Annotated in this window: 63 protein-coding genes, 1 pseudogene and 1 riboswitch (1 of these 65 running past the window's edge); of the genes and pseudogenes, 42 read left to right on the top strand and 22 right to left on the bottom strand. The window is 71.6% G+C overall.

All coding sequences use genetic code 11. From position 1 onward, the window contains the following. The 11 genes and pseudogenes from AB0I89_RS28850 to AB0I89_RS28900 all read left to right on the top strand — a co-directional run. Nucleotides 1-252 (top strand): GlsB/YeaQ/YmgE family stress response membrane protein (locus AB0I89_RS28850; protein WP_357133205.1); only part of this gene is annotated, 252 nt, incomplete at its 5' end. A 564-nt stretch (nt 253-816) separates the two neighbouring features. Beyond that, a complete protein-coding gene (locus AB0I89_RS28855; protein ID WP_053656080.1) occupies nt 817-1,101 on the top strand; it encodes a transglycosylase in 285 nt (94 codons plus the stop codon). Between the two features lie 225 nt (nt 1,102-1,326). Next, nucleotides 1,327-2,613 (top strand): sugar ABC transporter substrate-binding protein, encoded by a 1,287-nt coding sequence (locus AB0I89_RS28860; protein ID WP_355053196.1) that lies wholly within the window; start codon nt 1,327-1,329, stop codon nt 2,611-2,613. After that, nucleotides 2,610-3,596 carry a sugar ABC transporter permease gene (locus tag AB0I89_RS28865; RefSeq protein ID WP_357133207.1) on the top strand — a complete coding sequence of 329 codons (987 nt, stop codon included), beginning with the start codon at nt 2,610-2,612 and terminating at the stop codon, nt 3,594-3,596. The genes AB0I89_RS28860 and AB0I89_RS28865 overlap by 4 nt, the downstream gene beginning before the upstream one ends. Beyond that, nucleotides 3,593-4,423 (top strand): carbohydrate ABC transporter permease, encoded by an 831-nt coding sequence (locus AB0I89_RS28870; RefSeq protein ID WP_357133209.1) that lies wholly within the window; start codon nt 3,593-3,595, stop codon nt 4,421-4,423. Before AB0I89_RS28865 ends, AB0I89_RS28870 begins: the two co-directional genes overlap by 4 nt. A 137-nt stretch (nt 4,424-4,560) precedes the next feature. Further along, complete coding sequence (locus AB0I89_RS28875; protein ID WP_357133211.1) at nt 4,561-5,199, top strand: MOSC domain-containing protein; 639 nt, start codon at nt 4,561-4,563, stop codon at nt 5,197-5,199. Nucleotides 5,200-5,287: 88 nt separating this feature from the next. Further along, nucleotides 5,288-5,884 (top strand): helix-turn-helix domain-containing protein, encoded by a 597-nt coding sequence (locus AB0I89_RS28880; RefSeq protein WP_357133366.1) that lies wholly within the window; start codon nt 5,288-5,290, stop codon nt 5,882-5,884. After that, nucleotides 5,884-6,255, top strand: coding sequence for a hypothetical protein (locus tag AB0I89_RS28885; protein ID WP_179780533.1), 372 nt, complete (start codon nt 5,884-5,886; stop codon nt 6,253-6,255). The genes AB0I89_RS28880 and AB0I89_RS28885 overlap by 1 nt, the downstream gene beginning before the upstream one ends. Nucleotides 6,256-6,350: 95 nt before the next feature. Beyond that, nucleotides 6,351-6,602: pseudogene (locus AB0I89_RS28890) on the top strand (ATP-binding cassette domain-containing protein); the annotation flags it as partial. Between the two features lie 125 nt (nt 6,603-6,727). Beyond that, the gene (locus AB0I89_RS28895; protein ID WP_357133383.1) at nt 6,728-7,318 is read left to right on the top strand and encodes an ABC transporter permease; all 591 of its coding nucleotides are present in this window, start codon (nt 6,728-6,730) and stop codon (nt 7,316-7,318) included. A 155-nt stretch (nt 7,319-7,473) separates the two neighbouring features. Further along, a complete protein-coding gene (locus AB0I89_RS28900; protein ID WP_357133215.1) occupies nt 7,474-8,667 on the top strand; it encodes a low temperature requirement protein A in 1,194 nt (397 codons plus the stop codon). A gap of 28 nt (nt 8,668-8,695) precedes the next feature. Here AB0I89_RS28900 and AB0I89_RS28905 read toward each other — a convergent pair whose 3' ends face one another. From AB0I89_RS28905 to AB0I89_RS28915, 3 genes are all read right to left on the bottom strand, one after another. Then, on the bottom strand, nt 8,696-9,898 hold the full coding sequence (locus AB0I89_RS28905) for a low temperature requirement protein A (protein ID WP_357133217.1): 1,203 nt from the start codon (nt 9,896-9,898) through the stop codon (nt 8,696-8,698). Between the two features lie 160 nt (nt 9,899-10,058). Continuing rightward, a complete protein-coding gene (locus AB0I89_RS28910; protein WP_238649186.1) occupies nt 10,059-10,961 on the bottom strand; it encodes a phytanoyl-CoA dioxygenase family protein in 903 nt (300 codons plus the stop codon). A gap of 223 nt (nt 10,962-11,184) precedes the next feature. Then, complete coding sequence (locus AB0I89_RS28915) at nt 11,185-12,045, bottom strand: hypothetical protein (protein WP_357133220.1); 861 nt, start codon at nt 12,043-12,045, stop codon at nt 11,185-11,187. Nucleotides 12,046-12,289: 244 nt separating this feature from the next. Between AB0I89_RS28915 and AB0I89_RS28920 the strand changes: the two genes are divergently transcribed. After that, nucleotides 12,290-13,054, top strand: coding sequence for an SDR family NAD(P)-dependent oxidoreductase (locus tag AB0I89_RS28920; protein WP_357133222.1), 765 nt, complete (start codon nt 12,290-12,292; stop codon nt 13,052-13,054). Between the two features lie 40 nt (nt 13,055-13,094). Here AB0I89_RS28920 and AB0I89_RS28925 read toward each other — a convergent pair whose 3' ends face one another. Continuing rightward, nucleotides 13,095-13,904, bottom strand: coding sequence for an enoyl-CoA hydratase-related protein (locus AB0I89_RS28925; protein WP_357133224.1), 810 nt, complete (start codon nt 13,902-13,904; stop codon nt 13,095-13,097). 19 nt (nt 13,905-13,923) lie between these two features. Here AB0I89_RS28925 and hemW point away from each other — a divergent pair, with 19 nt between their 5' ends. After that, the gene (gene hemW, locus AB0I89_RS28930) at nt 13,924-15,147 is read left to right on the top strand and encodes a radical SAM family heme chaperone HemW (RefSeq protein WP_357133368.1); all 1,224 of its coding nucleotides are present in this window, start codon (nt 13,924-13,926) and stop codon (nt 15,145-15,147) included. A 62-nt stretch (nt 15,148-15,209) separates the two neighbouring features. Here the strand turns inward: hemW and AB0I89_RS28935 are convergent, their stop codons facing one another. Next, nucleotides 15,210-15,851, bottom strand: coding sequence for a DUF4870 domain-containing protein (locus tag AB0I89_RS28935; protein WP_357133226.1), 642 nt, complete (start codon nt 15,849-15,851; stop codon nt 15,210-15,212). A gap of 211 nt (nt 15,852-16,062) precedes the next feature. Here AB0I89_RS28935 and hrcA point away from each other — a divergent pair, with 211 nt between their 5' ends. From hrcA to AB0I89_RS28950, 3 genes are all read left to right on the top strand, one after another. Then, a complete protein-coding gene (hrcA, locus tag AB0I89_RS28940) occupies nt 16,063-17,085 on the top strand; it encodes a heat-inducible transcriptional repressor HrcA (protein WP_355053206.1) in 1,023 nt (340 codons plus the stop codon). A 73-nt stretch (nt 17,086-17,158) separates the two neighbouring features. Continuing rightward, nucleotides 17,159-18,307: a molecular chaperone DnaJ gene (gene dnaJ, locus AB0I89_RS28945; protein ID WP_355053230.1), complete on the top strand. Its 1,149-nt coding sequence runs from the start codon at nt 17,159-17,161 to the stop codon at nt 18,305-18,307. A 1-nt stretch (nt 18,308) separates the two neighbouring features. Next, the gene (locus AB0I89_RS28950; protein ID WP_357133229.1) at nt 18,309-19,043 is read left to right on the top strand and encodes a 16S rRNA (uracil(1498)-N(3))-methyltransferase; all 735 of its coding nucleotides are present in this window, start codon (nt 18,309-18,311) and stop codon (nt 19,041-19,043) included. 295 nt (nt 19,044-19,338) lie between these two features. On the opposite strand, the gene AB0I89_RS28955 is transcribed toward AB0I89_RS28950, so the two are convergent. Further along, complete coding sequence (locus AB0I89_RS28955) at nt 19,339-20,100, bottom strand: SDR family oxidoreductase (RefSeq protein WP_357133231.1); 762 nt, start codon at nt 20,098-20,100, stop codon at nt 19,339-19,341. Between the two features lie 93 nt (nt 20,101-20,193). Between AB0I89_RS28955 and AB0I89_RS28960 the strand changes: the two genes are divergently transcribed. From AB0I89_RS28960 to AB0I89_RS29015, 12 genes are all read left to right on the top strand, one after another. Beyond that, the gene (locus AB0I89_RS28960) at nt 20,194-20,553 is read left to right on the top strand and encodes a histidine triad nucleotide-binding protein (RefSeq protein ID WP_357133233.1); all 360 of its coding nucleotides are present in this window, start codon (nt 20,194-20,196) and stop codon (nt 20,551-20,553) included. Between the two features lie 32 nt (nt 20,554-20,585). Continuing rightward, a complete protein-coding gene (locus AB0I89_RS28965) occupies nt 20,586-20,942 on the top strand; it encodes a VOC family protein (RefSeq protein ID WP_357133235.1) in 357 nt (118 codons plus the stop codon). Nucleotides 20,943-21,100: 158 nt separating this feature from the next. Then, the gene (locus AB0I89_RS28970) at nt 21,101-22,039 is read left to right on the top strand and encodes a nitronate monooxygenase (protein ID WP_357133237.1); all 939 of its coding nucleotides are present in this window, start codon (nt 21,101-21,103) and stop codon (nt 22,037-22,039) included. After that, nucleotides 22,039-22,704: an HAD-IA family hydrolase gene (locus AB0I89_RS28975; protein ID WP_357133371.1), complete on the top strand. Its 666-nt coding sequence runs from the start codon at nt 22,039-22,041 to the stop codon at nt 22,702-22,704. The genes AB0I89_RS28970 and AB0I89_RS28975 overlap by 1 nt, the downstream gene beginning before the upstream one ends. A 41-nt stretch (nt 22,705-22,745) precedes the next feature. Then, a complete protein-coding gene (locus AB0I89_RS28980; RefSeq protein WP_357133239.1) occupies nt 22,746-23,579 on the top strand; it encodes a PhzF family phenazine biosynthesis isomerase in 834 nt (277 codons plus the stop codon). 123 nt (nt 23,580-23,702) lie between these two features. Next, a complete protein-coding gene (locus tag AB0I89_RS28985) occupies nt 23,703-24,011 on the top strand; it encodes a helix-turn-helix domain-containing protein (protein ID WP_357133241.1) in 309 nt (102 codons plus the stop codon). 159 nt (nt 24,012-24,170) lie between these two features. Then, nucleotides 24,171-25,229 carry a PhoH family protein gene (locus AB0I89_RS28990; protein ID WP_355053214.1) on the top strand — a complete coding sequence of 353 codons (1,059 nt, stop codon included), beginning with the start codon at nt 24,171-24,173 and terminating at the stop codon, nt 25,227-25,229. Between the two features lie 15 nt (nt 25,230-25,244). Beyond that, on the top strand, nt 25,245-25,718 hold the full coding sequence (gene ybeY / locus AB0I89_RS28995) for an rRNA maturation RNase YbeY (RefSeq protein WP_357133243.1): 474 nt from the start codon (nt 25,245-25,247) through the stop codon (nt 25,716-25,718). Continuing rightward, nucleotides 25,694-27,118 carry a hemolysin family protein gene (locus tag AB0I89_RS29000; RefSeq protein WP_357133373.1) on the top strand — a complete coding sequence of 475 codons (1,425 nt, stop codon included), beginning with the start codon at nt 25,694-25,696 and terminating at the stop codon, nt 27,116-27,118. The genes ybeY and AB0I89_RS29000 overlap by 25 nt, the downstream gene beginning before the upstream one ends. Continuing rightward, nucleotides 27,111-27,497 carry a cytidine deaminase gene (locus tag AB0I89_RS29005; protein ID WP_357133245.1) on the top strand — a complete coding sequence of 129 codons (387 nt, stop codon included), beginning with the start codon at nt 27,111-27,113 and terminating at the stop codon, nt 27,495-27,497. The genes AB0I89_RS29000 and AB0I89_RS29005 overlap by 8 nt, the downstream gene beginning before the upstream one ends. Then, nucleotides 27,494-28,399, top strand: a complete 906-nt coding sequence (gene era, locus AB0I89_RS29010) for a GTPase Era (RefSeq protein WP_357133247.1) — start codon at nt 27,494-27,496, stop codon at nt 28,397-28,399. Before AB0I89_RS29005 ends, era begins: the two co-directional genes overlap by 4 nt. 75 nt (nt 28,400-28,474) lie before the next feature. Continuing rightward, nucleotides 28,475-29,593 (top strand): acyltransferase, encoded by a 1,119-nt coding sequence (locus AB0I89_RS29015; protein WP_357133249.1) that lies wholly within the window; start codon nt 28,475-28,477, stop codon nt 29,591-29,593. Here AB0I89_RS29015 and AB0I89_RS29020 read toward each other — a convergent pair. After that, nucleotides 29,580-30,386 (bottom strand): DUF4097 family beta strand repeat-containing protein, encoded by an 807-nt coding sequence (locus tag AB0I89_RS29020; RefSeq protein WP_357133251.1) that lies wholly within the window; start codon nt 30,384-30,386, stop codon nt 29,580-29,582. The two genes, AB0I89_RS29015 and AB0I89_RS29020, sit on opposite strands and share 14 nt — an antisense overlap. Before the next feature lie 101 nt (nt 30,387-30,487). On the opposite strand from AB0I89_RS29020, the gene recO reads away from it, so the two are divergent. The 5 genes from recO (at nt 30,488) to AB0I89_RS29045 (ending at nt 33,815) form a co-directional block, all read left to right on the top strand. Beyond that, entirely contained in the window at nt 30,488-31,405 is a 918-nt protein-coding gene (gene recO, locus AB0I89_RS29025) for a DNA repair protein RecO (RefSeq protein WP_357133253.1), read from the top strand. Next, the gene (locus tag AB0I89_RS29030; RefSeq protein WP_357133255.1) at nt 31,402-32,214 is read left to right on the top strand and encodes an isoprenyl transferase; all 813 of its coding nucleotides are present in this window, start codon (nt 31,402-31,404) and stop codon (nt 32,212-32,214) included. Before recO ends, AB0I89_RS29030 begins: the two co-directional genes overlap by 4 nt. A 68-nt stretch (nt 32,215-32,282) precedes the next feature. Further along, the gene (locus AB0I89_RS29035) at nt 32,283-32,468 is read left to right on the top strand and encodes a hypothetical protein (RefSeq protein ID WP_357133257.1); all 186 of its coding nucleotides are present in this window, start codon (nt 32,283-32,285) and stop codon (nt 32,466-32,468) included. A gap of 388 nt (nt 32,469-32,856) precedes the next feature. Continuing rightward, on the top strand, nt 32,857-33,057 hold the full coding sequence (locus AB0I89_RS29040; protein WP_357133259.1) for a thioredoxin reductase: 201 nt from the start codon (nt 32,857-32,859) through the stop codon (nt 33,055-33,057). Next, nucleotides 33,054-33,815, top strand: a complete 762-nt coding sequence (locus AB0I89_RS29045) for a pirin family protein (RefSeq protein WP_357133261.1) — start codon at nt 33,054-33,056, stop codon at nt 33,813-33,815. Before AB0I89_RS29040 ends, AB0I89_RS29045 begins: the two co-directional genes overlap by 4 nt. Nucleotides 33,816-33,919: 104 nt before the next feature. Here the strand turns inward: AB0I89_RS29045 and gndA are convergent, their stop codons facing one another. After that, nucleotides 33,920-35,362 (bottom strand): NADP-dependent phosphogluconate dehydrogenase, encoded by a 1,443-nt coding sequence (gene gndA / locus AB0I89_RS29050; protein WP_357133263.1) that lies wholly within the window; start codon nt 35,360-35,362, stop codon nt 33,920-33,922. A gap of 142 nt (nt 35,363-35,504) precedes the next feature. Then, on the bottom strand, nt 35,505-35,801 hold the full coding sequence (locus AB0I89_RS29055) for an MTH1187 family thiamine-binding protein (RefSeq protein WP_357133265.1): 297 nt from the start codon (nt 35,799-35,801) through the stop codon (nt 35,505-35,507). A 289-nt stretch (nt 35,802-36,090) separates the two neighbouring features. On the opposite strand from AB0I89_RS29055, the gene AB0I89_RS29060 reads away from it, so the two are divergent. Beyond that, nucleotides 36,091-36,447 carry a hypothetical protein gene (locus AB0I89_RS29060; protein WP_357133267.1) on the top strand — a complete coding sequence of 119 codons (357 nt, stop codon included), beginning with the start codon at nt 36,091-36,093 and terminating at the stop codon, nt 36,445-36,447. Between the two features lie 309 nt (nt 36,448-36,756). Here the strand turns inward: AB0I89_RS29060 and AB0I89_RS29065 are convergent, their stop codons facing one another. The 3 genes from AB0I89_RS29065 to AB0I89_RS29075 all read right to left on the bottom strand — a co-directional run bounded on the left by AB0I89_RS29065 (nt 36,757) and on the right by AB0I89_RS29075 (nt 39,806). Continuing rightward, entirely contained in the window at nt 36,757-37,557 is an 801-nt protein-coding gene (locus AB0I89_RS29065; RefSeq protein ID WP_357133269.1) for an energy-coupling factor transporter transmembrane component T, read from the bottom strand. Between the two features lie 91 nt (nt 37,558-37,648). Then, a complete protein-coding gene (locus AB0I89_RS29070) occupies nt 37,649-39,052 on the bottom strand; it encodes an ABC transporter ATP-binding protein (RefSeq protein ID WP_357133375.1) in 1,404 nt (467 codons plus the stop codon). A gap of 166 nt (nt 39,053-39,218) precedes the next feature. Further along, nucleotides 39,219-39,806, bottom strand: a complete 588-nt coding sequence (locus AB0I89_RS29075) for an ECF transporter S component (RefSeq protein ID WP_357133270.1) — start codon at nt 39,804-39,806, stop codon at nt 39,219-39,221. Nucleotides 39,807-39,883: 77 nt separating this feature from the next. Next, nucleotides 39,884-39,988: riboswitch (TPP riboswitch) on the bottom strand. 108 nt (nt 39,989-40,096) lie between these two features. Here AB0I89_RS29075 and AB0I89_RS29080 point away from each other — a divergent pair. The 5 genes from AB0I89_RS29080 (at nt 40,097) to AB0I89_RS29100 (ending at nt 45,246) form a co-directional block, all read left to right on the top strand. Next, a complete protein-coding gene (locus tag AB0I89_RS29080; protein WP_357133272.1) occupies nt 40,097-40,927 on the top strand; it encodes an alpha/beta fold hydrolase in 831 nt (276 codons plus the stop codon). 23 nt (nt 40,928-40,950) lie between these two features. Continuing rightward, on the top strand, nt 40,951-41,757 hold the full coding sequence (locus tag AB0I89_RS29085) for an AAC(3) family N-acetyltransferase (protein ID WP_357133274.1): 807 nt from the start codon (nt 40,951-40,953) through the stop codon (nt 41,755-41,757). Continuing rightward, nucleotides 41,754-42,503 (top strand): SIS domain-containing protein, encoded by a 750-nt coding sequence (locus AB0I89_RS29090; RefSeq protein WP_357133276.1) that lies wholly within the window; start codon nt 41,754-41,756, stop codon nt 42,501-42,503. Before AB0I89_RS29085 ends, AB0I89_RS29090 begins: the two co-directional genes overlap by 4 nt. 119 nt (nt 42,504-42,622) lie before the next feature. Further along, complete coding sequence (locus tag AB0I89_RS29095; protein ID WP_357133278.1) at nt 42,623-43,126, top strand: DUF6328 family protein; 504 nt, start codon at nt 42,623-42,625, stop codon at nt 43,124-43,126. A gap of 197 nt (nt 43,127-43,323) precedes the next feature. Further along, entirely contained in the window at nt 43,324-45,246 is a 1,923-nt protein-coding gene (locus AB0I89_RS29100) for an acyl-CoA dehydrogenase family protein (RefSeq protein ID WP_357133377.1), read from the top strand. Nucleotides 45,247-45,559: 313 nt separating this feature from the next. Here AB0I89_RS29100 and AB0I89_RS29105 read toward each other — a convergent pair whose 3' ends face one another. The 9 genes from AB0I89_RS29105 to AB0I89_RS29145 form a co-directional block, all read right to left on the bottom strand. Continuing rightward, complete coding sequence (locus AB0I89_RS29105; protein ID WP_357133280.1) at nt 45,560-45,727, bottom strand: hypothetical protein; 168 nt, start codon at nt 45,725-45,727, stop codon at nt 45,560-45,562. Nucleotides 45,728-46,357: 630 nt separating this feature from the next. Beyond that, nucleotides 46,358-46,966 carry a hypothetical protein gene (locus AB0I89_RS29110; protein ID WP_357133282.1) on the bottom strand — a complete coding sequence of 203 codons (609 nt, stop codon included), beginning with the start codon at nt 46,964-46,966 and terminating at the stop codon, nt 46,358-46,360. Between the two features lie 82 nt (nt 46,967-47,048). Then, nucleotides 47,049-47,492: a GNAT family N-acetyltransferase gene (locus tag AB0I89_RS29115; protein WP_357133284.1), complete on the bottom strand. Its 444-nt coding sequence runs from the start codon at nt 47,490-47,492 to the stop codon at nt 47,049-47,051. Further along, nucleotides 47,489-47,887: a Fur family transcriptional regulator gene (locus tag AB0I89_RS29120; RefSeq protein ID WP_357133286.1), complete on the bottom strand. Its 399-nt coding sequence runs from the start codon at nt 47,885-47,887 to the stop codon at nt 47,489-47,491. The genes AB0I89_RS29115 and AB0I89_RS29120 overlap by 4 nt, the downstream gene beginning before the upstream one ends. Next, a complete protein-coding gene (locus tag AB0I89_RS29125; protein WP_282257156.1) occupies nt 47,884-48,183 on the bottom strand; it encodes a metalloregulator ArsR/SmtB family transcription factor in 300 nt (99 codons plus the stop codon). The genes AB0I89_RS29120 and AB0I89_RS29125 overlap by 4 nt, the downstream gene beginning before the upstream one ends. Nucleotides 48,184-48,229: 46 nt before the next feature. After that, entirely contained in the window at nt 48,230-49,096 is an 867-nt protein-coding gene (locus AB0I89_RS29130) for a metal ABC transporter permease (RefSeq protein ID WP_357133289.1), read from the bottom strand. 2 nt (nt 49,097-49,098) lie between these two features. Continuing rightward, complete coding sequence (locus tag AB0I89_RS29135; RefSeq protein ID WP_357133291.1) at nt 49,099-49,860, bottom strand: metal ABC transporter ATP-binding protein; 762 nt, start codon at nt 49,858-49,860, stop codon at nt 49,099-49,101. Beyond that, nucleotides 49,857-50,807: a metal ABC transporter substrate-binding protein gene (locus AB0I89_RS29140; RefSeq protein WP_357133293.1), complete on the bottom strand. Its 951-nt coding sequence runs from the start codon at nt 50,805-50,807 to the stop codon at nt 49,857-49,859. Before AB0I89_RS29140 ends, AB0I89_RS29135 begins: the two co-directional genes overlap by 4 nt. Nucleotides 50,808-50,861: 54 nt before the next feature. Next, nucleotides 50,862-51,119: a hypothetical protein gene (locus tag AB0I89_RS29145; RefSeq protein WP_357133295.1), complete on the bottom strand. Its 258-nt coding sequence runs from the start codon at nt 51,117-51,119 to the stop codon at nt 50,862-50,864. 29 nt (nt 51,120-51,148) lie between these two features. Here AB0I89_RS29145 and AB0I89_RS29150 point away from each other — a divergent pair, with 29 nt between their 5' ends. The 3 genes from AB0I89_RS29150 to AB0I89_RS29160 all read left to right on the top strand — a co-directional run bounded on the left by AB0I89_RS29150 (nt 51,149) and on the right by AB0I89_RS29160 (nt 53,487). Continuing rightward, nucleotides 51,149-51,490 (top strand): antibiotic biosynthesis monooxygenase, encoded by a 342-nt coding sequence (locus tag AB0I89_RS29150; protein WP_357133297.1) that lies wholly within the window; start codon nt 51,149-51,151, stop codon nt 51,488-51,490. A 23-nt stretch (nt 51,491-51,513) separates the two neighbouring features. Beyond that, nucleotides 51,514-51,993 (top strand): hypothetical protein, encoded by a 480-nt coding sequence (locus AB0I89_RS29155; protein ID WP_357133299.1) that lies wholly within the window; start codon nt 51,514-51,516, stop codon nt 51,991-51,993. Between the two features lie 114 nt (nt 51,994-52,107). After that, a complete protein-coding gene (locus AB0I89_RS29160) occupies nt 52,108-53,487 on the top strand; it encodes a glycine--tRNA ligase (protein ID WP_357133301.1) in 1,380 nt (459 codons plus the stop codon). Between the two features lie 108 nt (nt 53,488-53,595). Here the strand turns inward: AB0I89_RS29160 and AB0I89_RS29165 are convergent, their stop codons facing one another. Further along, nucleotides 53,596-54,293, bottom strand: the 3' portion of a protein-coding gene (locus tag AB0I89_RS29165; RefSeq protein WP_357133303.1) for a type IV toxin-antitoxin system AbiEi family antitoxin domain-containing protein. The gene runs 277 nt beyond the window's last position; only the last 698 of its 975 coding nucleotides appear in the window; its start codon lies off the right edge, out of view — the gene reads right to left on this strand; its stop codon occupies nt 53,596-53,598.

A 54,293-nucleotide genomic window follows, 5' to 3' on the forward strand; every position in this document is an offset into this window, starting at 1 on the left:
ATCGTTGTTGGTCTCATCGTCGGGGCGCTCGGCCGCCTGGTTGTTCCGGGCCGCCAGAACATGCCGATCTGGCTGCACCTGCTGATCGGTGTCGGTGCGGCTCTGCTGGGCACGGTGCTGGCGCGGGCGATGGGTATCGCGACCGAGACCGCTGGTATCGACTGGACCGAGCTGCTGGTGCAGGTCGTGGTGGCGGCGATCGCGGTCGCGCTGGTGGCCGGTGTGGGTGGCCGCCGCCGCGTCACCCGGTAACACCGCACACCCGTAGTACCGCAACACTTTCGAGGGGCGCTCGGCCATCAGGCCGAGCGCCCCTCGCTGTCGTGCCCGGACAGGTCGCCCGCTCCGGAAGCGCCATGTCCGAGGCGGCCGCAGTGTCGCCCGCGCCCGAGGGCGAGTGCCGACCGCGTCCCGCGCCAACATCGTGCTCGATCCTGGATGTAGTGGTCTTCGTCAGCCCGGATGCCACTACTTCATGGATGGAGCACGATCTTGGGTGCGCTACAGGACGGGCCCACTGGAGCGTGGGGGGCAAGACGCCGTTCGAGCAGTACCGCGGAGTCACGCCGGCCACGGCGCCCGCGCCGATCTTGCACTTTCTGCTGCGACATCCCGGGCATCCCACCCCCTATCGACGACCGAAAGTGCAAGATCGCGGGGCGGGGCGCGGGAGGTCCTGGTGGTCCGTGCCTGTGTTCACCAAGTCGTGACCGTCTGGGCGATCAAGTCGGTTTGGATTTTTGGTGGGTCGGGAACTTAACGGTCACGACAGGAAGCACACATTGTGTGTCAGACATTCTTAGAAGGAGGGCGACCGTGGAGCTCACCGTGTGGGGCATCATCACTGCCATCGTTGTTGGTCTCATCGTCGGGGCGCTCGGCCGCCTGGTTGTTCCGGGCCGCCAGAACATGCCGATCTGGCTGCACCTGCTGATCGGTGTCGGCGCGGCTCTGCTGGGCACGGTGCTGGCGCGGGCGATGGGTATCGCGACCGAGACCGCTGGTATCGACTGGACCGAGCTGCTGGTGCAGGTCGTGGTGGCCGCTATCGCGGTCGCGCTGGTGGCTGGTGTGGGTGGCCGCCGCCGCGTCACCCGGTAACAACCTGGCATCACCGCACCACTCGAAAGAGCGCCCGGCCAAACGGCTGGGCGCTCTTTCGTGACGTCAATGCCCGGGTTCGGCCCGGTTCCACGAGCAGCGGCACCGTCCACCTGCGGTACGGTCGCCACGCTTCGGCCTGCCCGCCCACTGTCGTAAAGGATTTCTTCGTACTAAGGTGCGGCGGAGAAGGTTAGTGCCAGGCGACGCGAGGGGAGAAGTGGCGTGAACAGGTGGAAGCGGTTGGCCCCGGTCACTGCCGTGGTGGCCTCGGTCGCCATGGTGTTGGGCGGCTGTGGGGGCTCCGGCGAGGAAGCGACCGACGACAGCAAGCTCACGGTCTGGATGATGGGCGAGGGTGGCGACGCCCAGAACGCCTTCCTCGACGGCGTGGAGACCGAGTTCCGGCAGAAGCACCCCGACACCGATGTGGTGGTGCAGTACATCCCCTGGCTGGAGGCGCCGAAGAAGTTCCAGGCCGCGCTGGCCGGCGGTGAGGGCCCGGACATCACCGAACTGGGCAACACCGAGACCCAGGGCTGGGCCGCGCAGGAGGCGCTCGCCGACGTCAGCGGTCGGATGGGTGGCTGGGCGGACGGCAAGGACCTGCTGCCCGACCTGGTACGCAACGCGCAGCTCGACGGCAAGCAGTACGGCGTCCCCTGGTACGCGGGCGTGCGGGCCATCTACTACCGCACCGACTGGTTCGCCGAGGCGGGCGTGCAGCCGCCGAAGACGTGGGACGAGTTGGTGACCGTCGCCAAGGCGGTGCAGGCCAAGAAGAAGGGCACCTACGGCATCGCGCTGCCGGGCAACTCCGAGCTGCCCTTCTACTCGTTCCTCTGGGGCGCGGGCGCGGAGATCGCCACCAACCAGGGCGGTGCGTGGAAGTCCGGCTACTCGACGCCGGAGGCGCAGCGGGCCGTCAAGTACTGGACCGACCTGGTCACGGTCCACAAGGTCGCCCCACCGGCCGCCGCCGGCTGGAACGAGATCGACGCGCGGACGCAGTTCGCCACCGGCAAGGCCGCGATGGCGTTCGCCGGTAGCTGGCAGCAGGCCGCCATCAAGAAGGACAACCCCGAGATCGAGAAGGTCTGGGGTACGTTCCCGATCCCCGGCCCGGACGGCAAGGCCGCGCCCGGTTTCGCCGGTGGCTCCGACGTGGCGATCTGGAAGGACAGCGAGCGGCAGGACCTCGCCTGGGACTACCTGACCGTGCTGCTGAACAAGAAGAACGCGCAGAGCTTCGCGAGCAGCCTCGGGTTCTTCCCCGTCTACAAGGACCTGGTCGCCAGCGACACGTACGCCAACGACAAGGTGATGGCGGCGTTCGCCACCACCATGCAGAACACCAAGCTCACGCCGCTCACCCCGAAGTGGGTGGAGGTCAGCCGGACGAAGACGGTGACCCAGGCGATGAACAGCTCGGTCATGAAGGGTCAGAAGACGGTCGAGAAGGCTACCGCCGACGCGGCCGGTGAGATGGAAAGCATCCTCAACTCCAAGTGACCACGCTGACCGAGGTGCCGGAGACGTCCGCCGCGCGGGAGAACCCTGCGCGGCGGCGTCGCCGGGTCGACCGCCTGCCCTACCTGCTGCTCCTGCCCGCCCTCGTCATCATCGGGGTGCTGCTGCTCTGGCCGCTCGGCCAGGTGGTGGCGATGTCCTTCTACCGGCTCAACAGCGTCCGGCAGTTGCGGGGCGACCGGGAGTGGCCGTGGGTGGGGCTCGGTAACTACACCGACATTCTCACGGATCCGTTCTTCCTGACCGTCCTGCGCAACACCGTGCTGTTCGCCGCGGCGAACGTGTTGCTCACAATGGTGCTGGGCACCCTGGTCGGACTGCTGCTCAACCGGCTCGGTCGCAAGATGGCGACCTTCGTGGCCAGTTGCGTGATGCTCGCCTGGGCCACCCCCGCGCTGACCGGCACGATCGTCTGGAAGTGGATCTTCGACGACACGAGTGGCCTGGTCACCTGGCTGTTCAACGCTCTGCCGGACGGACTCTCGAACGCCCTGTTCGGTCGTAGCGACTGGACCGGTTACGGCTGGTTCAACTCGCCGCTGCTGTTCTTCGCGATCCTCACGCTGGTGGTCGTGTGGCACTCGTTCCCGTTCATCGCGGTGAGCGTGCTCGCCGGCCTCAAGAGTGTGCCGAGTGAGTTGCACGAGGCGGCCCGGGTGGACGGCGCGAGCCCGTGGCGGGTCTTCTGGAAGATCACCTTCCCGCTGCTGCGCCCGGTCTTCGGGATCCTGATCGTGCTCTCCACCATCTGGGACTTCAAGGTCTTCACCCAGCAGTTCGTGCTGGCCGGTGGCACCCAGGACCGGCCGACGTTCATGCTCTCGATCTACTCGTACGCCGAGGCCTTCTCGCCGCCGCCGAAGTACGGGCTCGGCGCGGCCATCGCGGTGATCCTCACGCTGATCCTGCTCGTGGTCACCGGCTTCTACGTACGGATGGTGCTCAAGCAGGAGGACGAGTCGTGAAGAAGGTCGCCCTCAACGCCGCCGGGCTGCTGGTCGCGCTCTTCGCGGCCTTCCCGGTCTACTGGATGATCTCGACGTCGCTGAAGCCCAGCAACGAGATCTTCTCGGCCACCCCGCAGCCGGTGCCGACCCATCCGACGCTGGCGCACTACCGGGAGATCCTCACCGGCAACCTGATCCCCGGGGTGACCTTCCTCGACTTCTTCGTGAACAGCGCGATCGTCGCGGTGTCCACGGTGGTGCTCAGTGGGCTCGTCGCCCTGCTCGCGGCGACGGCGGTGGCCCGGTTCCGCTTCAAGCTCCGGACCAGCTTCCTGATCATGCTGCTGATCGTGCAGATGATCCCGTTGGAGGCGCTGGTCATCCCGCTGTTCCTGATGATCCAGCGGCTCGGGCTCTACAACACCCTGCCCAGCCTGATCCTCACGTACCTCGGCTTCTCGCTGCCGTTCGCGGTGTGGATGCTGCGCGGTTTCGTCGCGGCCGTGCCCAAGGAACTGGAGGAGGCGGCGGCCATCGACGGCGCGAGCCGGGCCCAGACGTTCCGGCGGGTGCTGTTCCCGCTCGTCGCGCCCGGCCTGGTCGCGACCAGCATCTTCTCGTTCATCACGGCGTGGAATGAGCTGATCTTCGCGTTGACGTTCATCAACGACCAGGGGCGCTACACCCTGCCGGTGGCGATGACCTTCTTCTTCGGCCGTGACGACACCAACTGGGGGCCGGTGATGGCCGCCTCCACGCTGTTCACCCTGCCGGTCATCATCTTCTTCCTGCTGGTGCAGCGGAAGATGGTCTCCGGCCTGGTGGCCGGAGCGGTCAAGGGCTGAGCGCAGGGCCGGTCGAGGGCCGCGCCGCCGCCGGTCGTCGTCCGGACCCCGCCTCGGCTCGACCGCCCGGTGAATCGGCTCGACCGCCCGGTGAATCGGCTCGACCCCCCTGCGAGGCAGACCCTAGGCTGGCCGTCATGGCAGGCAGGGTGGCAGCGGTGAACCTCGGCATCGTGACCGAGGCGGAGTGGGCCGGCGACGCGAGCGGTCGCAGCGGCATCGACAAGCGGCCTGTCGACGGGCCGGTGTCGCTGCTGACCGGCGGCCTGGCCGGTGACTTCATCGGCGAGCGGGCCCACCACGGCGGGCCGGACAAGGCCGTCTACGCGTACGCCGAGGAGGACGCCGCGTGGTGGTCGGCCGAGATGGGCCGGTCGATCCGTCCGGGCGGCTTCGGGGAGAACCTGACCACCTACGCCGTCGACGTGACCGGCGCGGTCATCGGTGAACAGTGGGCGGTGGGCACGGCGGTGCTCCAGGTGACCATGCCGCGCACCCCGTGCACCACGTTCGCCGGCTTCTGGGGCGTACCGGATCTGATCAAGCGGTTCACGGTCCGGGCCACCCCGGGGGCGTACCTGCGGGTGCTGCGCGAGGGCGAGGTGGGCGCCGGCGATCCGGTCGAGGTGGTGGAACGGCCCGCGCACGGGGTGACCATCGGCGAGGTGTTCCGGGCGACCAGCCTGGAGCCGGAGCTGCTGCCCCGCCTGCTCGACGCGGACGACCTGCCGGAGCCGATCCGGGACAACGTCCGCCGCCGCCTCGCCGCCCGTTAGCCGACGTCGAGGGCGCGAGCGCCCATCCGTCGTTCTGAACGCGGTCTTCCATTCTCATTATCGATAGTGATACCGTTCGGTCGTGGAGATGTCGAGAGAGCGCTGGGCGGACCTGGCGCTGCATCCGGTGCGGATCCGGATCCTGCGTGCGGTCGCGGGCACGCGCCTGACCACCCAAGGGCTGCTTGAGCTGCTGCCCGATGTCCCGCAGGCCACGATGTACCGGCACCTGGCGATCCTGGTCAGGGCAGGGCTGGTCGAGGTGGTTGACGAACGCAGGGTTCGCGGCACCGTCGAGCGGGTGTACGCGTTGCCCGCGCACGGCGCGACGCTCGACCCGGCGGCCCTCGCCACGGCTACGCGGGAGGACCACGCGCGTTACTTCACGGCGTTCATGTCGAGCCTGCTGTCGGAGTTCTCCCGCTATCTCGCCCGGGAGCGGATCGACTTCGCCGCCGACGGTGTGGGCTACCAGCAACTCGTGCTGCACCTGACCGACGCCGAACTGGGCGAGTTCGCCGCCGGTCTCAACGCACTGGTTGGCCCGTTGCTCGGCAACCAGCCCGGCGGTGAACGGATCCCGCGACTGTTGGCGACCGTTCTGCTGCCCACCGATCTGCCGACGACCGACAGGCGTACGCCTGCGCCGACGGACGACTCCGACACGACGAAAGGGGATGACTGATGGCATCGGTCATGGTGACCAACGATGTGATCGACATTCGGTTCACCGGATGGGAGCGGGTCTGGGTCGGGCGGGAGCAGTTCGCACTGCCCCTCACCGCGGTGCGGCACGTCGCCCTGGTGGACAACCCGCTCCGTCTGGCCCGTGGTGCCCGCCGCGGATACGTGGTGTCCGGCTTCGCCAAGATCGGAGTATGGGGCCTGTACGGCGGTCCTCGGCAGCTCGTGGCAGCCCGCCGGGCGGAACCGGGACTGCACCTCGTTCTGGACCGGGCGTCGGCAGGCGGCGAGTTCGACCAGGTGGTGCTCTCCAGCCCGGCCGCGCCAGGCCTCGTGGAGACGATCACGCGTGCCATGGCGGCCCGCGCGTGACCGGCGACCACCTCGCGATCGAGGTGTCGTGCCTGACAAAGCGCTACGGTGACGTGACCGCCGTGCAGGATCTGAGCTTCACCGTGCAGCCCGGTGTGGTCACCGGATTCCTCGGCCCGAACGGCGCCGGCAAGACCACCACGATGCGCATGATGACCGGGCTGGTGTCGCCGACCAGTGGCACCGCCACGATCGGCGGGCTGCCGTACGGCCAACTGGCCCGGCCCTCGCGCACTGTCGGCGCCGTGTTCGACGCCAACGCGTTCCACCCTGGACACACCGCCCGCGACCACCTGCGCGTCTACGCCGCGATGGGCGGATATCCGGACAGCCGGGTCACCACCCTGCTCGACCTTCTCGGCCTCGCCGAGGCCGCGCACCGTCGCACCCGAGGATTCTCCACGGGCAGCCCGGTCTGGACACCGAGGCCGGCCTCCGCGCGATCCTCGGCATTCTCGGCTACACCGCGTTCGTGCCGGCCGCCGCCGGGGCCCTGGCGGTCACCTCCGAGTACCGACACCGCACCGCCGCGGTCACCTTTCTCTTCGCTCCGCGCCGTGGGCGGGTGCTCGCCGCCAAACTCGCCACGTACGCGGTCGTCGGCCTCGCGTACGGGCTCGTTCTCGCGGGCACCGCCGCGGTGGCGCTGTTCGCTGTCGCCGCCGCCCGCGACGTCCCACTCGGTCTGCCAGCCTCCACGGTGCTGGCGCTGCTCGGCCGTATCGCCGTCGCGATGGTGGTCTACCTGCTCCTCGGGGCCGGGATGGGCGCCCTCATCCACCACCAGATCGCGGCGCTGTGCGTCGTGATCGGCTATCTGTACGTGGGGGAGCCGGTGCTGATGATGATCCCGGGCGTCAACACGCTCTACCCGATCCTGCCCGGCGGAGCCACCGCCGCGCTGACCGATTTCACCTACGTCGCCGACGCCATCTCCACGGAAGTCGGCAGCGGCACCGTCAACCTGCTCCCACCGGCGGCCGGCGCTCTCCTGCTCACCGCGTACGCGGTGGCCGCCTCGGCGATCGCCCTGTTGCTGCCCCTGCGTCGAGACGTCACGTGACCGGCTGAAGGCGACGGGGCTGACCGTGTTGCCGGGGCGACGGGCCAGCGTTGGGGTGGCCCGCGGTCGCCAAGAACCGGATGACGGGGCTGAGGGCCTGCCGTTGCCCGTATCCTCCCCCTTGAGGGCATGCGGTGGAGGCCGGGTGAAGCGCGATGTCGATGGCTACGGACGGCGGCGCCATGGCAGCGGCGCCCGATCCGGCGCTGGAGCGTCCGGCGTTCCTGGAGCTCTTCTTCGACCTCGTCTACGTCTTCGCGCTGGTCACCTTGGCGACGATCCTGGCCAACGACCTGACCTGGACCGGCGTCGCCAAGGTGTTGGTGCTGCTGCTCGCGTTCGCGATGGTCTGGGCGCTGAGCGTGTGGACCGCGGACACCATCGACCTGACCAGTCCATCCGGGCAGGGGCATCTCACCTCGGTGGCGGCGGCCAGCCTGCTGTTGGCGGCGGCCGCAGCCGAGGCGTACGGCGATCGCGCGCTGCTGTTCGCGATCACCTTCGTGTTCATCCCCCTCAGCACGACCGCCTACTACGCAGTTGTCGTCTCGAGGGGCCGGCCCCTGCGGCGGTCGAGCATCCGGATCCAGACCTGGAAGTGCGTCACCGGCGTCGGCTGGATCGCCGGAGCGCTCGTCGGCGGCTCGGGCCAGCTGTCGATCTGGGCGCTCGCGATCGTCGTCGAATACGTCGGGGCGGTGTGCGGCTGGCCGCTGCCCCGGATCGGTCGCTCACGACCGGGGGACTGGCGGCTGGTCCACGCGCGGGTGGCCGAGCGCTACCGGCAGTTCGTCATCATCGCGCTCGGGGTGTCGATCTTCGTGACCGGGACGACCTTCAGCCGGAGCGATTACACGCTGGCGAGGGCCTGGGCGCTGCTCGTGGTGTTCAGCACTGTGGTGCTGATGTGGCGGATCTACATCTACCGCGCCGGTGAGCTGCTGACCGAGGCGATCGTCAGGTCGACCGACCCGGCGTTGCTCACCCAGTCCGCCGCGATCACCCATCTGATCATGGTGGCCGGCATCGCCGGGGCGGCGGTAACCAGCGACCTCGTGGTGAATCGACCGTTGGGCGAGACCCCGCCGTCGTGGGCCGCGGTCATCCTCGGCAGCCCCGCGTTGTACCTGATCGGCCGGGGCCTGCTCGACTTCACCGTGTTCGGACGCATCTCGCGGTCCCGGCTGGCCGGCGTGCTGCTGCTGGGGTGCCTGGCGCCGGCCACGCCCGTGCTTCCGCCGATCCTGGTCGCGCTGCTCGCCATGATCGTGCTGGCCCTGATCGCCGTGGCGAACCTGGCCAGCACCCGACGACACACGCGTGCGCCGGCGCCGCCGATGCTGGGGTGAGACTCCGCGCGGTGGGTGGGGCGATCCCTCACCGGGCCGGCGCGGTGACCTCGGCCCGTCTGCGACGGGCGGCCAGCCCCTCCCCGGCCAGGGTGAGCAGCAGGACCAGGTTCGCCACCACCAGGACGGCCAACGGCGGCAGCCGGAACGTGCCGGGCGCGACAAGCGCGCACAGCAGCACGACCGCCAGCAGCACGATCGCCAGCACCCGGGACCAGAGGATCCGCGCCGTCACCACGGCGTCGAACAGCACGCTGCCGAGCAGGAACAACGCCGGTCCGCCGAGAATGGCGGCCATCACGTCCGCCGGGGCGTGACCGGACGGCCGGGCGATGACCATCGAGGTGCCGGTCGAGACCAGCACCACGCCGGCCACCATCACCAGGTGGGTGTACGAGGTGGAGGTGCCGGAGCGGACCCGCTCCACCGTCGTGACGCTCGGTGGGGCCAGGATTCGCCGGACGCGCTGGAAGTAGAGCTGGAACACCAGCACCGCGCTGACGAACGCGACCGCGCTGGCGGTCACCTGACCGGCGGTGAACCCGCTGCCGGCCAGCCCCGTGCCGATGCTCAGGATCAACTCGCCGAGCGCGACGATGAAGATCGCCCGGTGCCGCTCGGAGAGGTGCACCCCGGTGAAGATCTGGCTGGCGAGTTCGGTACGCCCCAGCCCCGGCGTCGGCCAGCCGAACCGGGCCGAGCCGAGGTCGACCGCCACCGCGAGCGACCACAGCGCCAGCCGGGCCGTCCCGTCCACGAACACCCCGGCCACCCACGGGGTCACGGTGACGCCGAACCAGAAGAAGACCCGGATGCTCCGGGCCTGGATCGGGCGGTTGATCCGGGTGCCGGGGATCAGGACGGCGTCACGGACCAGGTGGATGCCGAAGTACGCGGCGACGAAGAGCCACCCGTACCGGCCGAAGGCGTGTGGTGTCGCGATGGCCATCAGCAGGGCGCCGAGCATGACCAGCAGGACGGTCGCCTGGATGATCGGCAGCCGGGGGTTGAACAGGTCGGTGAGCCAGGCCGTGAGCACCCAGACCCACCAGGCGGCCAGCAGCAGGACGGCGGTCTGCGCCGCGTTCCGGATGCTGAGGTCATCACCCAGGCTGGCGGAGAGTCGGGAGAGCAGGAAGATGTAGACCAGGTCGAAGAAGAGTTCCAGGAAGGTCGGATATTCCGGCTCGCCCCGACGGCGAAGGATCCGGGGGAGGGGAGCGGACGTCATCGCGGCTGCCTCCTGTGCCACCCCGCGCCCGCCCGAGCGCCGCGCCCCGGCTCTGCCTACCCCTCACGCTACCGACAGCGCGGCACCTGGTGGCCCGGAAGCGGATACGGCGACGGCCCCCCGCCGACAGTGGCGGGGGGCCGTTCTCAGCAGCGGGCGATCAGCGCAGCCAGGGGATGTTGCGGTCGAGCAGACCGCGCTCCTTGAGCTCCTTGCGCAGCGGGATCTCGTCGTCGACGTACCCGTCCCAGTTGATGCCCCAGTAGTTGGCGGTGTGGGTGCCCTCACCGATCAGCTGGCGCTGCACGGGCGTGCGGTTGCGGTACCACTCGCCGTTCACGTCGGGGTGCAGCTCGTCCAGCGGACGGATCCACCGGTAGGTGTAGCCGACGAAGAGCATCTTGCGGGTGATGGTCGACAGGTTCGTCGAGCGCGAGTGCCACTGCCGGCGGTCGAAGATGAACGCGTCGCCCGGGTTGGCGGTGATCTCCACCGTGCCCTCCGGGTCGGGGTTCTGCACCGTGAGGTCCGCCGGCCGGGACAGCGAGTTCTTCAGGTGGCTGCCCGGGATGACCTTGGTGGCGCCGCGGCCGGTCTCCGACAGGTCGGACAGCACGTACGCGACCTTCAGCGAGAACATCGGGCGGGGCAGGTTCGGGTCCATCGTCTCCGGGTCGGAGTTCTGCCGGTACCCGTCCTGGTGCCAACCCCAGTACGGCTTCTCCGGCTCGGCGGCCGGCGGGGTGACGTCCAGGTGGTTGTGGTGGGTGTAGATGTTCCAGCCGGCCAGCCCCCACATGTACGGGAAGGCGATCGGGTGGGTCAGCAGCTCACCGAAGAGCTCGTCGCGCTCCAGGAAGCCCAGCAGGTGCAGGGTGCCGTCCTTCTTGGTGGTGCCCTTGGCCTGCTCCTCCGCGTAGACGCGGTCGACAGCCGCCTCCAGCGCCGCCCGGTGGTCCTCCGTCAGGACGTTGCGCAGCAGGAGGAAGCCCTGCTCGTGGAACTCCTTGCGGTCAGTGTCGCTGATCGGTTCGTAGCCGGTCCGGTCGCCGTAATCGAACACCGCGTCGTACCCCTCCCCATGAGGTGAAACCATTTCTGGCACAGGCCGCCGATCGTAACGCGAGTGCCGGGGCGGTGGGAGGGCGAGCGGCGACGGTACGGCCCGGGGTCGGACCGCGTGCAGCGGGACCGGTGCGGCGAGTCACATTTACGTGATCATCGGGTGATTCTGCGGCTGTTTGTCCGATTGTGCGGTCACTGCCGGTTAAGAGATCCGGGCTCGGTCAGCCCTCGGCGAAGACCTCGGCCACCACCTGGCCGGCGGGGCCCTGTTCGCCGGTCACCTGGCCCCAGGTGCCGTTGCGGGCGGTCCACTCCAGGTCGCCGAAACGGACCCGCTTCACCCCGTGGTCCTGGGCGTGCGAGACCAGCCAGTGCGCGTACCGCCAGCCGTCGCGCTGGCCCTGCGCGGTCACCGCCAGCCCTGTCTGGCTGGCCTTTTCGGCGCTCGACACACCCCAGTCCAGCGCCAGGTTGCGGGTCAGCTGCGCGGCCGCCGCCGCGCCGTGCATCACCGGGGTACGCCCCACCGTGCAGGCCACCGCCTCGGTCGCGTCGCCGAGCAGGGCCTTGGTGAGCACCTCGGAATCGTCGGCCCACTTCTGGTACGCCTCGGGGAACGCCGAGCGCTGCACCCGCTGGGCGGCATCGGTGACCCGCATCTTCTCCCAGCCGCGCACCTTCTTGAGCGCCTTGTAGAACCTGTTCGCCGCGTACCGGGGGTCACGGATCTGCTCCGGCGTGCCCCACCCCTTGCTCGGGCGCTGCTGGAACAGCCCGAGCGAGTCGCGGTCACCGTGGTCGAGGTTGCGCAGCCCCGACTCCTGGTACGCGGTGGCCAGCGCGACCACCACGGCGCGCTCGGGCATGCCGCGCTGGACGCCGATCGCCGCGATGGTGGCCGCGTTCGCCATCTGCTCCACGTCCAGGACCACCCTGCCGTCGGCCTGGACCGTGCAGGTGCGTCCCGCCAGTGGCAGCCGCAGTTCGTCCCCAACCCGCTTCAGGACGAGCCAGATCGCGATCACGGCGACGAGGATGAGCACCACTCCGCCCGCCACGGCAGCCCGAGTTCGCACCCACACCTCCTGATCGACAGTTCGACAAGCGTACGTCCCCGCCGGCGTCATCCGGGCCGTTCGACCGGTTCGGGCTTCGCTCAGCCGTCGCGCGCCGATCGGGACGTTCCCCCTGGCGCGCGGAACTCACCTGCGGAGGGAGATCGTGTCTGCCGCGTCACCCGTCGTCAACAGCCGGAAGAGAATGCCTGGCCAGGACCTTTCCCGGTTGACACGTCAATCGGACGTGCCAGCGCCGAGGAGGAATTCGATGGGAACGCTGGACGGCAAGGTGGTACTCGTGACCGGCACGGGCGGTGGTCTGGGGCGCGTCGCGGCGCTGACCTTCGCCCGCGAGGGCGCGAAGGTCGTCGGGGCCGACATCCAGGTGGACGGCAACAACGAGACGGTCGACCTCGTCCGGGCCGCCGGTGGGGAGATGACGAGCGTCGCGCCCGTCGACCTGACCGACCCGGAACAGGTCCGTCAGCTCGTCGAGGACGCCGTGGCCGCGTACGGGGGGCTCGACGTCGTCTACAACAACGCGGCCGCGCTGCGCTTCGGCCCCCTGCCGGACTTCTCGGTCGACGACTGGCGGTACACGATCGCCGGTGAACTCGACATTCCGTACCTGGTGTCGAAGTTCGCCTGGCCGTACCTCGTCCGGCGCGGTGGCGGCGTCATCATCAACGCGGCCTCGATGGCCGGGATGATCGCAGGTCACGTCCCGCCGATGGTCGGCCACACGGCGGCGAACGCCGGCATCATCGGCATGACCCGCCAGCTCGCGCTCGAAGGGGCGCCGCACGGCATCCGGGCGGTGGCGGTCAGCCCCGGACCCATCCTCACCCCGGCCAGTGAACGCGACCTGGGGGACGACCAGGAGGCCCGGGACGCGATCACGGCGAAGACGCTGCTCAAGCGCTTCGCCCGCCCCGAGGAGGTCGCCGAGCTGGTGGTCTTCCTCGCCTCGGACCGGGCGTCGTACATCACCGGCGCCAACTACGCGGTCGACGGTGGCGCGACGGCGTGGTGACCCTTCGGGGCGCCGCCGCAGCCGGCCGACGTCCGCGGTCCTACCCGGCCTGGTCACCGCGTTCGGCGTCCAGAGCGGCCACCCATCGCGGCGACCTCTTCTCCCGGAACGCCGTGACCCCCTCGCGGCCCTCGTCGGAGAGGAAGTAGCCGGTCGAGAGCGCGGCGAGACGGGCCAGGTCACCGCGCAGCTCGGCGGTGCCCGGCCGGCGCAGCAGATCCTTCGCGCCGGCCAGCGCGCCGGGCGCGCCGCGGACCAGGGAGTCGCAGTAGCCCCGCACCACGTCGTCCAGCTCCTGGGCCGGCACCGAGGCCGTCACCAGGCCGACCTCGACGGCACGCCGCCCGTCGAAGGTGTTCCCGGTCAGGTACAGCTCGGCGGCGGCGCGCGGGTGCAGCCGGGGCAGCACGGTCGCCGAGATCACCGCCGGGATCACCCCGATGCGGACCTCGGTGAACGCGAACGTCGCCTCGTCGGCGCAGACCGCGAGATCGGCGGCGGCGATGAGGCCGAGTCCGCCGGCCCGCGCGGGCCCGGCGACCCGGGCCAGGATCGGCTTCGGGCACTCCCAGAGCGCCGCCAGCACGTCGCCCAGCATGCCGGCGGGCACGGTTCCGCTGGCGTACGCCGCGGCGGTCTCCTTCAGGTCCGCGCCGGAGCAGAAGACCGGCCCGGTGTGGTCGAGCACGATCACCCGGACTGCGTCGTCGGCCACCGCGTCCGTCAGCCCCGCCAGCAACTGGGTCATCAGGGCGGTGGAGAGCGCGTTGCGGTTGTGCGGGCTGTCCAGGGTGAGGGTGGTCACCCCACGGGCCGTGGCGACCCGCACGAGCACGTCGGGAGAGGTCATGCCGGGCACACTAGTGGCCATGCCCGGCGTCCTTCCAGATGGTGAGACCGTCCCCGGCGACGGATCGTTGCCCGCCACCGCCACCACGGCGGTCGGCGCGCGCGGCTTCGGCGTGTACGTCCACGTCCCGTTCTGCGCCAGTCGCTGCGGCTACTGCGACTTCAACACGTACACGGCCGCCGAGCTGGGTGGGGGCGCGAGCCGCGAGGCGTACGCCGACACCGTGCTGGCCGAGCTGGCGCTCGCCGCCCGGGTGCTCGGCGACAACCCGCCACCCCGCGTCGACACCGTCTTCGTCGGTGGCGGCACGCCCACCCTGCTCCCCGCCGACGACCTGGCCCGCATCCTCGAGGGCATCGACCGCACCTGGGGGCTCGCCGCCGACGCCGAGGTGACCACCGAGGCGAATCCGGAGTCGGTCACACCGGAGTCGCTGAAGCTGCTGCGCACGGCCGGCTACACCCGGATCTCGCTGGGCATGCAGTCCGCGTCGCCCGGTGTGCTGGCGATCCTGGACCGTAAACACAGCGCCGGCCGGGCCACCGCCGCCGCCCGCGAGGCGCGCGAGGCCGGGTTCGACCACGTCAACCTGGACCTGATCTACGGCACGCCGGGGGAACGGGCCGAGGACTTCGCCGGCACGCTGGAGCAGGTCGTCGACGCCGGGGTCGACCACGTCAGCGCGTACGCCCTCATCGTGGAGGACGGCACCCGGCTCGCCGCGCGGATGAAGCGCGGCGAGGTGCCGTACCCCAGTGACGACGTGGCGGCGGACCGCTACCTGGCCGCGGAGGCCGCCCTCGACGCGGCCGGCCTCTCCTGGTACGAGGTGTCCAACTGGGCGCGCGCCGACGAGGCCCGGTGCCGGCACAACCTGCTCTACTGGACCGGCGCCGACTGGTGGGGCCTGGGCCCGGGCGCGCACAGCCACGTCGGCGGGGTGCGCTGGTGGAACGTGAAGCACCCCACCACGTACGCCCAGCGGCTGGCGGCCGGCGCGTCACCCGGCCTGGCCCGCGAGGTGCTGACCACGGACGAGGCGCACATGGAGGACGTGATGCTCCGGCTGCGGCTCGCCAGCGGACTGCCGCTGGGGGTGCTCGACGACGCCGGCCGGGCCGGTGCCGCGCGGGCCCTCGCCGACGGTCTGCTGGACGCCGAGAGGTACGCCGCCGGACGGGCGGTCCTCACCCTGCGCGGCCGGCTGCTCGCCGACGCGGTCGTGCGGGACCTGCTGCCCTGAGCCGGACGCCCGCCCGGCCGGCGGCGGTGTGCCGGACCGGCCGGGGGAGCGGCCGGCCCGGATCACTTGATGAGGTTGGCGGAGAGCGGGTAGCGGTAGAGCTGCCCCTCGTTGGCCTTGATGCCGGCGAGGATGCCGCACACGGCTCCGAGCACGACGGCCGCCACGACGCCGATGAAGCCGATGAAGATGCAGGACAGCACCCAGCCGACCAGGCCGACGATCGACCAGACGAGCTGGAAGTTGAGCGCCGACACGGCGTGCGCCCGGACGGTCGGGGACTGGCTGCCCCGGGCCAGCAACGCCACCAGCGGGGCGATCCAGCCGAGCACGCCCGCGCTGATGATCATCCCGGCCGCGCCGCCGAAGTGGGCGACGAGCGCCCAGGTCTTGTCCTCGTTGTTGGCGTAACCGCCGCCGGGGCCGCCGTACGCGCCGCCGGTCGGATACCCGCCAGTCGTGCCACCCGGCGGGGGGTAACCCCCTGGTGGGGGGTAGCCGCCCGGCGGAGGGTAGCCGCCCGACGGCGGTTGGTCACCGGTGGGCGGCGGATAGCCACCGGCTGGGGGATAGCCGCCCGGGCCGGGCGCCCCGGACAGTGGTGCGGTGGGCGGCTCGGCCGACGAGGACGAGCCGGGGAGATTCGGCTCCGGCGGGTAGTTGCCGGGGTCTCCCGCGCCGGGAGGGCGAGGTGGTTCAGTCATGGTTGTCACGGTAGGTGCCGTGAGCAACGCCGCACCAGAGCGACATCGCCCTGTCGTCCGGGCCGATCGGCCCGCGGGATGTCACGGGCCGTCGTTGATCATCGCGTCGGCGGGCACGCCGACGTAGACTGGCACTCGTTACAGTCGAGTGCCAGGACGGTCCGTCGGCCCGGGTGGGCCGGCGGCCGACGTGCGACAGGAGGTGCGGAGGATGGGTCTGGACGACCGGAAGCTCGCCGTGCTCCGCGCCATCGTCGAGGACTACGTCTCGACCCAGGAGCCGGTCGGCAGCAAGGCGCTGGTCGAGCGGCACCAGCTCGGGGTCTCCCCGGCGACGGTCCGCAACGACATGGCCGTGCTGGAGGAGGAGGGCTACATCCGGCAGCCGCACACCAGCGCCGGCCGGGTGCCCACCGACCGTGGCTACCGGCTCTTCGTCGACCGGCTGTCCCGGGTCAAGCCGCTCAGTCCGGCCGAACGCCGGGCCATCGAGCGCTTCCTCGTCGGGGCCGTCGACCTCGACGACGTGGTCCACCGCACCGTACGGCTGCTCGCCCAGTTGACCCGGCAGGTGGCCGTGGTGCAGTACCCGAGCCTCGCCCGCTCCTCGGTCCGCCACCTGGAGCTGGTGCCGATCTCCACCACCCGGCTGATGCTCGTGATGATCGCGGACACCGGCCGGGTGGAGCAGCGGCTGGTGGAGCTGCCCGGACCGGTGCCCGCCGATGACGTCACCGACCTGCGTCGCCTGGTCAACGAGAAACTCGCCGGTGAGCGCATGTCGGACACCCCACCGCTGGTGCAGGCGCTGGTGGAAGAGGCGCCGGTGCAGCTGCGCCCGGCCATGACCACGCTCTCCACCGTCCTGCTGGAGACGCTCGTCGAGCGGCACGAGGAACGCATCGCCCTGGCCGGCACCGCCAACCTGACCCGGGGTGGTCTGCTCGACTTCCAGGGTTCGCTGCGGCCCATCCTGGAGGCGTTGGAGGAGGAGGTCGTGCTCCTCAAGCTCATCGGCGAGACCGAGCCCAGCACGACCCGGGTGCTGATCGGCGACGAGAACGAGTTCGACAACCTGCGTGCCGCCTCGGTGGTCAGCACCGGGTACGGCCCGGGGGCCACCATCGTGGGCGGCCTGGGAGTGCTGGGGCCGACCCGGATGGACTACCCCGGCAATATCGCCATGGTGCGCGCCGTGGCACGCTACGTGGGCGAGCTGCTGGCCCAGAACTGACCAGTCAGGGCCGACGGCCGGCTGCGGCCGCCGGTCGGCGCAACGCGAGACGAACATGAGGACACGGAACGCAGTGGCCAGGGACTACTACGGCATCCTCGGTGTCAGCCGGGAAGCCTCCGATGACGAGATCAAGCGCGCCTACCGCAAGCTGGCACGCCAGTTCCACCCGGACGTCAATCCGGACCCGGAGGCCCAGGAGAAGTTCAAGGACATCAACGCCGCGTACGAGGTCCTCTCGGACGACCGGAAGCGGCAGATCGTCGACCTGGGTGGCGACCCGCTCGCCCCCGGCGGCGGGGGCGCGGGCGGCCCGGGTGGTCCGGGGGGAGCCGGCCCGTTCGTCGGTTTCCAGGACATCATGGACGCGTTCTTCGGTGGCGCCGCGGGCGGCGCCGGCCGCGGGCCGCGTCCACGGACCCGTCCGGGCGCGGACGCGATCCTGCGCCTCGAACTGGACCTGCACGAGACGGCGTTCGGCGTGGAGGCCCCGATCACCGTGGACACCGCCGTGCTCTGCACCACCTGCTCGGGCGCCGGCACCGCGGCCGGTACCCACCTGGCCACCTGCGAGGCGTGCGCCGGCCGGGGCGAGGTGCAGTCCGTGCAGCGCACCTTCCTCGGCCAGGTGGTCTCGGCCCGGCCGTGCACCGTCTGCCAGGGCTACGGCACCACCATCCCGCACCCCTGCCCGACCTGCGCCGGCGACGGCCGGGTACGCACCCGCCGATCGCTCACCGTCAAGATCCCGGCCGGCGTCGAGGACGGCATGCGGATCCGGCTGGCCCAGCAGGGTGAGGTGGGCCCGGGCGGTGGCACCGCCGGCGACCTCTACGTGGAGATCCACGAGCGTCCGCACGACGTCTACTCCCGCAAGGGTGACGACCTGCACTGCCGCGTCACCGTGCCGATGACCGCCGCCGCGCTGGGCACCCGGCTCACCATCAAGACGCTGGACAGCGAGGAGACCGTCGACGTCAAGGCCGGCACCCAGCCGGCCAGCACGCTGCGACTGCGCGCCCGGGGCGTACCGCACCTGCGCGGCACCGGCCGGGGCGACCTCTACGTGCACCTGGACGTCCGGACGCCCACCAAGCTCGACCCCGACCAGGAGAAGATGCTGCGCGACTTCGCCAAGACCCGGGGCGAGGAGGTCGCCGAGCTGACCAAGCAGGGCGGCTTCTTCTCCCGGATGCGCGACGCGTTCAACGGGCACGCCTGAGGTGTCGGCGCCGCTGTTCCTGGTGGAGGCGCTGCCCACCGGTGACGCGCTGACCCTGGACGGCCCGGAGGGGCACCACGCCGCAACCGTGCAGCGGCTGCGCGTCGGCGAGGAGCTGCTGCTCGCCGACGGTCGGGGCGGCACGGCCGCCGCCGTGGTCACCACCGTCGGCCGGGGCAGCCTGGAGGTCGCGGTCACCTCCCGGGGGTACGCGGACGCGCCCGTACCCCGGATCGTCACCGTGCAGGGCATCGCCAAGGGTGACCGGGGCGAGCTGGCCGTGCAGGCGATGACCGAGGTCGGGGTGGACGAGATCGTGCCCTGGGCGGCGTCGCGCTCGGTGGCCCAGTGGCGCGGCGACCGGGGCGTACGCGCACGCGAGAAATGGGTGGCCACCGCCCGCGAGGCGGCGAAACAGGCCCGCCGGCCCTGGCTGCCCGTCGTGGCCGGCGCGCCGGACGAGTCCACCGCCACGGTCGCCCGCCGGATCGCCGGCGCCGCCGCCGGGTTCGTCCTGCACGAGGAAGCCGACGAGCCGCTGACCGGCGTCGACCTGCCGTCGGCCGGGGAGATCGTCCTGGTGGTCGGCCCCGAGGGCGGCATCGACCGGGCCGAACTGACGGCCTTCCGTGAGGCCGGTGGCCGGCCGGTACGCCTCGGGCCGGAGGTGCTGCGTACCTCCACGGCCGGCGTGGCCGCGCTCAGCGTGCTCGCCACCCGCCTCGGCCGCTGGTAGTCGCCCACCCCCGACTCGCCGCCACCCTGCCGCCGCTGGCTTCGGCCGCCACCCTGCCGCCGCTGGCTTCGGCCGCCAGCCTGGGCCCGCGTTCGCTTCGGCCGCTGGTGCCTGCGGCTCGCGGGCCGGTGATGCGGGCGGATCGGAGCCGCTCACTCCTGTGAGCGTGATGCCTGTCAGTCATCAAGATGACTGACAGGCATCACGCTCACAGTGGTGTCGGCCGTCCGCCCGCAGGAGGCGCAGCGCACCGCCGGTCGGTCGGCGAACGCCGCGCCGAGCGTGAATCGCGAGGTCAGCTGCGTAGGTACGAAGCGCCGTTGAGGTCGACGATCGTGCCGGAGGCCCACTCGGCCTCGGGCGAGGCCAGCCAGTGCACCGCTGCCGCGATCTCCTCCGGCCGGGCCACCCGGTCGAACGGGCTCTGCGCCCGGATCGCCGCGCCCCGCTCGCCGCGCAGGTGCTCGGTCGTCATGTCGGTCGCCACGAAACCCGGCGCCACCGTGGCGACCGTGATGCCGTACGGCGCGAGCGCCACGGCGAGGGACTGACCGAGCGCGTTCAGCCCCGCCTTGCTGGCGCCGTACGCCGGCTGCTCCGGCTCGCCCCGGAACGCGCCCCGGGAGGACACGTTGACGATCCGGCCACCCCGCTGGCGCAGGTGCTGGGCGGCGCACCAGATCACGTTCCCCGCACCGGTCAGGTTGGTCTCCAGCACCTGCCGCCAGCGCGCCTGCCACTCCTCGTACGAGGTGCCGAAGACCGGGTGCGGGACGTCCCGGTCGCCGTACGTGCCGGCGTTGTTGACCAGCACTTCCAGGCCACCGAGCTGATCGGCGGCCCGGTCGACCATGGTGCGGACCGCGGCCGGGTCGGTGAGGTCGGCGCGGACCACCACGTGCCCCGACCCGGGCAGCCCGGCGCGAAGTTCCTCGGCCGCCTCGGCGGAGTCGCGGTGGTGGATAGCCACCCGGTCCCCACTGGCGGCGAACGCCTCCACCACCGCCCGGCCGATGCCGCGCGAGGACCCCGTCACCAGAACCGCCCGATCCGTCATGCCGGCCATCCTGCCTGAGCACCCCCAGTTGTAAGGAAGGGCCCCTTCCTATACCTCAGGCGTTAGCAAGGTGCCCTTCCTTACACTGCCCCGATGGGATCCGACTGCCTGTTCTGCCGCATCGTCGCCGGGGAGATCCCGGCCACCGTCGTCCGCGAGACCGACACCACGCTCGCCTTCCGCGACATTGGCCCGAAGGCCCCCGTGCACGTCCTGGTCATTCCGAAGGAGCACTACGCCGACGTCGCCACCCTCGCCGAGGGTGACCCGGCGCTGGCCGGGGCGGTGCTGGCCACGGCTGCCGCGGTCGCCGAGGACGAGGGGCTGCTCGGCGACGGGTTCCGGCTGATGTTCAACACCGGGGCGTACGGCGGGCAGGAGGTGTTCCACGTGCATGCCCACCTGCTCGGCGGCGCGCCACTGGGCCCGATGCTCGCCCGAGACCTGACCTGACGGCCGGCCCGACGCTCTGCCAGGATCGGCGCATGGCCAACGTCTGGTCCGGTGTGACGATTGATTGCCTCGACCCCGAGCGGGTAGCCCGATTCTGGAGCGGTCTGCTCGGTCGCGAGCCCGGTCCGTCGCAGCAGGGTTGGGTCTACCTCGGTGAACGTGGTGAACCTCAGCCACGGTTGGTGTTCCAGCCGGTGTCGGAAGCCAGGACCGGCAAGGTACGGATTCACCTCGACATCTCCGTTGACCGGATCGACGAGGCCATGGCCCTGGTCATCGATCTCGGTGGTCGGTACACCGGCGAGCGGCACGACTACGACGAGGGCGTGGTTGTCGTTATGGCCGACCCGGAGGACCACGAATTCTGCCTGGTCCAGTACTACCGCTGACGGCCCGTTACACCCTGTTGACGCTTCGGTATCCGAAGCAGTAACGTCCGAGCCGACCGATTCGATTTTCGAAGCACTCGGGGGGGGCTCGTGAGGGGATTGCGCACCGCCCTGTGCGAACGGCTGGGCATCGGGGGCTGCCGATCATCCAGGCGCCGGTGGGTTCGGCTGCGGGACCGGACCTGGCCGCAGCCGTATCCGAGGCCGGTGGCCTCGGCATGTTGGCCTTGACCTGGCAGAGTCCCGAAGAGGCACGGCGCACCATCCGGCGAACTCGCCAACTCACCACGAGGCCGTTCGGCGCGAACCTGGTTCTCGATTTTCCGGTGGACGACCTACTGACGGTGTGCCTGGAAGAGGGAGTGCCGACCATCTCCACCTTCTGGGGAGACCCGTCGCCGGCGAATGCCCGCATCCGCAAGGCGGCCGCGCTGCATCTGCACACGGTCGGCGAGGTCGCCGAAGCGGTCCACGCGGTCGCCGACGGCGTGGACGTCGTCGTGGCACAGGGCTGGGAGGCCGGCGGTCATGTCCGCGGCAGCACGTCCACGATGGCCCTGGTGCCCGCCGTCGTCGACGCGGTCGGCCCCGTACCCGTGGTTGCCGCGGGTGGGATCGCGGACGGCCGGGGGGTCGCGGCGGCGCTGGCGCTCGGCGCCCAGGGCGTCATGCTGGGCACCCGTTTCCTGGCTGCCGCCGAGGCTGCCACGCATGAGGTGTATCGGCGGCATCTGATCACCGCCGCCGGCGTGGACGCCGTGTACACCCGGTGCTTCGACGGCGGCTGGCCGCACGCGCCGCACCGGGCGTTGCGCAACGGGACCCTCCGACGGTGGGAGGCCGCCGGCTCGCCGCGGGCACCGCATCGGCCCGGCGAGGGCGATGTCGTGGCGGTGGACGCGGCCGACGAGAACCACTATCGGTACGGGGATCTGATACCGCTGCCCGACATGACCGGGGACCTGGAAGACATGGCGCTGTACGCGGGTCAGTCGGTGCACCTTGTGCACGAGGTCCTCCCCGCCGCCCGGCTGATCCACGACATGGCCGTACAGGCGGCCACCACGGTCGGCGCCCTGCACGACCTGGCTGCGTGATGGATCAAGGGTCACATCGCCTGCACGACATCGGCGCGGGCGCTGCTGACAAGGCAGTGTTGTTCGACGTCGACGGTGTGCTCATCGATTCGTACCCTGCCTACCGCCGGATCTGGAGCCAATGGGCGACGCAACGCAACCTCGACCCTGACCTGGTCTGGTCACACACCCATGGTCGCCGGCCCGTCGACACCATCGCGGTCGTAGCGCCACAGCTCGATGCGGAAGCCGAATACCTGCTGGTCCGCGAGCTCATGGCCGATGAGGGTGACGCTTTTCCCGTGTATCCCGATGCCGCCGAGGTGTTGCGTCTGCTGACCGGCCGGCGGTGGGGCGTCGTCACCTCCGGCCGAGCTCCGACGGTGCTGCACCGTCTGCTCGCAGGCGGTTTACCCGATCCTCCCGTGCTGGTCGACAGCGGCCACGTCCGGCTGGGCAAACCCGATCCCGAGGGCTACCTGCAAGCCGCGCAGTTACTCGACCTCCCGGCGTCCGACTGCTTGGTGATCGAGGACGCCCCCGCAGGCATCGAAGCAGCCCGAGCCGCAGGCATGACAGTGATCGCCGTACGCACCACCCATCCCGACGACGAACTCGTCGGCGCACACCACCGCGTCGACACCATCCCCCTCATCACCGACTGGCTGGACAGGGCGCACCAGTGAACGACGTAGTCTGGCCGGAGATTACGGTTGTCGATGCGTGCGTGCGGCGCGACGGTCGGGGTGGCAGCCCCACTGCCGTAACCGACGACGATCCGGCGGCGACGGACCCCGACCGGTGTGCGGTGGCTGCCGCTGCCGGCACCTCGCACGCGGCGTTCGTCGGCCCGGGTCGGACGCGGGACGGCGGCTGGCCGGTCCGCTTCTTCACCGCCACCGGCGAGCTGTCCGGCTGCGGTCACGGCACCGTTGCCGCGCAGGCCGTCCGGTTGATGCGTACCGGCCGCGCTGAGCTCAAGGATCGCCAACACACCGGCGGGCGCACCTTCGACACCGTCGCGATCCGCCGCCCTGGCGGCATCGAGGTGTGGTTCGACCAGGGACTCGTCGCACTGCGTCACCCGGCGCCGAACGAGTGGGCCGCGATCGTCGACGCGCTCGGGCTCAGGGCGGACGATCCGCATCCTCAGGACGGGCCACGGATCGCTGCGCCCGGCGCACCGCGCATGCTGGTACCGGTCCGCGACCGGTCGGCGCTGGTCCGAGTCTGCCCACACCCCGGCAGGCTGGCTGCGGCGTGTCGGCGGTACGGGCTCCTCGGCTGTTTCGTGTACGTGCCGCCGCTGGGCGACCGACCGGGTGCGGCGCGGATGTTCGCGCCGGCCATCGGCGTCGACGAGGACGTCGCCAACGCCAACAGCACCGGCTGCCTCGCCGCCCACCTGCTCGACTCGACCGGGGCGCAGACCGTCGCGATCGAGGTGGAGCAGGGTGACATCCTCGGTCGACCCGCCAGCGTGCTCGCTTCGGCCCGACGTGGGCCGGCGGGCATCACGACCCGGGTCGGCGGGTTGGCGGTCGTCCGCGACGGAGACTGAGGCGACGAATCAACGCACTGGACACTGCTGTATCGGACATCGAGCATCAAGAGGGGCGCAACGGCGATGACGGTACCCAGGCCAGGCCAGCCGGTACGCGGATCGAGTACCGGACGACCCCTCATGGCCGCCCTCGACCTGTTTGGCCGCCGCTGGAACCTGCGCATCGTCTGGGAGTTGCAGCACGGGCCGCTCGGTTTCCGCGCGCTGCAGCAGCGCTGCGACAACATGTCCTCCAGCGTCCTGCGGCAACGGCTCACCGAACTACTTGACGCCCACCTCGTCGCCCAGCAGCCGGACACCGCCTACACGCTCACGGAGCTGGGGCGCGGCGCCTACCAGGCATTGCGCCCGCTCGTGCGCTGGTCCCACGCGTGGGCCTCGGCCCGGGGCGAGGACGCGGAAGATGAACCCCTGAATCACCGCCCCTGACGCTTCTCCACCGCAGGTCGCGAGTTGATCGCGGCCAGCGGAAATGGGCGCGATGCGGCCCGCGTTGAACCGATACGATGGGTGTAACGTCCGCACGCCGTGCCAGCTGGGCCGGCGCCGAGATTGAGAGCAGGTGCGCAGGGCCCCTCGGCCCGACCTATGACTGGCACCCCACCTCCCGGCCCGCCCCGGGTGCAGACCAGGATCACCGTGCCCGACCCCAAGATCATGGTCAATCTGCTGGGCGCGGGTGACGAGATCCTGCGCCTCGTCGAACGCTCGGTCGCCAGTGACGTGCACGTCCGCGGCAACGAGATCACCATCACCGGCGCTCCCGCCGACAACGCCCTCGCCGAGCGGGTCTTCAGTGAGCTGCTCGAACTCATCGAGAAAGGCGAGACCCTGACCACTGACGCCGTCCGGCGTACCGTCGGCATGCTCGAGCAGGGCAGCGCCGAGCGGCCCGCCGAGGTCCTGACCCTCGACATTCTCTCCCGCCGCGGGCGCACCATCCGCCCGAAGACGCTCGGGCAGAAGCGGTACGTCGACGCGATCGACTCGCACACCATCGTCTTCGGCATCGGCCCGGCCGGTACCGGCAAGACGTACCTGGCCATGGCGAAGGCCGTCCAGGCGTTGCAGGCGAAGCAGGTCAACCGGATCATCCTGACCCGGCCGGCGGTCGAGGCCGGCGAGCGGCTGGGCTTCCTGCCTGGCACGCTCAACGAGAAGATCGACCCGTACCTGCGCCCGCTCTACGACGCGCTGCACGACATGATCGACCCGGAGTCGATCCCGAAGCTGATGGCCGCCGGCACGATCGAGGTCGCCCCGCTGGCGTACATGCGCGGTAGGACCCTCAATGACGCGTTCATCATCCTGGACGAGGCGCAGAACACCACGCCCGAGCAGATGAAGATGTTCCTCACCCGGCTCGGCTTCAACTCCAAGATTGTCGTGACGGGTGACATCACCCAGGTGGACCTCCCCGGCGGGACGAGCAGCGGGCTGCGCGTCGTCCGGGAGATCCTGGGAAACGTCGACGACGTGCACTTCGCCCAGTTGTCCAGCTCCGACGTGGTGCGTCACCGGCTGGTCGGGGAGATCGTCGACGCGTACGCCCGCTGGGACGCCGAGCGGGAGAACCAGCAGGCGCAGGGCGTCCATGCCGTACCCGGGCGACCCGCCCAGGGCGGCCGGGCCGGCCGCCGCCGCTAAAGCAGAGGAAAGCAGTTGTCCATCGAGATCGCCAACGAGTCCGGTGTCGACGTCGACACCGACGCCGTGCTCGCCGTCGCCCGGCACGCCCTCGACGAGATGGGGGTAAACCCCCTCGCCGAGCTGTCCGTGCTGCTGGTCGACATCGACTACATGACCGAGCTGAACCACCGCTGGATGGGCGGGGACGGCCCCACCGACGTGCTCGCCTTCCCGATGGACGAGGGAAGCGTCGACCACGGTCCGGGCGAGACCGCACCGGCCGGCGGCGAACCGGCCCTGCTCGGCGACATTGTGCTCTGCCCCGAGGTGGCGGCCAAGCAGGCCGCGGCCGCCGGGCACGCCCCGGCCGACGAGCTGCACCTGCTCACCGTGCACGGCGTGCTGCACCTGCTCGGGTACGACCACGCGGAGCCGGAGGAGGAACGGGAGATGTTCGGCCTCCAGGCCCGACTGCTGGCGAGCTGGCGGTCGACCCGCACCCCGTGATGTCCACTCCTGTGTTACTCGCGGTCGGCCCCACGGCCGGCCTTCCCGACCTGCAACTGATCGTCTTCGCGGCCGGCCTGGTGGTGCTGGCCGGCGTGATCGCGATGACCGAGGCGGCGCTCGCCGCGGTCTCGCCGGCCCGGGCCGCCGAACTGGCCCGGGACGGCGTGCGCGGTGCCCGTACCCTCCAGGTAGTGGCCGGGGACGTCGTCCGGCACCTCAACCTGCTGCTGCTGTTGCGGCTGCTCGCCGAGCTGACCGCCACCACGCTGGTGGCGCTGGTCGCGGTGGACAGCTTCGGCGCGGGTTGGCGGGCAGCGCTGGTCACCGCGGGCGCGATGACAGTGGTCAGCTTCGTGGTGGTCGGTGTCGCCCCGCGCACCATCGGCCGGCAGCACGCGTACGCCGTGGGCCGGGCGGTCGCGCCGCTGGTTCGCTGGCTGGGTCGCGCGCTCAACCCGCTCGCGTCGCTGCTCATCCTGATCGGCAACGCGGTCACCCCGGGGCGCGGCTTCCGGGAGGGGCCGTTCGCCAGCCAGGTGGAGCTGCGTGAGCTGGTCGACCTGGCCGAGCAGCGTGGCGTCGTGGAGCACGGCGAGCGCCAGATGATCCACTCGGTCTTCGCGCTCGGCGATACCATCGCCCGCGAGGTGATGGTGCCGCGCACCGAGATGGTGTGGATCGAGGAGGGCAAGACCCTGGCCCAGGCGCTGGTGCTCTTCCTGCGCTCGGGTTTCTCCCGCATCCCGGTCATCGGCGAGAGCGTCGACGACGTACTCGGGGTGCTCTACCTCAAGGACCTGATCCGCCGGTCGCGCGGCGGCGACCCGGGCGCCGAGCAGGTGCCGGTGGCCGAGCTGATGCGCCCGGCGACCTTCGTGCCGGAGTCCAAGCCGGTCGACGACCTGCTGTCGGAGATGCAGGCGGCACGCAACCACCTGGTCATCGTGGTCGACGAGTACGGCGGCACCGGTGGTCTCGTCACCATCGAGGACATCCTGGAGGAAATCGTCGGTGAGATCACCGACGAGTACGATGTCGAACGCCCGCCGGTCGAGCGCCTCGCGGACTCCTCGGTGCGGGTCACGGCCCGCCTGCCGGTGGAGAACCTGGGCGAGCTGTTCGACACCGACCTGCCCACCGACGAGGTGGAGACGGTCGGTGGCCTGCTCGCCCAGTCGCTGGGGCGGGTGCCGATCCCCGGAGCGGAGGTCGAGGTGGCCGGTCTCCGGCTGGTCGCCGAGGGCACCACCGGTCGGCGCAACCGGATCGACACCGTCCTGGTGAGCAGGGTGGAGTCGGGCGACACGCAGGACGCCACCGGGCGCGGCGAGCACGCCGGCCCCGGCAGCGACCCGAACCACTACCGAGACGACGAGAGGCAAGCCGCCGATGCCTGAGACACCCGCCGCGCCCACCGCCCGGCCCACCCCTGGCGTACCGGCGCCGCTGAGCGCCGAGGACGGCAAGCTCGTCGTCCTGGCCCGGGGCGCCCGTGCGCGGGTCGGTGCCGTGGAGGGCGCCGCGGTCCGGGATCAGGACGGTCGGACGTACGCGGCGGCGAGCGTGGCGCTGCCCTCGCTGACCCTCACCGCGCTGCAGTTGGCGGTCGCCTCGGCGGTCGCCGCCGGGGCGAGTCGGCTGGAGGCGGCGGCGGTGGTGACCGAGGCGTCGACGCTGGACGGCGCGGGGCACGCGGTGGTGCGTGACCTCGCCCCGGACGCGCCGATCCACGTCGCCGCCCCGGACGGCACGGTCCTCGGCACGGTGACCGAGTGAGCCCGGTGCGCGACCCGGAGGCCCGCCCGTACCGGGCCGGGTTCGGCTGTTTCGTCGGCCGGCCCAACGCGGGGAAGTCCACCCTGACCAACGCGATCGTCGGCACCAAGATCGCGATCACGTCGAACAAGCCGCAGACCACCCGGCACGTCATCCGGGCGGTGCTGCACCGCCCGGAGTCGCAGCTGGTCCTCGTGGACACGCCCGGACTGCACCGACCTCGTACGCTGCTCGGCGAGCGCCTCAACGACCTGGTCCGCTCCACCTGGACCGAGGTGGACGTCATCGGCCTGTGCATCCCGGCGGACGAGCCGGTCGGGCGCGGTGACCGGTTCATCACGGGCGAGCTGGCCGAGCTGAAGGCGACCGTGCTGGCGGTTGTCACCAAGACCGACCTGGTGGCCAAGCGTCGGTTGGCCGAGCAGTTGCTCGCGGTCAGCGAGCTGGGGGAGTTCGCCGAGATCGTGCCGGTGAGCGCGGTCTCCGGGCACCAGGTGGGCACCCTCGTCGACGTGATGACGAAGTACCTGCCGCCGTCGCCGCAGCTCTACCCCGACGACATGCTGACCGACGACCCGGAGCAGGTGCTGGTCGCGGAGCTGATCCGGGAGGCGGCCCTGGAGGGGGTCCGCGACGAGCTGCCGCACTCCATCGCCGTGGTGGTGGAGGAGATGATCCCCGAGGGTCAGCTCATGAAGATCTACGCCGACGTGTACGTGGAGCGTCCCAGCCAGAAGGCGATCGTGCTCGGCCACCGGGCCAGCCGGCTCAAGGAGGTCGGCACCACCGCCCGTCGGCAGATCGAGGAGCTGCTCGGCTCGCGGGTCTACCTCGACCTGCACGTCCGGGTCGCGAAGGACTGGCAGCGCGACCCACGGCAGTTGCGCAAGTTGGGTTTCTGAGGCGTCGTTTGGCCCGTGGGTCGGGCCGGGTAGGGGAGAGGGCAACCCCCGCGCCCCCGATCCAGATGCAGGCTGATGCGCAACAGATACCTCGATCTGCTCCGTTTCCTGGCCATCGTTCGAGTCGTCGTCTACCACGTCACCGGGTGGGCGACCCTCACTCTGGTGTTCCCCGCCATGTCGGTGATGTTCGCGCTGGCCGGCTCGCTGATGGCCGCCTCGCTCGCCCGGTCCGGCCCGGCGGCGGTCGGCCGTCGGCTGCGCCGTCTGCTGCCGTCGCTGTGGGTGGTGGCGGTGGTTTTCGTGCCGGCCATGTTGTTCACCGGGTTGCCGCTGTCCCCACGGGTGCTGCTGTGGCTGTTCCCGATCGCCGACCCGCCGGCCAACAACTGGGGCGCCCTGGCGCTGAGCGTCATCTGGTACCTGCGCGACTACCTCTGGTTCGTGTTCGCCTCACCGGTCGCGTTCTGGCTGTTCCGGCGGGCCCCGCTTGCCACCCTGCTCGCCCCGTACCTGCTGCTGGTGACCATCGAGGTGGGCATCTACCCGGCGCCGCCGCTGGTGCGCGAGTTCGGGCTGTACTTCGGCGCGTGGGTGCTGGGCTTCGCCCACCACGCCGGGATGCTGCGCCGCCTCACCGGCCGGGTGCTGTACCCGCTCGCGCTGGCCCTCGCCGTCGTCGGCGGGGCCTGGATCGTCACGCATCCCGGCCCACGGGGGTACGACCTCAACGACAACCACCTGGGCAACGCCCTCTGGTCGGCCGCGTTCATCCTGGTCGTCCTGGGCCGGGCGCCGGCCGGGGTGGCCTGGCTGTCGCGCAGCCGGCTCGCCGACCGGGCGGTGACCGTGGTCAACCGGCGGGCGCTCACCATCTACCTCTGGCACCTGCCGTTCGTGGTGGCGCTCACCCCGCTCGTCGACGTGGTCGGCTGGTCCCACCAGGACCCGGTGGGACTGGCGGTACGGGTGCTGCTGGTCTTCGCGTTGGTCGGTCTGGTCACGCTGGCCGTCGGCTGGGTCGAGGACGTCGCCGCCCGCCGCCGCCCGGAACTGGTCCCCGTCGGCTCGCCGGCCGTCTCCGGCAACGGCCGGACAGATCGGCCTGCGATCGGCGAGACCGTGGGGCGGGCCACCGTGCCGGCGCAGCGGCTGCCCGCCGAGGCGGCGACGGTCGAGATCAACGCTCGCTGATGGTGACGTCGCCGCTGCCCGCCGAGCCGTCGAGCACCAGGGACGCCACCGGGTCGTCCGCCACGGTGATCCGCGCGTCGCCGGAGCCGGTGCTGGAGCGGACCCGGTAGCTGCCCGCCGGTACGAGCAGGCTGACGTCTCCGCTGGAGGCGTGCGCCCGCGCCGAGGTCGGCGTCTCCAACTCGATGGTCACGTTGCCCGAGCCGGCCTCGGCGTCCGTCGCGCCGGCCACCCGGCGGGCGCTGACGTCGCCGGAGCCGGCCCGCAGCCGTACCGTCGAACCGGCCTCGCTCAGGTCGATGTTGCCCGAGCCGGTCTCCACGTCGAGCGAGCCCGTGACCTCGGTGATCCGCACGTCACCCGAGCCCAGCCGCAGCTTCACCGCGCCCACCTTGGTCAGCTCGACGTCGCCCGAGCCGTTGTCGCCCTGCACGCTCACGCCCGCCGGCACGGTCACCTCGTACGAGACGCTGCACCGGTCACCGCAGTCGGTGTTCAACACCAACTCGCTGTCCTTGATCTCGTACCGCGCCTTGGGTTCGCCGCCCTGGTAGCGCACCACCCGCTTGATCCGCGCCTCGCCCGCCGCGCCGGTGCCTCGGATGATCACGTCCCCGGAGCCCCCGTCCACCCGGATGGTGGTGATTTTCACCGGCTCGGTGTCGTCGTAGTCGAGCCGACGAAACGACAGGTTGTCGCACCCGGCCAGCAGGATGAGGGCGGTGGACAACCCCAACGCGACGGGCGCGGCGGCGCGGCGACGGCGGACGGCGGTGCTCTGGTGCGGTGCCATGGCAGCACGCTAACGGCGGTCGTCGGCCCGGCGCATCGGGGTTCATCCTCGCGTCCACCCCGAAGCGACCCTGATTTCACACCCCGAGGGAGAATGGTCCGATGGCCGGGTACCGCCGACAGCTCTACCGCGACGACGCGGTGGTGCTGCGCGTGCAGAAGCTCGGCGAGTCCGACCGGATCATCACCCTGCTGACCCGCCGGCACGGCCGACTGCGGGCGGTCGCCCGTGGAGTCCGGCGCACCATGAGCAAGTTCGGCGCCCGCCTGGAACCGTTCGGTCACGTCGACCTGCAACTCGCCGGTGACCCCAAGGGCAACCACGGCAGCTCGCTGCACACGGTCAGCCAGGTCGAGGGCATCGACCTGTACGGCAAGCGGTTCCTGGGCGACTACCCCCGCTACACGGCGGCCAGCGCGATCGCCGAGACCGCCGAGCGGCTGACACCCGTCGAGCGGGAACCATCGCTGCGGCTGTTCCAGCTCACCGTGGGGGCGTTGAAGGCGCTGTCCCGGGGCGAGCACGACACCACCCTCGTGCTCGACGCGTACCTGCTGCGGGGGATGGCCCTCGCCGGCTGGGCGCCGGCGCTGACCGCCTGTGCCGTCTGCGGCACCCCCGGGCGGCACCGCGCGTTCTCCGTGCCGGCCGGCGGCGCGGTCTGCCCGGACTGCCGGCCGCCGGGCGCGGCTCACCCCGCGCCGGCCACCATCGACCTGATGTCCGCGCTGACCACCGGCGACTGGGTGGTCGCCGATGCCACCGACACCGGGGTACGACGGGAGTGCAGCGGCCTGGTGGCGGCGCACCTCCAGTGGCACCTGGAACGCGCGTTACGCTCGCTGCCGCTGGTCGACCGGAGCACCACCCCGGTCGCCGGTACGGTCCCGCCGCCGGGTGGCGGTGGGGCTGGGATGCTCCGGCCGGGCGGTGACGTCGGGTCCGGGGCCGGGATGCTCCGGCCGGGCGGTGACGTCGGTTCCGGAGCGGACGGCACGAGCAAGGAGAGAGCCGAGTGATCCGATCGACGAGGTCCGGTCGGCGCGAGCCGACGCCACCGACGCCCCACCCGTCCGGCGCCCGGCCGCCGGCGCTGCCCGCGGGGGCGGTGCCGAAGCACGTGGCCATCGTGATGGACGGCAACGGCCGGTGGGCCAAGGACCGCGGGCTGCCCCGCACCAAGGGGCACGAGGCCGGCGAGCACAGCCTCTTCGACACGATCGAGGGGGCCATCGAGATGGGCATCCCCTACCTCTCGGCGTACGCCTTCTCCACCGAGAACTGGCGGCGCTCGCCCGACGAGGTCCGCTTCCTCATGGGGTTCAACCGGGACGTTATCCGTCGACGCCGCGACCAGTTGGTCGACCTGGGCGTCCGGGTGGTCTGGTCGGGGCGTCCGGGGCGGTTGTGGAAGAGCGTCATCTCCGAGCTGCAGACCGCCGAGGAGATGTCCCGTGACAACTCGACGCTCACCCTGCAGTTCTGCGTCAACTACGGCGGGCACGCCGAGATCGGTGACGCCGCCGCCGCGATCGCCCGGGACGTCGCGGCCGGTCGACTGGACCCGGCGAAGGTCACCGAGAAGACCGTCGCGAAGTACCTCTACCACCCGGAGATCCCAGAGGTTGACCTGTTCCTGCGGCCCTCCGGCGAGGAACGGATCTCCAACTTCCTGCTCTGGCAGACCGCGTACGCCGAGTTGGTCTTCCTCGACACGCTGTGGCCGGACTTCGACCGCCGCCACCTCTGGTACGCGTGCGAGCTGTACGCCCAGCGGGACCGGCGCTTCGGGGGCGCGCTGCCCAATCCGGTGGCTCCGACGGCCTGAGCGAGGCTTACCCATACGTCACGCTGGGTATCAGGAACGTCAGGAGCCACTGACGGAGGTGAACCCACATGATCCAGAAGCGCATTGCCCAGTGGGCGGTGATGGCCGTCGCGGCGCCACTGGCCGCGGCCGGCGCGCGTCGACTCAGCCACACCCTGGAGGCCCGTCGTGGCCCCTCCGGGGCGACCCGGCTGCTGACGAGGGGCGCGGACCTGATCCGCCCGCAGAAAGCCAAGCGTCGCCGGTTCTGGTAACGCAACACAGTCCTGACGCGCCGCCCCGCACAACGTGCGGGGCGGCGCGTGCGTCTAGCTCTGTCGCTCGCCTCACCCCGCCGCTCGCGTCGCCCCGTCGCTCGCCTCGCCCCGTCGATCATGGAGTTGTGGTGGCCGGTTTGACCGTATTCACGACTTTCGTTCAGCACCACGACTCCATGATCGACGGGGTCGGGTCGGGTCGGGGTGGATCGGGGCGGGGTGGATCGGGGCGGGGCGGGGTGAGCGCGGGGCGGGGGTGGGTCGGGCGGGGGTTTGGTGGGTTGTGGGTTTTGGGGCTTGGCGGGGTGGGGGTCGGTAGGGTTCGGGAGGGGGAGCGGAACTACGGGTGGGGGTGGGTGTGCGGGATCTGCGGTACAAGATGATCATGGCATTGAACGCGGCCGACCTGGGCGATCCGATCTGCGAGCAGGTCGCCGAGATCTGCGCCGAGATCGCCGAGCAGCACTGCGCCGAGTTCGGTCACACGCCCGCGCTGCGCACCGGTGAGATCGCCGAACTGGCCACCGGAGAGCCGGCCCTGACCTGGGCGCCGTCGATCCCTGACGCCGGGCAGCGTGCCTGGTGACCGCAGCCGCCCCGGCGGTCGACGTACGCCGCGCCGAGGACCGCTTCGCCACCCGGATCTCCTGGCTGGACTCGAAGCACTCCTTCTCGTTCTCCCGGCACTACGACCCGGCCAACACCCACCATGGTCTGCTGCTGGTCAACAACGACGACGTGGTCCGGCCGGGCGCCGGCTTCGAGACCCACCCGCACCAGGACATGGAGATCGTCACCTGGGTGCTGCGGGGCTCACTCGTGCACCAGGACTCCACCGGCCACTCCGGGGTGATCTATCCGGGCCTGGCGCAGCGGATGAGCGCCGGCACCGGCATCCTGCACTCGGAGAAGAACGACGCCTGGCGGCTCAACGACCAGGAGCCGCACAGCGACCCCGTGCACTTCGTGCAGATGTGGGTGCTCCCCGACGAGCAGGGTGTCGACCCCGGCTACGAGCAGTTGGAGATCGAGGACGAGTTGCTGCGCGGCGGCCTGGTGCCGATCGCCTCCGGAATGGACCGCTACGACGGCGCGTCCGCCATCCGGATCCGCAACCGGTACGCGACCCTGCACGCCGCCCGCCTCCGCCCCGGCGACGAGGTCACCATTCCGGACGCGCCCTTCGTGCACGTGTACGTGCCCGACGGCACGGTCACCCTGGAGGACAGCGGTCCACTCGGCACCGGCGACGCGGCGAGGCTCACCATGACCGGCGGTCGACGGGTCACCGCCGACGAGCCGGCGGAGATCCTCGTGTGGGAGATGCACGCCACCGTCGCCTGAGCGCTCGCGATGCCTCGCATGATCACGCCTGAACATGGATGTAGTGGCCTCCCGGCGGCGGGAGGCCACTACATCATGGATGGAGCGCGATCATGCCCGCGTCGTCAGGCCGGGGACTCCGTCTTGTCGCCGGCCCAGGTGGTGTGGAACGAGCCGTCGCGGTCCACACGCTGGTAGGTGTGCGCGCCGAAGTTGTCCCGCAGGCCCTGGATCAGCGCGGCGGGCAGCCGCTCGGCCCGCAGCGCGTCGAAGTACGCGAGCGACGACGAGAACGCAGGCGTCGGCACACCCGCCTGCGCCGCGTCGGCCACCACCCGCCGCCAGCTCGGCACGCCCGCGCTGACCGCCTCGGCGAAGTACGGCGCCACCAGCAGCGTCGGCAGGTCGGGCTGCTCGTCGTACGCCTCGCGGATCCGGTTCAGGAAGCGGGCCCGGATGATGCAGCCACCCCGCCAGATGGTCGCCGTACCGCCCAGGTCGATGTCCCAGTTGAACTCGCTGCTGCCGGCCCGGATGTGGTCGAAACCCTGGGCGTACGCGACGATCTTGGAAGCGAGCAGCGCCCGGCGGACGTCCTCGACGAACGCGTCCCGGTCGGCGACCTGCCACTTCTCACCGGCGTCCGGGAAGGCCCGGCGGGCCGCCTCGCGCTGGTCGACGTGCCCGGACAGCGAGCGCGCGAACGTCGCCTCGGCGATCCCGGTGATCGGAATGCCCAGGTCCAGGGCGCTCTGCACGGTCCACCGGCCGGTGCCCTTCTGCTCGGCCCGGTCCTGCACGATGTCGACGAACGCCCGGCCGGTCGCCGCGTCGGTGTGCGCCAACACGTCGGCGGTGATCTCGATGAGGAACGACTCCAGCTCGCCGTTGTTCCACTCGCGGAAGATCTCGGCGATCTCCGCCGGGGTCACGTCCAGCCCGGCCCGCAGCAGGTCGTACGCCTCGGCGATGAGCTGCATGTCGGCGTACTCGATGCCGTTGTGCACCATCTTGACGAAGTGCCCGGCGCCGTCCGGCCCGACGTGCGTGCAGCACGGCACACCGTCCACCTGGGCGGCGATCTTCTCGAACATCGGCCCGAGCTTCGCGTACGACTCGGTCGAGCCACCCGGCATGATGCTCGGGCCGAGCAGCGCGCCCTCCTCGCCGCCGGAGACGCCGGTGCCGCTGAAGTGCAGCCCCTGCGCGCGCAGCGACTCCTCGCGCCGGCGGGTGTCGGCGAAGTGGGCGTTGCCACAGTCGACGATGATGTCGCCCTCATCCAGCAGCGGCACCAACTCGTCGATGACCGCGTCGGTGGGCGCACCGGCCTTGACCATCACGATCACCGCGCGGGGTCGTTCCAGCGACGCCACGAAGTCGGCCATCGACTCACCGGGCACGAAGGTGCCCTCGTCGCCGTGCTCCGCGACGAGGCTGCGGGTGCGTTCCGGGGACCGGTTGTGCACCGCCACGGTGAAGCCGTTACGGGCCAGGTTGCGGGCCAGGTTCCGGCCCATCACCGCCAGCCCGGTCACGCCGATCTGCGCTGTCGCCTGCTGAGCCATTCGTGCCGCCACCTCTCGCCGTCGAACTGTCCCTGCGACGGTATCGCGGCATCCGGCCTCACGGGCAGGTCGTCCCACGGCGGGTCACCGCCTGGTCGCGGCCCGTCCGTCCACCGCGTCTACCGGCCGACCGAGTACCCGCTCACCCCTGGGCCAGTCGTTCCTCCACACGCGCCACCTTCGCGGTGAGCGCGTCGGTGACTCCGGGCCGGACGTCGGCCTTGAGGACGACGCTCACCCGGGGCGCCTGCGCGGCCACCACGTCGACGGCCCGCTTGACCACCGCCATCACCTCGTCCCACTCGCCCTCGACGGTGGTGAACATGGCGTCGGTCCGGTTCGGCAGCCCGGACTCGCGGACCACCCGTACCGCCTCTGCCACGAGGTCGCCCACGGAGTCGCCGCCGCCGAGCGGGGTGATCGAGAACGCGATCAGCATCTGCCGATCGTGCCAGTAAATTCGGATGCGCGTCTGCCCAGCCGGTGGTTAGGGTTCCGGCATGCGTAACTGACGCCCCACTTCCGAGCCGGTCCGCCGCCCCGCGTCGCGGTCCGTGCGCTCCCGGGCGTCGCGCGTCTCCATTCCGCCGTTCGGCGGCCTCGAGCCTGCCTGACCCCCGGTGAGCAGTCCCTTCCCACTGAACCGTCGCGCCGCGGCGGTCACCAGCCGATCCGACCGACCGCCAGCGCGGGAACGGCCGGGACGGTCGGCACCGAAGGAGGCCCGGATGCCCGCCAGGCGTAACCCGAAAAAGTCCCGTACCCCGAAGACGACCCCGCCCGGAAAGATCCCGGCGGCCGACCACGGCCCGGTGGCTACCGGCGAGCCGCTGCCGCTGGCGGCGCTGGTCGACCCGGCGGCTACCGGCGAGCCGCTCCGGCCCGGAGCTGTCCCGGCCGACGCGGCGCTGCCCGTCGATGTGCCGGCGGCTGTCGACGCGCCAGCGGTGGAGGATCTGCGCACGCCGGCCAGCCGACCCTCGGCGCCGACCGCCGGGCCGCCCACGGGCGGGGGCAACCGCTCGGCCGGCGGCCGAAGCCAGCCGGCCGGGCAGACCCGCCGCTACGCCTTCCGGCGTAGCTGACCGAGCCGTTGCGCCCGCGCGGGCCCACGATTCGGTGACAGCAACTTCAGGGATGTAGTGGCCTCGTCAGTGTGGGAGGCCACTACATCCCTGAAGTTGCGCGGATCTTGCCGCCGGCCCGGCACGCAGGCCCGGCACGCCGGCGCGGGGGCCCGGCGCGCGGGGGCGCAGCGCGCGAGGGCTTGGCATGCGACCGGCTTGGCATGCGACCGGCTTGGCATGCGACCGGCTTGGCATGCGACCGGCTTGGCATGCGACCGGCCTGGCGTGCGACCGGCCTGGCGCGCGGCCGGCCGGCGTGGGCCGGTGTCAGCCGAGTAGGGGGCGGAAGGTTCCGGCCAGGATGCTCGTCGTCAGGGCCGCGCCAGCCAGCGCCGCCGCACCGACGACCAGCAGCGTGTCGGCGAGCCGGAAGCGCTGCCGGCGGGCCACGGTACGGGGTGTGCCGGCGTCGAACCCGCGCGCGTCCATCGCGACGGCCAGCCGGGTACCTCGGCGGATCGCCCCGACCAGCAGCGCGAACGCCGTGGACGCGAAGAGTCGTAGCTTGGCTACGGGGTTGCGCCCCGCCTCGACGCCGCGGGCCCGGCGGGCCATGCTGATCATCTGCCACTCCTGTCCGAGCAGCGGCACGAGCCGGAACGCGGCCAGCGCCCCGATGGCGAACCGCGCCGGCGCCTTCGCGTTCTGGATCAACGCGTCCGCCAGGTCGGTCGGGTCGGTGGTGGCGAAGACGATCACCCCGGGCAGGGCCACCGCGAAGATCCGCAGCACCAGGCCGAGCGCGGTGAGCAGCACCCCGGTGCTCACCAGCACCGGCCCGGCGTCCAGCAGGACGCGACCGGACTGGTCGGCGGCGAAGAGCACCAGGGTGACCAGGATGCCGACGGCGCTGAGCAGCAGCGGCAGGGCCCGCCGGGCCAGGACCCGGTAGCGCAGGCCGAACAGCGGCAGCACGGCGAGTTCGACGGCGATGGCGACCGCGGGTGCCACCGGGTCGAGCGTGGCCAGCAGGGTGAACGAGAAGACCAACGCGGCGGCGAGCTTCGCCACCGGATTGCGGCGGGCCAACGGCGCTCCGGGCCGGGCGACCGGCTCGATGCTGATCATCGGCGTGGCTCCTGTTCGGCGCTGCGGCGTCGGTAGCGGCGCGTCGCCGCGTTCACGATCGCTCCGAGGTGACGGTTGCGCGCCGCCGCGCTCACGACCGCTCCAGGGTGACGGTGCGGTCGGCGAGCGCGGCGACGAAGTCCGGGTCGTGGGTGACGCTGACGACGCCGTGCCCGGCGTCGCGCAGGTCGGCGAAGAGGTCGACCAGCTCGCCCCAGGTCCGCCGGTCCTGGCCGAAGGTGGGTTCGTCGCAGATCAGCAGGCGTGGCGCGGTGGCCAGGGCCGTCGCCACGCTGAGGCGTCGCGCCTCCCCACCGGAGAGGGTGTACGGGTTGGCCGCCGCGAGCCGGGTCAGTCGTAACCGCTCGAGTAGCCCGGCCACCGTCGCCTTGACCGCTGCCTCGGGTTGACCCGTCCGGCGTGGGCCGAGCGCCAGCTCGTCGAAGACGGTGCCGGTGACGAACTGGTGCTCCGGGTCCTGAAAGACCGACCCGATGCGCCGCGCCAGCGTGGGGGCGCGCCAGCGGTGCGGGGGAGTGCGATGGTCGGCGTCGGCCAGCTCGGCCGAGGCGGTGACCCGGCCGGTACCCGGTTTGAGCAGCCCGCCGAGCAGCAGCGCCAGGGTGGACTTGCCGGCGCCGTTCGGTCCTCGTACGGCGAGGGCCTCTCCGGCGCGTACCGTCAGATCGGTGGGGCCCAGCCGCGACGGCAGGCCGAGCCGGTCGGCGGTGAGCAGCGCGTCGCCGGCGGCGGTGGTGGCCCGGCGCGGCGCGATGGGGTGGCCGGGCACCCAGACGCCCTCGGCGGCGAGGGCGTCGCCGTGCGTGGCGAAGACCGCGTCGGGTGGCCCGTCCGCGCGGATGCCGCCGCCGGGCTCCAGGACGACCACCCGGTCGACCAGGGGCAACGCCTCAGCCACCCGGTGTTCGACGAGGATCAGGGTGGTGTCGGCGTCCAGCGCGCCCGACACGGCGCCCCGGACCAGGGTGGCGCCGTCCGGATCGAGGTTGGCGGTCGGCTCGTCGAGCAGCAGCAGGCTGGGCCGCAGCGCCAACGCGCCGGCCAGGGCGAGGCGCTGCTGTTCGCCGCCGGAGAGGGCGGCTGTGTTGCGGTCGCGGGGGTACGGGAAGCCGACGCGCCGCAGCGCCTCGTCGACGCGCGGCCAGATCTCGTCCGCGGGTACGCCCCGGTTCTCCAACCCGAACGCGACGTCGTCGCCGCTGCGTGCCATGACCAACTGGGACTGCGGGTCCTGAAAGACGATGCCGACCCGCTCCCGGCCCTTGCGCGGGTCGAGCCCGTCGATCTCGACGGTGCCCTCCTGCTCACCGGAGTCGTCCGGCAGCAGCCCGGCCAGTGCGCTGAGCAGGGTGCTCTTGCCGGCTCCCGAGGGCCCGAGCAGCAGCACCCGCTCGCCGTCCTCCACTCGGAGATCCACCCCGCGCAGCGCCCAGGCCCGCCGCCCGGCGTGCCGCCACCCAAAACCCCGCAGCAGTACCCCCACAACCCCTCCTCCCGGTTCCCCACACGCTGTTGATCAAGAGGTTCGCGTCAGAATTCCGCCTCGCGGTGACGCGAACCTCTTGATCAACGAGGCAGGGTCGGACGAGGCCGGGTCGGACGGGACAGGGTCGGACGGGACAGGGTCGGACGGGACAGCGTCAGACCAGCGCGCGGGTTCGGCCTGATGGGAGGCGGTCCAGGGCGCCGGTGTTGGCCAGGGCGCGGGTGAGCGCCCAGCCGCCTACGCCCGCGATGATCGTGGCGCTGACGATGGTGAGCAGCGCGTACGGGATGCGGTAGTCGCCCAGCGCGTACTCGGCGTTCCAGACGAAGAAGTCGAACAGGGCCGCGCTGAGGCCGGTCAGCGCGCCGGCCAGCACCGCGGTCGGCAGCCGGTACGAGCGGTAGCGGAACGCGGCGAACGCCAGCTCGGCCCCGATGCCCTGCACGATGCCCTGCGGGATGACCGTGCCGGCCCACTGGCTGCCCAGCAGCGCGGACACGACGGCGGCCACCGTCTCGCAGTAGAGCGCCGCGCCGGGCTTGCGGATGACCAGCCCGCCGACCACGGCCGGCATCAGCCAGACGCCGTAGATCAGCGTCTGCGCCGGCGGGAAGAAGGCGAACGCGCCCTCGGTGGCGCTCCAGACCAGGCCCCAGGCCCAGAAGATGACGCCGAAGGCGACCGCGATCACCGAGGCGACCACGATGTCGATCGTGCGCCAACGGTTGGTGGTGTTGTCCATGCTGTGCTCCCAGTTCAGTGAAACGAACCAGGAGAAGACGCACGCCGCGCGTCCGGTGGCACCGGACCCACGGCGCGGCTGGAGGTCGACCGAACTCCCTGCGCTGGCATTACCCAGATCAGGTTCGAGGGTCTGCGGGCGTGCCCGCACTCTCAGCGCTGTGCGCTCCCCTGTCGGATGTGAAGTTGTCTCGCTGACGCTAGCACCGACCAGGGGTAACAGCCCAGCAGGGCGTCCCCGCGGCCGGCGCATCCGGGTCGGCGCGACGACGGCTGGGTAGGCTGACGATCATGCAGGTCGACGCGCGGGGTCTGACATTCGAGGTACGCACCGGCGGCCCGTCCGACGGCGTCCCCGTCCTGCTGCTGCACGGGTTTCCGCAGCACAGCGGCGAGTGGGACGAGGTCGTGCCGCCGTTGCACGCCGCCGGACTGCGCACGTACGCCCTCGACCAGCGGGGCTACTCGCCGGGCGCGCGCCCCGCCGAGGTGGCGGGGTACCGGATTCCCGAACTGGTCGCCGACGCGGTCGCGGTGCTCGACGCGCTCGGCCTGGACGCCGTGCACCTCGTCGGCCACGACTGGGGCGCGGTCGTGGCCTGGGCGGTGGCCGCCGCGCACCCGCAGCGGGTCCGTACGTTGACGGCGGTGTCGGTGCCGCACCCGGCGGCCATGGCACACGCGCTCGCCACGGACGGCCAGCAGAAGGCCCGGTCGTCGTACATCGCGCTGTTCCGCAAGCCGGGCAAGGCCGAGAAGGTGCTGCTCGCGTGGCACGCGACGGCGCTGCGCAAGCTGCTGGGCGGGGTGGGCGACGCCACCCGGGTGAACCGCTACGCCGACCCGATGCGCGAGCCGGGCGCGCTCACCGCCGCCCTGAACTGGTACCGGGCGATGTCCCGCGCGGACCTGGCCGCCGTGGCCCCGGTCGCCGTACCGACCACCTACGTGTGGAGCGACCGGGACGTCGCGATCGGCCGGACCGCCGCCGAGGCGTGCGCCGCCAACGTCACCGGCGACTATCGCTTCGTACCCCTGGCCGGGGTGACCCACTGGATCCCGGACGCCGCGCCCGACGCGCTGGCCGAGGCGGTCCTGGCGCGGGTCGCCGGGACGGCGTGAGCCGTGCCAGGCGGAGGAGAGCTGTGACCGCGCCCGTCGGCGGGCCGGGCACCCGTCGGTCGATCGCCGCGCAGCTCCGCCTGCTGGGCGTACGCCCCGGATCGACGGTGCTGGTGCACGCCGGGATGCGCCCGCTGGGCTACGTCTGCGGCGGACCGCAGGCGCTGGCGCTGGCGCTGCGTGACGCGCTCGGCCCGGACGGCACGATCGTGGTACCCACCCACACCCCCGACAACAGCGACCCCGCGCAGTGGCGCAACCCGCCGGTGCCGGTGGACTGGTGGCCGCTGATCCGCGCCGAGATGCCCGGCTTCGACCCGGCGGTCACGCCGAGCCGGCACATGGGCGTGTTCGCCGAGACGGTCCGCTGCTGGCCCTCGGCGATGCGTAGCACGCATCCCCACGTGTCGTTCACCGCGCTCGGGCCGACGGCCGAGCAGGTGGTGGCGGGGCACGAACTGGCCGACATGCTCGGCGAGGGCTCGCCGCTGGCCCGGCTCTACGACCTGGACGCCGACGTGCTGCTGCTCGGAGTCGACCACAGCGTCAACACCTCGCTGCACCTGGCCGAGTACCGCCGTCCCGCCCTGGTCCGCGAGCGACTGGGCGCGGCGGTGCGGACTGCCGACGGCGGCCGGGAATGGGTGTGGTGGCAGGACGTCCGGCTCGACGGAAGCGACTTCGGCGCGCTGGGCCGGGACCTCGACGCCACGACGGTGGTCCGCGTCGGCCCGGTGGGCGCCGGGACGGCGAGGCTGGTACGCCAGCGGGCGACGGTCGACTTCGCGGTGCGGTGGTTCGCCCGCAACAGACGGACGGAGGACATATGACGGTGAGCGCCGGGGACTACCTGAGGGTGGTGACCGAGACGATGTCCCGGGTGGCCGCCAGCCAGGCCGAGGCCGTGGGCCGGGCCGCCGACCTGATCGCCGAGGCGGTACGCGCCGACGGGGTGGTGCACGCCTTCGGCACCGGGCACTCGGAGGCCCTCGCCATGGAGATCGCCGGCCGGGCCGGCGGGCTGGTACCCACCAACCGGATCGCCCTGCGGGACCTGGTGCTGCTCGGCGGCGAGCCGGCCGACGTGCTCGGGCCGCTGCTGGAACGGGACCCGGCGGTGGCGCACCGGCTCTGGGCGTTGGCTCCCGTACGGCCCGCCGACATCTTCGTGCTCGCCTCGAACTCCGGGGTCAACGGCGCGATGGTCGAGTTCGCCACGCTGCTCAAGGAGCGGGGTCACCAGCTGGTGGCGATCACCTCCGCACAGCATTCCGGCCGGATGACCTCCCGCCACCCGTCCGGGCGCAAGCTGGCCGACCTCGCCGACGTGGTGCTCGACAACGGCGCCCCGTACGGCGACGCGACGCTGCCGCTGCCCGACGGGGGCGCGGTCGGCGCGGTCTCCTCGATCACGGCCGCGCTGCTGGCCCAGCAGGTCACCGTGGAGGTGGTGGCCCGGCTGCTCGCGGCGGGTGAGCGGCCTCCGGTCTACCTGTCGGCGAACATCCCGGACGGGGACGCGCACAACAATGCGCTGGAGGCCCGGTACGTGGGTCGGATCCGTCGCGGGTCCTGACATTGCCGCACGATGAACGGCAGGTGTCGTGAGCCTGTTTCACGCTCGGTCGTGTGGGGCATTGGCGTTGCTGCCGGCGGCCGGGACCGCCGGCAGTACCGTCTCACCGGAGGTAGCGCGTGTCCAAGGAGACCGAGAAGCAACGCTGGCAGCGCAACTTCGCCGACCTGCTCCAGGAGTTGCGGGTCGCCCAGACCGGCGTGCAGATCCTCTTCGCCTTCCTGCTCACCCTGCCGTTCAGCAACGGGTTCACCCGGACCAGCGAGTTCCAGCGCGACGTCTACATCGTCGCCCTGCTCGCCGCGGCCGCCGCCACCGCGATGATCATTTCGCCGGTGGCGTTCCACCGGGCGCTGTTCCGCCAGGGGCGCAAGCCGGAACTGGTGCGGTTCGCGCACCTCATGGCGACCGGCGGCCTCGCCTTCATGCTGATCGCCATGGTCAGCGCGGTGCTGCTGATCACCGACTTCGTGCTGGACCGGCCGATCGCCTTCGTGTTGAGCGCGCTGGCCGGGCTCTGGTTCCTCGTCTTCTGGGTGATCCTGCCGTTCGCCCGCCGCAACTGGGGTGACGACGACATCGACGACGAGGACGACGACCCGGACACGCTCAGCGTGGGCTGATCTTCGTCGATGTTCCCGCCACGCTACCCCTGGGTAACAACCGGGGGTAGCGTGGCGTTAGTCGCACACGTCGAGCAGCCGCACCGAGCTTCGAGGGGGCAGCCGTGACCACGACACAGGACGGCCGACCGGCACCGGACGGCCCCGAATCCGGTCCTGCCCCCGAACCCGGTGCCTCGGCCGGCACCGCCGCGCCGCTGCCCGCCGAGGCGGGCCAGGTCTCGGAGAAGGAGGCCCGCCGAGTCGCCGAGGCCGCCCGCGAGTCCACCTGGGACCGTCCCAGCTTCGGCAAGGAACTGTTCCTCGGCCGGTTCCGGCTCGACCTCATCGACCCGTGGCCGCGCTCCGACCCGGACGACGTGGCCCGCGCTGAGGAGTTCCTCGGCCAGCTGCGCTCCTTCGTCACCTCCGAGGTGGACGGCGCGGCCATCGAGCGGGACGCCTCCATCCCCGACTCCGTCTTCCACGGTCTCGCCGACCTCGGCGCGTTCGGCATGAAGATCGACCGGAAGTACGGCGGCCTCGGGCTGAGCAACCTGCACTACTGCCGGGCCCTGATGCTGGCCGGCTCGGCCAGCCCGGCGATCGGCGCGCTGCTCTCGGCCCACCAGTCGATCGGCGTGCCGCAACCGCTGAAGATGTTCGGCACCGCCGAGCAGAAGCAGCGTTTCCTGCCCCGACTCGCCGCAGGGGAGGTCTCCGCGTTCCTGCTCACCGAGCCGGACGTCGGCTCCGACCCGGCGCGCCTCGCCACCACCGCCGAACCGACCGACGACGGCACCGGTTACCGGCTCAACGGCGTGAAACTCTGGGCCACCAACGGCACCGTGGCCACCCTGCTGGTGGTGATGGCCCGGGTGCCCGCCACCGAAGGTCGACGCGGCGGCATCACCGCGTTCGTGGTGGACGGCGACAGCGCCGGCATCACCGTGGAACGGCGCAACGAGTTCGTCGGCCTGCGCGGCCTGGAAAACAGCCTGACCCGTTTCCACGACGTCTTCGTGCCCGCCGAGAACGTCATCGGCGGCGAGGGCAAGGGCCTCAAGATCGCCCTGACCACGCTGAACACCGGCCGGCTCTCCCTACCGGCCATGTGCGTGGGCGCCGGCAAGTGGGCGCTGCACGTGGCCCGGGGATGGGCCGCCGACCGCGTCCAGTGGGGACGACCGGTGGGCGAGCACGAGGCCGTCGCCCAGAAGCTCTCCTTCATCGCCGCGACCACGTACGGCATGGAGACCATGCTCGACCTGTGCTGCCTGCTCGCCGACGACGACCGCAACGACATCCGGATCGAGGCGGCGCTGGTCAAGCTCTACGCCAGTGAGATGGCCTGGAAGATCGCCGACGAGCTGGTCCAGATCCGGGGCGGGCGCGGCTACGAGACCGCCGACTCGCTGGCCGCCCGCGGCGAACGCCCGGCCAACGTCGAGCAGGTGCTCCGCGACCTGCGCATCAACCGGATCTTCGAGGGCTCCACCGAGATCATGCACCTGCTGATCGCCCGGGAGGCCGTCGACGCCCACCTGTCGGTGGCCGGCGACATCATCGACCCGGAGGCGGGGCTCGGCCGCAAGGCCCGCGCCGGCGCCCGAGCGGGAGCGTTCTACGCGCGGTGGCTGCCGACCCTCACGGTCGGCAAGGGCCAGAGCCCATCGGCGTACGCCGAGTTCGGCCCCCTCGCCGGCCACCTGCGCCAAGTGGAACGCTCCTCGCGCAAGCTGGCCCGTTCGACGTTCTACGCGATGTCCCGTTGGCAGGGAAAGATGGAGCGCAAGCAGGCGTTCCTCGGGCGCATCGTGGACATCGGCGCGGAGCTGTTCGCGATGTCCGCCGTCTGCGTCCGCGCGTCCGCCGAACGTGACTCCCACCCGGAGAACGTCGAGCTGGCCGACCTGTTCTGCCGGCAGGCCCGCGTTCGGGTGGACGCGCTGTTCGCCGCCCTCTGGGACAACACCGACTCGGTCGACACCGCCGCCGCCAAGCGGATCCTCGCAGGCCGCTACGCGAGCGTGGAGGAGGGCGTCGTCACCCCGTCCGCCGAACTGCCCTGGGTGGCCCGCTGGGAGCCCGGCCCGTCCACCGCCGAGGACGTCCGCCGCCGTATCCCCCCGAAACCGTAACGTTCGCGACAGGTCCCCCGCCCCATCGGCGGGGACGATCGCGGCGTTGGCAGGGAGATCGTGCTCGATCCTGGATCCAGTGGCATCCCTCCGACCCCGAGGCCACTACTTCCTGGTTCGAGCACGATCGCGGCTCGGCTCGGCGCGGCTCGGCTCGGCGCGGCTCGGCTCGGCGCGGCGCGGCGCGGCGCGGCGCGGCTCGGCTCGGGGCGCGGGTCGGGGCGGCGCGGCGCGGGTCGGCGCGGCGCGGCGCGGGTCGGGGCGGCGCGGGTCGGGGCGGCGCGGGGCGCGGGTCGGGTCGGGGCGGGGCACGTCAGCGGGCGACCGCCCAGGCCAACACCCCGGCCAGGATCAGACCGTTGAGCACGGCCAGCGCGAGGTACGCGGCGGGCGGGATCTTCTTGCCCCGGCGGACGAAGGAGACCAGCACGGCGGCGTAGCCGAGCAGCAGGACGGCGATGACGATCAGGAAGTAGAACACCCGACGACCTTAACGGCCTGCACCCGCCCCTCCGAGCCGCCGCCACACCCCCGCCCCCGCGCCCCCCGCCCCCGCGGCCCGGGTCCGGTGTCCGCGCCGATCTTGCACTTTCGGTCGTCAACTCGGCACGGTATGCCCCTTTAGTCACCACAGAAAGTGCAAGATCGCGAGGTGGTCACCGCCCGACCTCGTCGATCATGGAGTTGTGGTGCCTGTTATGGGGGTTGACGGGTGCTTTGTCGCCCACCAGAACTCCATGATCGACGGGCGAGGGTGCGGGCGGGGTGGGGCGGACGTGGGGGTGGGGGTGAGGGCGCGCCCGTGGGCGGGGGCTTGGGCGCGGCTGGGTGAGGGTGACGGTCGGCGTGAGGGCGTGTGGCGGGGGTGAGGGTGACGGTCTCGGCGTGAGGGCACGTGGCGGGGGCGAGGGCGTGGGCGCGTGGGGAGGGCGCGTGGGGAGGGCGAGAGCGTGGGCGCGGGTGGGCGCGTGGCGGGGGCGTGGGCGCGTGGCGAGGGCGAGGGCGTGGGCCCGGGTGGGCCCGGGTGGGCCCGGGTGGGCGCGTCGAGGGTGCGTCGAGGGCGCGTGGCGAGCGCGAAGGTGGGCGTGCGGGCGTGAGGTGAGGGCTGGGGTTAGCGGGATTTGTGGCGGAGGCCTAGGTGGCGTAGTTCCAGGGCGGCCAGGGCGTCGACGGTGTCGTCGTCGCCGCGTCGCCACGCCTCGGCGACGTCGGGCGCGATCCGGGTGAGGCGGCCCAGCGGTTGGGTGGCCAGCGCGCGCAGCGCGAGCAGGTCCCGTCCGGCGGGTACGGCGGCGAGCTTGGCGGCCGAGCCGGCGCGGCGCATCCAGCGCAGCCGCAGCGGCAGCCAACCGAAGAGCACCAGACCGAGCGGGAAGATCAGCACCGCGACGGCGAGGGCGAGGGCGAGTTGGTCGACGAGGTGCTGCTGCTCCCGGCCGGCGTCGGCGAGCCCTCGGGCGGCGTCGGCGGCGCGCTGGAAGGGCGCGGTCAGCTCGTCACCGACCAGCGGTACCCGGCGTACCTTGCCGCCGGCGTCGGCGAGGTTGTCGGCGAGGCCACTGCCCGCGCCCTCCAGCTTCTGCCCGGGTACGGCGAGCTTCTGCACCAGGTCGTGCAGCCAGAGGGCGGCGCGGATCGCGGCGTACACCCAGATGACGACGAGCAGGTCGGTGAGCAACTGACGGACGGCGGTCGGAAACCGATCGGCGTAGATCTTCACGTCGGACAGCGTGCCACGAACGACGACGGCCCGGCACCCGTCGATTCGGTGGCCGGACCGGAGGGCGGGAACCAGCCGTCGATCAGGCGAGCCGCAGGTCCACGAACGCGATGGTGTCGCCCGGTAGGACGTACCGTTCGGTCTCGACGAAGCCGTGGTGGCGGGCGAACCGCAGGCCCTCGTCGTTGGACGCCAGGACGACGGTTTCGATGGTCTGCGCGCCCAGCTCACGGGCCCGGGCCAGCCCGCGCTGGTAGATCTGCTCCCCGTAGCCGTGCCGGCGGCTCTCGGGTAGCACCCGGGCGATCACGGTCGCGGCGTCGGGTGCCGGGGGACGTACGGTCGAGCAGCCCACGGCGACCCCGTCGGCGTACGCGACCTCAAGGATGTGGCGCTGGGCGCGAGCGGCGATCTCGTCGGCCGACAGGGGCGCCGTCGGGATGATCGAGTTGTGGATGTGCTGCCAGTCGCGCAGCGCCGTCTCAGCGCCCGCGGACTGGACCGGCGTGAACCGAAGGCCCGTCATCGGACACAGGTCGGGCAGGTGCCGAAGATCTCCAGGGTGTGGCTGACGTCGGCGTACCCGTGCTCGGCGGCGACTCGGTCCGCCCAGCTCTCCACCGCCGGGCCGGCGACCTCGACCGTCCGCCCGCAGGCCCGGCAGACCAGGTGGTGGTGGTGGCCCTCGCTGCACCGGCGGTAGAGGTGCTCGCCACCGGGCGGGCGCATCACGTCGATCTCGCCCGCGTCGGCCAGCCCCTGGAGGGTGCGGTAGACGGTGGTCAGGCCGACCCGCTCGCCGCGCTGCCGGAGCATCGCGTGCAGATCCTGGGCGCTGTGGAAGCCCTCCATCTCGCCCAGCAGCGCGCTCACCGCCGAGCGCTGCCGGGTGTTGCGTACGGCGGCGTTGCTCTCGCTCATGATCCCTCCCCCGCGTGACTGACCGCGTCCGCCACGATGTGCGCGACGTGCTCGTCGACCAGGCTGTAGGCGATCTCCCGACCGCGCCGCGAGCCCCGCACCACGCCCGCCCCGCGCAGCACCCGCAGGTGCTGGGAGACCAGCGGCTGCGCGGCGCCCAGCTTCTCCACCAGCTCGTGCACGCACCGCTCGCCGTCGGCGAGTTCGCTGACGATGGCCAGCCGGATGGGCGCGGACAAGGCTCGGAGCAGTTCGCTGGCTCCGTCGAAACCCTCGTAGCCCGTTGCGCTGGTCATCTTGCAACGGTAACCAATACCACCGACATCCGCCGATCCGGCACGGCTAGTCCAGCACGACCTCGTGCGGCTCCAGGGCTGGTACGAGCGCCGGCGCGGTGCGGCGGTGCCGCCTACGCCAGATCGTCCCGGCGACGGCCATCACCAGGAAGGAGGCGATCGCCAGCAGTACCACCGAGGCCCCGGGCGGGGTGTCGGCGCTGGCGGCCACCCAGACACCCGAGCCGGCGGCGAGGAACCCGAGCGCCATGGCGGCGGTCATCGTGCTGCGGAAGCCCCGGGTGACCTGCTGGGCGGCGGCCACCGGAACCACCATCAGCGCGCTGATCAGCAACACGCCGACGGCCCGCATCGCGATGGTGACCGTGACCGCGGTGGTGACCGCGATCAGCAGGTTGAGCGTGCGCACCGGGAGGCCGGAGACGCGGGCGTACTCCTCGTCGTGGCTGATCGCGAAGAGCGCCGGTCGCAGGGCGATCATGGTGATCAGGATCGCCGCACCGAGCACTCCGACGGTGATCAGGTCGTTGGTCGAGGTGGAGAGCAACGATCCGAACAGGTAGGCGTTGAGGTTGGCGCTCGTCGCGTCCGAGAGGCCGACCAGCAGGACGCCACCGGCGATGCCGCCGTAGAAGAGCAGGGCCAGGGCCAGATCGCCGGAGGTACGCCCGCGGGCGCGGACCAGCTCGATGGTGATCGCGCCGACGGTGGCGACGATCACCGCCACCAGCACCGGTGAGCGGTTCAGGAGCAGGCCTGCGCCGACACCCGTCAACGCCACGTGGCCGATGCCGTCGCCGATCAGCGTCAGTCGGCGCTGCACCAGGTAGATGCCGAGCGCCGGAGCGGCCAGGCCGATCACCAGCGCGCCGATCAGGGCACGCTGCATGTAGGGGTACTGGAAGAGTTCCATCGTTAGTTGCTCCACAGCCCGGCGGGCTCGTCGGGACCGTGCGGGTGCACGTGGTCGTGGTCGGGCTCGGCGTGGTGGCCGGCCGGGTCCGGGACCGGGCCGTCGTGACAGATGCCGCCCTGGTGGACGACGACCGCCCGGCTGATCACCGGTCGCAACGGGCCCAGCTCGTGGGCCACCAGCAGCACCGTCCCGCCGTCGGAGACGAAGTCGCGCAACGCGCCCGCGAACGCCTCCTGGCTGGCCGCGTCCACCCCGGCGGTGGGCTCGTCGAGGATCAGCAACTCCGGCTTACCGGCCAGCGCGCGGGCGATCAGGGTGCGCTGCTGTTGACCGCCGGAGAGGGTGGACACCGGATCGGTGGCCCGGTCGGCGAGCCCGACCGCCCGCAGCGCCGCGTCGACGGCGGCCCGGTCGGCGGCGCCGGGCGGGCGCAGGATGCCCCGGCGGGCCAGCCGGCCGGAGGCCACCACCTCACGGACGGTGGCGGGCACGCCCGACCCGGCGCCGAGGCGCTGCGGGACGTACCCGATGCGCTGCCACTGGCGGAACTGGCGCAACGGCCGGTCGAAGAGGGTGATCGAGCCGGAGCTGAGCGGCACCAGGCCGAGGATCGTGCGGATCAGCGTGGACTTGCCGGAGCCGTTGGCGCCGAGCACCGCGACCACCTCCCCGGCGGTCACGGTGAACGAGACGTCCCGGAGCACGGTGCGGCCGTCGTAGCCGACCGCGCCGTGTTCGACGGTGATGACAGGGGTGCTCATGAGCAGCTCAACGCCGTCCGCAGGGTCCGCAGGTTGGTACGCATCACCGAAAAGTAGTCGGCGTCGCTGCCCGCTGCGAGTCCTTCGATCGGATCGAGCACCGCGGTCTTCGCGCCGACCTGACCGGCGATGGTCTCGGCGACCTTCGGGCTGACCAGCGCCTCGAAGAAGATCGTGGTGGCGTGGTGCTCCTTCGCCTCCTCGATGACCTGGGCGAGCCGCTGTGGCGAGGGCTCGACGTCGGGGCTGAGCCCGGTGATGCCGACCTGGTCGAGGCGGTAGCGGTCGGCGAGGTAGCCGAACGCGGTGTGGCTGGTCACGATCTCGCGTCGCTGGCAGGTCGCCAGGCCCTTGGTGAACTCGCCGTCGAGGGTGGTCAGGTCGGCGCGCAGGGCCGCGGCGCGGGCGGTGTAGTCGGCGGCGTGCTTCTCATCGACCGTGCCGAGCTGTTGGGCGAGCTTGTCGCCGATGGTGGCGAGCCGGATCGGGTCGAGCCAGACGTGCGGGTCCTTGGCGTGCCCGTGCCCCTCCTCGCCCTCCTCGTCGCCCTCGTGGTTGTGGCCGCCGGCGCTCGCGTCCATCAGCGGCTGCACGCTGGCCACGTCGAACACGGGTGCGTCGTCGTCCTGCGCGATCGCCTCGTCCACCGCGGGCTGGAAGCCCTTGAGGTAGACGATCAGCTCGGCTTCGGTGATGTCACCGACCTGGCGCGGGCTCAGCTCCAGGTCGTGCGGCTCGGCGCCGGGCTTGGCCAGGTTGGTGACGCGGACGGCGTCGCCGCCGACGCGCTCGGCGACGAACTGGAGTGGGTAGAACGCGGCCACCACATCGACCCGTTGGGGATCGGCGCCGGCCGGGCCGGCGGTGGAGCAGCCGGCGGCGGCGCCCAGGGCGATCAGGGCGGTCGCGGCGGCGGCCAGGACACGGGACGTGGTGCGGTTGCTCATGCCGCCAACTGTCCGTGGTAACGACAATGATTGTCAAAAACGCATGCTTGCATGTCAGAGCAGCTTCGCCAGGCCCACCGTCACCAGCAGAGTCAGCATCAGCAGTCGGACCACCCTCGTCTGCGGCGCCTGAACCGACCACGTGGTCGCCAACAGGACGATCAGGGCGGCGGCGAGGGCCAGCGTCAGCAGGCCGCCGACCACCCCCGGCGTGAAGAACGCCACCAGCACCACCACCAGGGTGAGCAGGAACACCGACGTCGGGTTCGCCCCGGCCAACCGGGCCAGCAGAGGGCGCTGCGTACGCTGCATCCCACAGACTCTACGAGGAGGAACCCCCGGTGCTGGTGACCAACCGGTTCGTGGTCGACGTCGATGTCGCCGACGGCTTCACCGAACGGGCGCACGCCGCCCTCACCGCGCTGGCCGCCTGCCCCGGCTACCTGCGCGGCCAACTCGTCCGGGCCCTGGACGACCCCCGGTACTGGTCCCTGGTTACCGAGTGGGAGACGGTCGGCACCTACCGGCGGGCGCTGGGCGGCTTCGAGGTCAAGGTGAGCGCGGTGCCGTTGCTCGCCGAGTCGGTCGACGAGCCGTCCGCGTACGAGGCGCTGGCCAGCGCCGCGCCGGGCGGAGCCGTGGTGGTCGCCGAGAGTGATCGGGCCGCAGGTCCTTACCGCTGAGACTCGGGCACTACCCTGCTCCTATGACCGCACCCGCCCCGCCGCCCGGTCCCGGTGTGGCTCCGCCCTTCGCCGCGCCTCCCACCGAGGGGCGTCGTACCCGGCTCTGGATCGGACTCGGCGTCGGCGCCCTCGCCGTGCTGCTCTGCTGCGGCGGGGGTGGCACGGCCATCGTGGGCCTGGCCGTGAGCGGCGTGCAGGCGGTACGCGAGCAGGGCCGCACGGTGACCGGCGACTACTACCAGGCGCTCGTCGAGCGCAACTACGGCCGGGCGTACGACCAGCTCTGCGACGACGCGCAGCGGCGCGAGTCCCGCCCCGAGTTCGAGCGGCGGGCGGCCGCCGAGCCGCAGGTCACCGCGTTCCGGGTGGGTGAGGTGGACACCACCAACCTCACCGTGCCGGTGGACGTGACCCTGGACGGCGGCGACCGGGAGCGTCAGCAGGTCAGCCTGGGTCAGGACGGTCAGACCGGTGGCATGGAGGTCTGCGGGGTGAGCTGACCCGCCCCCGGTATTCTGCTGGGCTCGGGGCGACGGTGGTCGTACCGTTGTTCCGAACCGACCGTTCCATCCACATCTCGCCCCCGCCGACCGCCAGCCGGCGTAGGAGGAAACATGCCAGCCGACCGTATCGACGCCGTCGTCAGCCTCGCCAAGCGCCGAGGCTTCGTCTTCCCCTCCAGCGAGATCTACGGAGGCACCCGGTCGGCGTGGGACTACGGTCCGCTCGGCGTGGAGCTGAAGGAGAACGTCCGCCGGCAGTGGTGGAAGACCATGGTCCAGCAGCGCGACGACGTCGTCGGCCTCGACTCCGCGGTGATCCTGGCCCGCAAGGTATGGGAGGCGTCCGGCCACATCGCCGAGTTCGTCGACCCGCTCACCGAGTGCCAGTTCTGCCACAAGCGGTTCCGGGCGGACCACATCGAGGAGGCGTACGAGGCCAAGCACGGCCACGCGCCCACCTCGCTCGCCGAGGTCAACTGCCCCAACTGCGGCAACAAGGGCACCTTCACCGAGCCGAAGATGTTCAACGGCCTCATGAAGACGTACCTGGGCCCGGTGGAGAGCGACGAGGGGATGCACTACCTGCGCCCGGAGACCGCGCAGGGCATCTTCGTCAACTACAAGAACGTCGAGACGGTCGCCCGCAAGAAGCCCCCGTTCGGCATCGCGCAGACCGGCAAGTCGTTCCGCAACGAGATCACCCCGGGCAACTTCATCTTCCGGACCCGCGAGTTCGAGCAGATGGAGATGGAGTTCTTCGTCGAGCCGGGCACCGACGAGCAGTGGCACGAGTACTGGCTCCAGGAGCGCTGGAACTGGTACCTCGACCTCGGCCTGTCGGCGGACAATCTGCGCCTGTACGAGCACCCCGCCGAGAAGCTGTCGCACTACTCGAAGCGCACCGTCGACATCGAGTACCGGTTCCAGTTCGGCGGGACCGAGTTCGCCGAGCTGGAGGGTGTCGCCAACCGCACCGACTTCGACCTCTCCACGCACAGCAAGCACTCCGGCGTCGACCTGTCGTACTTCGACCAGACCAAGAGCGAGCGCTGGATGCCGTACGTCATCGAGCCGGCCGCCGGTCTGACCCGGGCGGTGCTCGCCTTCCTGCTCGAGGCGTACGACGAGGACGAGGCCCCGAACACCAAGGGTGGCGTGGACAAGCGCACGGTGATGCGGTTCGACCCGCGCCTGGCCCCGGTCAAGGTGGCGGTGCTGCCGCTGTCGCGTAACGAGGCGCTGTCGCCCAAGGCGAAGGACCTCGCCGCGCTGCTGCGCAAGCGTTGGGTGGTGGAGTTCGACGACTCGCAGGCCATCGGCCGCCGCTACCGCCGGCAGGACGAGATCGGCACCCCGTTCTGCGTGACCGTCGACTTCGACACCCTGGACGACAACGCCGTGACGGTCCGGAACCGGGACACCATGGGTCAGGAGCGCGTCTCCCTGGACCAGGTCGAGCGGTACCTCATCGAGCGCCTCCCCGGCTGCTGACGTGTAAGGAAGGGCCCCTTCTTAACGCCTCAGGTATAGGAGGGGCCCCTTCCTAACTCTGCTGCTGCGAGCTGAACCGAGCGGAGTCGTGTCGGCCGTCGTACTCGATCAGGTCCTGGCATTTTCCGGGTCGGCCGGATCGACCCGGACCCGGAGCGTGGCTCCGACGCCCTGCCGGGACTCGTACGCGTCCTCGACAGTTCGTCGAATGCGGTCCGGATGACGTCGGAGCTGCGCTGGCGTCACGTGCAGAACTAGGACACCGTGCCGGCTCAGCTCGTTGTGCCGCTCCAGCGTCCGAGCCCAGTCACTCGGGCTGAAGTGGTACTCCTGTGAATCGACCTCCAGCGCCACCGCCGAATCGGGCAGGTACCCGTCCGGCGTCGGCAATACCGCCCCGTCGAGTGTGCGAAGGCGAGGATTCCAGCGAATCCGCGGCAGGATCGGGCTGTCTGCCAGGCACTCACGCAGCTCCGCCTCCGGAGCTGACCGGGTGCCGGCCACGACCTCCGCGTACGCCATCCTGACCAGCGCGGTGCGACTGCGCCGCGCCCGGCGGATCTCCTCGTCCAACCTGCGTAGGTCGGTGAACCCGCGCTGGATGGACTCGGCGACGACGGCCCGCACAGGGCGAAGCTGCCCAAGGTCACGGGCCGCGTCCACCACCGCCCGCGCTGGCGAACAAACGGGGTAGGGCGCGCTCGAACGCGGCCGGCTGTCCAGTGCCAAGGCTCGCCGAACAACGGCGTAGCCCGCCGACCGACGCCGCGCGTAGTGCGGCACGACCAGGTGTACGTCGGTGTTAC

The sequence above is a fragment of the Micromonospora sp. NPDC049801 genome (assembly GCF_040656575.1).
Lineage (GTDB): Bacteria > Actinomycetota > Actinomycetes > Mycobacteriales > Micromonosporaceae > Micromonospora.

What these genes read in the sequence shown, in the direction of transcription:
- AB0I89_RS28975 (WP_357133371.1), top strand. Translation starts at nt 22,039, where the DNA reads ATGGATCAAGGGTCACATCGCCTGCACGACATCGGCGCGGGCGCTGCT.
- AB0I89_RS28880 (WP_357133366.1), top strand. Translation starts at nt 5,288, where the DNA reads ATGTCGAGAGAGCGCTGGGCGGACCTGGCGCTGCATCCGGTGCGGATC.
- AB0I89_RS28900 (WP_357133215.1), top strand. Translation starts at nt 7,474, where the DNA reads ATGTCGATGGCTACGGACGGCGGCGCCATGGCAGCGGCGCCCGATCCG.
- AB0I89_RS29135 (WP_357133291.1), bottom strand. Translation starts at nt 49,860, where the DNA reads ATGAGCACCCCTGTCATCACCGTCGAACACGGCGCGGTCGGCTACGAC.
- AB0I89_RS28905 (WP_357133217.1), bottom strand. Translation starts at nt 9,898, where the DNA reads ATGACGTCCGCTCCCCTCCCCCGGATCCTTCGCCGTCGGGGCGAGCCG.
- AB0I89_RS29040 (WP_357133259.1), top strand. Translation starts at nt 32,857, where the DNA reads ATGGCATTGAACGCGGCCGACCTGGGCGATCCGATCTGCGAGCAGGTC.
- AB0I89_RS29020 (WP_357133251.1), bottom strand. Translation starts at nt 30,386, where the DNA reads ATGGCACCGCACCAGAGCACCGCCGTCCGCCGTCGCCGCGCCGCCGCG.
- AB0I89_RS28985 (WP_357133241.1), top strand. Translation starts at nt 23,703, where the DNA reads ATGGCCGCCCTCGACCTGTTTGGCCGCCGCTGGAACCTGCGCATCGTC.
- AB0I89_RS28965 (WP_357133235.1), top strand. Translation starts at nt 20,586, where the DNA reads ATGGCCAACGTCTGGTCCGGTGTGACGATTGATTGCCTCGACCCCGAG.
- AB0I89_RS29140 (WP_357133293.1), bottom strand. Translation starts at nt 50,807, where the DNA reads ATGAGCAACCGCACCACGTCCCGTGTCCTGGCCGCCGCCGCGACCGCC.
- AB0I89_RS29060 (WP_357133267.1), top strand. Translation starts at nt 36,091, where the DNA reads ATGCCCGCCAGGCGTAACCCGAAAAAGTCCCGTACCCCGAAGACGACC.
- AB0I89_RS29035 (WP_357133257.1), top strand. Translation starts at nt 32,283, where the DNA reads ATGATCCAGAAGCGCATTGCCCAGTGGGCGGTGATGGCCGTCGCGGCG.
- AB0I89_RS29145 (WP_357133295.1), bottom strand. Translation starts at nt 51,119, where the DNA reads ATGCAGCGTACGCAGCGCCCTCTGCTGGCCCGGTTGGCCGGGGCGAAC.
- AB0I89_RS29090 (WP_357133276.1), top strand. Translation starts at nt 41,754, where the DNA reads ATGACGGTGAGCGCCGGGGACTACCTGAGGGTGGTGACCGAGACGATG.
- AB0I89_RS29055 (WP_357133265.1), bottom strand. Translation starts at nt 35,801, where the DNA reads ATGCTGATCGCGTTCTCGATCACCCCGCTCGGCGGCGGCGACTCCGTG.
- hemW (WP_357133368.1), top strand. Translation starts at nt 13,924, where the DNA reads ATGCCCGGCGTCCTTCCAGATGGTGAGACCGTCCCCGGCGACGGATCG.
- AB0I89_RS28920 (WP_357133222.1), top strand. Translation starts at nt 12,290, where the DNA reads ATGGGAACGCTGGACGGCAAGGTGGTACTCGTGACCGGCACGGGCGGT.
- AB0I89_RS28960 (WP_357133233.1), top strand. Translation starts at nt 20,194, where the DNA reads ATGGGATCCGACTGCCTGTTCTGCCGCATCGTCGCCGGGGAGATCCCG.
- AB0I89_RS29080 (WP_357133272.1), top strand. Translation starts at nt 40,097, where the DNA reads ATGCAGGTCGACGCGCGGGGTCTGACATTCGAGGTACGCACCGGCGGC.
- hrcA (WP_355053206.1), top strand. Translation starts at nt 16,063, where the DNA reads ATGGGTCTGGACGACCGGAAGCTCGCCGTGCTCCGCGCCATCGTCGAG.
- AB0I89_RS29005 (WP_357133245.1), top strand. Translation starts at nt 27,111, where the DNA reads ATGCCTGAGACACCCGCCGCGCCCACCGCCCGGCCCACCCCTGGCGTA.
- AB0I89_RS29160 (WP_357133301.1), top strand. Translation starts at nt 52,108, where the DNA reads ATGCCAGCCGACCGTATCGACGCCGTCGTCAGCCTCGCCAAGCGCCGA.
- AB0I89_RS28885 (WP_179780533.1), top strand. Translation starts at nt 5,884, where the DNA reads ATGGCATCGGTCATGGTGACCAACGATGTGATCGACATTCGGTTCACC.
- AB0I89_RS29125 (WP_282257156.1), bottom strand. Translation starts at nt 48,183, where the DNA reads ATGACCAGCGCAACGGGCTACGAGGGTTTCGACGGAGCCAGCGAACTG.
- AB0I89_RS29065 (WP_357133269.1), bottom strand. Translation starts at nt 37,557, where the DNA reads ATGATCAGCATCGAGCCGGTCGCCCGGCCCGGAGCGCCGTTGGCCCGC.
- AB0I89_RS29120 (WP_357133286.1), bottom strand. Translation starts at nt 47,887, where the DNA reads ATGAGCGAGAGCAACGCCGCCGTACGCAACACCCGGCAGCGCTCGGCG.
- AB0I89_RS28875 (WP_357133211.1), top strand. Translation starts at nt 4,561, where the DNA reads ATGGCAGGCAGGGTGGCAGCGGTGAACCTCGGCATCGTGACCGAGGCG.
- AB0I89_RS28955 (WP_357133231.1), bottom strand. Translation starts at nt 20,100, where the DNA reads ATGACGGATCGGGCGGTTCTGGTGACGGGGTCCTCGCGCGGCATCGGC.
- AB0I89_RS29130 (WP_357133289.1), bottom strand. Translation starts at nt 49,096, where the DNA reads ATGGAACTCTTCCAGTACCCCTACATGCAGCGTGCCCTGATCGGCGCG.
- AB0I89_RS29015 (WP_357133249.1), top strand. Translation starts at nt 28,475, where the DNA reads ATGCGCAACAGATACCTCGATCTGCTCCGTTTCCTGGCCATCGTTCGA.
- AB0I89_RS29155 (WP_357133299.1), top strand. Translation starts at nt 51,514, where the DNA reads ATGACCGCACCCGCCCCGCCGCCCGGTCCCGGTGTGGCTCCGCCCTTC.
- AB0I89_RS28935 (WP_357133226.1), bottom strand. Translation starts at nt 15,851, where the DNA reads ATGACTGAACCACCTCGCCCTCCCGGCGCGGGAGACCCCGGCAACTAC.
- AB0I89_RS28925 (WP_357133224.1), bottom strand. Translation starts at nt 13,904, where the DNA reads ATGACCTCTCCCGACGTGCTCGTGCGGGTCGCCACGGCCCGTGGGGTG.
- AB0I89_RS28990 (WP_355053214.1), top strand. Translation starts at nt 24,171, where the DNA reads ATGACTGGCACCCCACCTCCCGGCCCGCCCCGGGTGCAGACCAGGATC.
- AB0I89_RS29115 (WP_357133284.1), bottom strand. Translation starts at nt 47,492, where the DNA reads ATGACGGGCCTTCGGTTCACGCCGGTCCAGTCCGCGGGCGCTGAGACG.
- AB0I89_RS29075 (WP_357133270.1), bottom strand. Translation starts at nt 39,806, where the DNA reads ATGGACAACACCACCAACCGTTGGCGCACGATCGACATCGTGGTCGCC.
- gndA (WP_357133263.1), bottom strand. Translation starts at nt 35,362, where the DNA reads ATGGCTCAGCAGGCGACAGCGCAGATCGGCGTGACCGGGCTGGCGGTG.
- recO (WP_357133253.1), top strand. Translation starts at nt 30,488, where the DNA reads ATGGCCGGGTACCGCCGACAGCTCTACCGCGACGACGCGGTGGTGCTG.